The organism is Streptomyces sp. NBC_01497 (assembly GCF_036250695.1).
Classification (GTDB): domain Bacteria; phylum Actinomycetota; class Actinomycetes; order Streptomycetales; family Streptomycetaceae; genus Streptomyces.
In genome coordinates, this window is sequence record NZ_CP109427.1 from 5,985,779 (window position 1) to 6,042,916 (window position 57,138).

The 57,138-nt window shown below is 73.4% G+C and carries 48 protein-coding genes (2 of these 48 only partly in view); 27 read left to right on the top strand and 21 right to left on the bottom strand.

Annotation, left to right across the window (positions count from 1 at the left end):
• The 3 genes in view from OG310_RS25250 to OG310_RS25260 are tightly spaced (each overlapping or abutting the next) and all read left to right on the top strand, a layout consistent with a single transcriptional unit that may run on beyond the window.
• Positions 1-676 carry the 3' portion of an ABC transporter permease gene (locus tag OG310_RS25250; RefSeq protein WP_329458143.1) on the top strand. 242 nt of this gene lie to the left of the window's left edge, so only the last 676 of its 918 coding nucleotides appear in the window; its start codon lies beyond the left edge, outside the window; the stop codon is at positions 674-676.
• Positions 673-1,524: an ABC transporter ATP-binding protein gene (locus OG310_RS25255; protein WP_329458144.1), complete on the top strand. Its 852-nt coding sequence runs from the start codon at positions 673-675 to the stop codon at positions 1,522-1,524. Before OG310_RS25250 ends, OG310_RS25255 begins: the two co-directional genes overlap by 4 nt.
• Positions 1,521-2,378, top strand: a complete 858-nt coding sequence (locus OG310_RS25260) for an ATP-binding cassette domain-containing protein (protein ID WP_329458145.1) — start codon at positions 1,521-1,523, stop codon at positions 2,376-2,378. The genes OG310_RS25255 and OG310_RS25260 overlap by 4 nt, the downstream gene beginning before the upstream one ends.
• Before the next feature lie 256 nt (positions 2,379-2,634).
• Here the strand turns inward: OG310_RS25260 and OG310_RS25265 are convergent, their stop codons facing one another.
• The gene (locus OG310_RS25265) at positions 2,635-3,591 is read right to left on the bottom strand and encodes an ROK family protein (RefSeq protein WP_329458146.1); all 957 of its coding nucleotides are present in this window, start codon (positions 3,589-3,591) and stop codon (positions 2,635-2,637) included.
• Positions 3,592-3,633: 42 nt separating this feature from the next.
• Here OG310_RS25265 and OG310_RS25270 point away from each other — a divergent pair, with 42 nt between their 5' ends.
• The 4 genes from OG310_RS25270 to OG310_RS25285 all read left to right on the top strand — a co-directional run bounded on the left by OG310_RS25270 (position 3,634) and on the right by OG310_RS25285 (position 7,961).
• Positions 3,634-4,539 (top strand): creatininase family protein, encoded by a 906-nt coding sequence (locus tag OG310_RS25270; protein WP_329458147.1) that lies wholly within the window; start codon positions 3,634-3,636, stop codon positions 4,537-4,539.
• The gene (locus OG310_RS25275; protein ID WP_329458148.1) at positions 4,536-5,663 is read left to right on the top strand and encodes a mandelate racemase/muconate lactonizing enzyme family protein; all 1,128 of its coding nucleotides are present in this window, start codon (positions 4,536-4,538) and stop codon (positions 5,661-5,663) included. Before OG310_RS25270 ends, OG310_RS25275 begins: the two co-directional genes overlap by 4 nt.
• A 430-nt stretch (positions 5,664-6,093) precedes the next feature.
• Positions 6,094-6,729 (top strand): COG4315 family predicted lipoprotein, encoded by a 636-nt coding sequence (locus OG310_RS25280; protein ID WP_329458149.1) that lies wholly within the window; start codon positions 6,094-6,096, stop codon positions 6,727-6,729.
• Positions 6,726-7,961 carry a hypothetical protein gene (locus tag OG310_RS25285; RefSeq protein ID WP_329458150.1) on the top strand — a complete coding sequence of 412 codons (1,236 nt, stop codon included), beginning with the start codon at positions 6,726-6,728 and terminating at the stop codon, positions 7,959-7,961. The genes OG310_RS25280 and OG310_RS25285 overlap by 4 nt, the downstream gene beginning before the upstream one ends.
• Positions 7,962-8,150: 189 nt before the next feature.
• On the opposite strand, the gene OG310_RS25290 is transcribed toward OG310_RS25285, so the two are convergent.
• Positions 8,151-8,498, bottom strand: a complete 348-nt coding sequence (locus OG310_RS25290) for a MazG-like family protein (RefSeq protein WP_329458151.1) — start codon at positions 8,496-8,498, stop codon at positions 8,151-8,153.
• 69 nt (positions 8,499-8,567) lie between these two features.
• Here OG310_RS25290 and OG310_RS25295 point away from each other — a divergent pair, with 69 nt between their 5' ends.
• Positions 8,568-9,509, top strand: a complete 942-nt coding sequence (locus OG310_RS25295) for a D-2-hydroxyacid dehydrogenase family protein (RefSeq protein ID WP_329458152.1) — start codon at positions 8,568-8,570, stop codon at positions 9,507-9,509.
• Positions 9,510-9,616: 107 nt separating this feature from the next.
• Here OG310_RS25295 and OG310_RS25300 read toward each other — a convergent pair whose 3' ends face one another.
• Complete coding sequence (locus tag OG310_RS25300; RefSeq protein ID WP_329458153.1) at positions 9,617-10,399, bottom strand: SDR family oxidoreductase; 783 nt, start codon at positions 10,397-10,399, stop codon at positions 9,617-9,619.
• A 144-nt stretch (positions 10,400-10,543) separates the two neighbouring features.
• Positions 10,544-11,578 carry a Gfo/Idh/MocA family protein gene (locus tag OG310_RS25305; RefSeq protein WP_443078730.1) on the bottom strand — a complete coding sequence of 345 codons (1,035 nt, stop codon included), beginning with the start codon at positions 11,576-11,578 and terminating at the stop codon, positions 10,544-10,546.
• 30 nt (positions 11,579-11,608) lie between these two features.
• Here OG310_RS25305 and OG310_RS25310 point away from each other — a divergent pair, with 30 nt between their 5' ends.
• Together OG310_RS25310 and OG310_RS25315 are read left to right on the top strand one after the other, a co-directional pair.
• Positions 11,609-13,141: a multidrug effflux MFS transporter gene (locus OG310_RS25310; protein ID WP_329458155.1), complete on the top strand. Its 1,533-nt coding sequence runs from the start codon at positions 11,609-11,611 to the stop codon at positions 13,139-13,141.
• A gap of 82 nt (positions 13,142-13,223) precedes the next feature.
• Positions 13,224-14,039, top strand: coding sequence for a site-2 protease family protein (locus OG310_RS25315; protein ID WP_329458156.1), 816 nt, complete (start codon positions 13,224-13,226; stop codon positions 14,037-14,039).
• Positions 14,040-14,177: 138 nt separating this feature from the next.
• Here OG310_RS25315 and OG310_RS25320 read toward each other — a convergent pair whose 3' ends face one another.
• The 5 genes from OG310_RS25320 to npdG all read right to left on the bottom strand — a co-directional run bounded on the left by OG310_RS25320 (position 14,178) and on the right by npdG (position 18,767).
• A complete protein-coding gene (locus tag OG310_RS25320; RefSeq protein ID WP_329460374.1) occupies positions 14,178-15,923 on the bottom strand; it encodes a coagulation factor 5/8 type domain-containing protein in 1,746 nt (581 codons plus the stop codon).
• A 372-nt stretch (positions 15,924-16,295) separates the two neighbouring features.
• Positions 16,296-16,904, bottom strand: a complete 609-nt coding sequence (locus OG310_RS25325; protein WP_329458157.1) for a hypothetical protein — start codon at positions 16,902-16,904, stop codon at positions 16,296-16,298.
• 161 nt (positions 16,905-17,065) lie between these two features.
• Positions 17,066-17,659, bottom strand: coding sequence for a hypothetical protein (locus OG310_RS25330; RefSeq protein ID WP_329458158.1), 594 nt, complete (start codon positions 17,657-17,659; stop codon positions 17,066-17,068).
• A gap of 80 nt (positions 17,660-17,739) precedes the next feature.
• Positions 17,740-17,979: a hypothetical protein gene (locus OG310_RS25335; RefSeq protein WP_329458159.1), complete on the bottom strand. Its 240-nt coding sequence runs from the start codon at positions 17,977-17,979 to the stop codon at positions 17,740-17,742.
• Positions 17,980-18,020: 41 nt separating this feature from the next.
• Positions 18,021-18,767 carry an NADPH-dependent F420 reductase gene (gene npdG, locus OG310_RS25340; protein ID WP_329458160.1) on the bottom strand — a complete coding sequence of 249 codons (747 nt, stop codon included), beginning with the start codon at positions 18,765-18,767 and terminating at the stop codon, positions 18,021-18,023.
• 79 nt (positions 18,768-18,846) lie between these two features.
• Between npdG and OG310_RS25345 the strand changes: the two genes are divergently transcribed.
• From OG310_RS25345 to OG310_RS25355, 3 genes are all read left to right on the top strand, one after another.
• Positions 18,847-19,632, top strand: a complete 786-nt coding sequence (locus OG310_RS25345; protein WP_329458161.1) for a hypothetical protein — start codon at positions 18,847-18,849, stop codon at positions 19,630-19,632.
• Positions 19,633-19,726: 94 nt separating this feature from the next.
• The gene (locus OG310_RS25350) at positions 19,727-21,073 is read left to right on the top strand and encodes an MFS transporter (protein ID WP_329458162.1); all 1,347 of its coding nucleotides are present in this window, start codon (positions 19,727-19,729) and stop codon (positions 21,071-21,073) included.
• Between the two features lie 268 nt (positions 21,074-21,341).
• Positions 21,342-22,343: a bile acid:sodium symporter family protein gene (locus tag OG310_RS25355; protein WP_329460375.1), complete on the top strand. Its 1,002-nt coding sequence runs from the start codon at positions 21,342-21,344 to the stop codon at positions 22,341-22,343.
• A gap of 267 nt (positions 22,344-22,610) precedes the next feature.
• Here OG310_RS25355 and OG310_RS25360 read toward each other — a convergent pair whose 3' ends face one another.
• Positions 22,611-22,835, bottom strand: a complete 225-nt coding sequence (locus OG310_RS25360) for a hypothetical protein (protein ID WP_329458163.1) — start codon at positions 22,833-22,835, stop codon at positions 22,611-22,613.
• A 139-nt stretch (positions 22,836-22,974) separates the two neighbouring features.
• On the opposite strand from OG310_RS25360, the gene map reads away from it, so the two are divergent.
• Entirely contained in the window at positions 22,975-23,832 is an 858-nt protein-coding gene (gene map / locus OG310_RS25365; protein ID WP_329458164.1) for a type I methionyl aminopeptidase, read from the top strand.
• A gap of 170 nt (positions 23,833-24,002) precedes the next feature.
• Positions 24,003-24,662, top strand: coding sequence for a biliverdin-producing heme oxygenase (locus OG310_RS25370; protein ID WP_329458165.1), 660 nt, complete (start codon positions 24,003-24,005; stop codon positions 24,660-24,662).
• On the opposite strand, the gene OG310_RS25375 is transcribed toward OG310_RS25370, so the two are convergent.
• Entirely contained in the window at positions 24,650-25,765 is a 1,116-nt protein-coding gene (locus OG310_RS25375; protein ID WP_329460376.1) for an MFS transporter, read from the bottom strand. The two genes, OG310_RS25370 and OG310_RS25375, sit on opposite strands and share 13 nt — an antisense overlap.
• 303 nt (positions 25,766-26,068) lie before the next feature.
• Here OG310_RS25375 and OG310_RS25380 point away from each other — a divergent pair, with 303 nt between their 5' ends.
• Positions 26,069-27,109, top strand: a complete 1,041-nt coding sequence (locus tag OG310_RS25380; RefSeq protein WP_329458166.1) for an ArsR/SmtB family transcription factor — start codon at positions 26,069-26,071, stop codon at positions 27,107-27,109.
• A 235-nt stretch (positions 27,110-27,344) separates the two neighbouring features.
• Here OG310_RS25380 and OG310_RS25385 read toward each other — a convergent pair whose 3' ends face one another.
• Positions 27,345-28,022: a PhzF family phenazine biosynthesis protein gene (locus OG310_RS25385; RefSeq protein WP_329458167.1), complete on the bottom strand. Its 678-nt coding sequence runs from the start codon at positions 28,020-28,022 to the stop codon at positions 27,345-27,347.
• 455 nt (positions 28,023-28,477) lie between these two features.
• Between OG310_RS25385 and efeO the strand changes: the two genes are divergently transcribed.
• The 4 genes from efeO to OG310_RS25405 all read left to right on the top strand — a co-directional run bounded on the left by efeO (position 28,478) and on the right by OG310_RS25405 (position 32,870).
• Positions 28,478-29,632: an iron uptake system protein EfeO gene (efeO, locus tag OG310_RS25390; protein WP_329458168.1), complete on the top strand. Its 1,155-nt coding sequence runs from the start codon at positions 28,478-28,480 to the stop codon at positions 29,630-29,632.
• A 6-nt stretch (positions 29,633-29,638) separates the two neighbouring features.
• Entirely contained in the window at positions 29,639-30,937 is a 1,299-nt protein-coding gene (efeB, locus tag OG310_RS25395; protein WP_329458169.1) for an iron uptake transporter deferrochelatase/peroxidase subunit, read from the top strand.
• A gap of 105 nt (positions 30,938-31,042) precedes the next feature.
• A complete protein-coding gene (gene efeU, locus OG310_RS25400; RefSeq protein WP_329458170.1) occupies positions 31,043-32,014 on the top strand; it encodes an iron uptake transporter permease EfeU in 972 nt (323 codons plus the stop codon).
• A complete protein-coding gene (locus OG310_RS25405; RefSeq protein ID WP_329460377.1) occupies positions 31,923-32,870 on the top strand; it encodes a hypothetical protein in 948 nt (315 codons plus the stop codon). Before efeU ends, OG310_RS25405 begins: the two co-directional genes overlap by 92 nt.
• Before the next feature lie 404 nt (positions 32,871-33,274).
• Here the strand turns inward: OG310_RS25405 and OG310_RS25410 are convergent, their stop codons facing one another.
• A complete protein-coding gene (locus tag OG310_RS25410; RefSeq protein ID WP_329458171.1) occupies positions 33,275-34,066 on the bottom strand; it encodes a bifunctional DNA primase/polymerase in 792 nt (263 codons plus the stop codon).
• A gap of 221 nt (positions 34,067-34,287) precedes the next feature.
• Between OG310_RS25410 and ddaH the strand changes: the two genes are divergently transcribed.
• Positions 34,288-35,103, top strand: coding sequence for a dimethylargininase (gene ddaH / locus OG310_RS25415; protein WP_329458172.1), 816 nt, complete (start codon positions 34,288-34,290; stop codon positions 35,101-35,103).
• Here ddaH and OG310_RS25420 read toward each other — a convergent pair.
• Positions 35,092-36,183 carry a small ribosomal subunit Rsm22 family protein gene (locus tag OG310_RS25420; protein ID WP_329458173.1) on the bottom strand — a complete coding sequence of 364 codons (1,092 nt, stop codon included), beginning with the start codon at positions 36,181-36,183 and terminating at the stop codon, positions 35,092-35,094. The two genes, ddaH and OG310_RS25420, sit on opposite strands and share 12 nt — an antisense overlap.
• 79 nt (positions 36,184-36,262) lie before the next feature.
• Here OG310_RS25420 and OG310_RS25425 point away from each other — a divergent pair, with 79 nt between their 5' ends.
• Positions 36,263-37,657: an MFS transporter gene (locus OG310_RS25425; RefSeq protein WP_329458174.1), complete on the top strand. Its 1,395-nt coding sequence runs from the start codon at positions 36,263-36,265 to the stop codon at positions 37,655-37,657.
• 52 nt (positions 37,658-37,709) lie between these two features.
• Entirely contained in the window at positions 37,710-41,291 is a 3,582-nt protein-coding gene (locus OG310_RS25430) for an AfsR/SARP family transcriptional regulator (protein ID WP_329458175.1), read from the top strand.
• Positions 41,292-41,518: 227 nt separating this feature from the next.
• On the opposite strand, the gene OG310_RS25435 is transcribed toward OG310_RS25430, so the two are convergent.
• The 3 genes from OG310_RS25435 to panB form a co-directional block, all read right to left on the bottom strand.
• Complete coding sequence (locus OG310_RS25435) at positions 41,519-42,430, bottom strand: ABC transporter permease (RefSeq protein WP_329458176.1); 912 nt, start codon at positions 42,428-42,430, stop codon at positions 41,519-41,521.
• Entirely contained in the window at positions 42,427-43,482 is a 1,056-nt protein-coding gene (locus OG310_RS25440) for an ATP-binding cassette domain-containing protein (RefSeq protein ID WP_329458177.1), read from the bottom strand. Before OG310_RS25440 ends, OG310_RS25435 begins: the two co-directional genes overlap by 4 nt.
• 222 nt (positions 43,483-43,704) lie before the next feature.
• Positions 43,705-44,592: a 3-methyl-2-oxobutanoate hydroxymethyltransferase gene (panB, locus tag OG310_RS25445; protein ID WP_329458178.1), complete on the bottom strand. Its 888-nt coding sequence runs from the start codon at positions 44,590-44,592 to the stop codon at positions 43,705-43,707.
• A 401-nt stretch (positions 44,593-44,993) separates the two neighbouring features.
• Between panB and OG310_RS25450 the strand changes: the two genes are divergently transcribed.
• Positions 44,994-45,911, top strand: a complete 918-nt coding sequence (locus tag OG310_RS25450; protein WP_443078894.1) for an endonuclease/exonuclease/phosphatase family protein — start codon at positions 44,994-44,996, stop codon at positions 45,909-45,911.
• A 193-nt stretch (positions 45,912-46,104) separates the two neighbouring features.
• Here the strand turns inward: OG310_RS25450 and OG310_RS25455 are convergent, their stop codons facing one another.
• Both OG310_RS25455 and glnA read right to left on the bottom strand, forming a co-directional pair.
• A complete protein-coding gene (locus tag OG310_RS25455; RefSeq protein WP_329458180.1) occupies positions 46,105-47,079 on the bottom strand; it encodes an SDR family oxidoreductase in 975 nt (324 codons plus the stop codon).
• 10 nt (positions 47,080-47,089) lie between these two features.
• Positions 47,090-48,451, bottom strand: a complete 1,362-nt coding sequence (gene glnA, locus OG310_RS25460; protein ID WP_329458181.1) for a type I glutamate--ammonia ligase — start codon at positions 48,449-48,451, stop codon at positions 47,090-47,092.
• A 336-nt stretch (positions 48,452-48,787) separates the two neighbouring features.
• Between glnA and OG310_RS25465 the strand changes: the two genes are divergently transcribed.
• A complete protein-coding gene (locus OG310_RS25465) occupies positions 48,788-50,548 on the top strand; it encodes an NAD+ synthase (RefSeq protein ID WP_329458182.1) in 1,761 nt (586 codons plus the stop codon).
• 386 nt (positions 50,549-50,934) lie between these two features.
• Positions 50,935-53,946 carry a bifunctional [glutamine synthetase] adenylyltransferase/[glutamine synthetase]-adenylyl-L-tyrosine phosphorylase gene (locus tag OG310_RS25470; RefSeq protein WP_329458183.1) on the top strand — a complete coding sequence of 1,004 codons (3,012 nt, stop codon included), beginning with the start codon at positions 50,935-50,937 and terminating at the stop codon, positions 53,944-53,946.
• Positions 53,947-54,103: 157 nt separating this feature from the next.
• Here the strand turns inward: OG310_RS25470 and OG310_RS25475 are convergent, their stop codons facing one another.
• Positions 54,104-55,024: a phosphatase PAP2 family protein gene (locus OG310_RS25475; RefSeq protein ID WP_329458184.1), complete on the bottom strand. Its 921-nt coding sequence runs from the start codon at positions 55,022-55,024 to the stop codon at positions 54,104-54,106.
• 205 nt (positions 55,025-55,229) lie between these two features.
• On the bottom strand, positions 55,230-56,252 hold the full coding sequence (locus tag OG310_RS25480; protein WP_329458185.1) for a LacI family DNA-binding transcriptional regulator: 1,023 nt from the start codon (positions 56,250-56,252) through the stop codon (positions 55,230-55,232).
• Between the two features lie 184 nt (positions 56,253-56,436).
• On the opposite strand from OG310_RS25480, the gene OG310_RS25485 reads away from it, so the two are divergent.
• Positions 56,437-57,138 carry the beginning of a glycoside hydrolase family 13 protein gene (locus OG310_RS25485; protein WP_329458186.1) on the top strand. The gene runs 1,134 nt beyond the window's last position, so only the first 702 of its 1,836 coding nucleotides appear in the window; it begins with the start codon at positions 56,437-56,439; its stop codon lies off the right edge, out of view.

The window sequence follows — 57,138 nt, forward strand, 5'->3', positions numbered from 1 at the left end:
TGCCCACCTGCTGGGCACCGACCAGCTCGGCCGGGACATGCTCTCGCGTGTCATCTACGGCACCCGTGTGTCCCTCCTCGTCGGTGCGAGCGCCGCGCTCCTCGCCGGGGTGGTCGGCACCCTCGTCGGGCTCGCCTCCGGCTACCTGGGCGGCTGGCCCGACAAGGTGCTGATGCGGCTCGCCGACGTCCAACTCGCCTTCCCCGCCATCCTGCTGGCGCTCGCCATCGTCGGCTTCCTCGGCTCCGGGCTCTGGTACGTGATCCTCGTGCTCGGCTTCACCGGCTGGGTCTCCTACGCCCGGGTCGTACGTTCCGAGGTGCTGTCGCTGCGTTCGCGCGACTTCGTCACCGAGGCGCGGGCGATCGGCGCGAGCGATCCCGCGATCATGCGCCGCCATCTGCTGCCCAACGTGATGGCACCGCTCGCCACCATCGGCACCCTGCACATCGCGGCGGCCATCGTCGCCGAGGCGTCACTCAGCTACCTCGGCCTCGGCGTGCCGAAGGAGACCGTCACCTGGGGCTCCATGCTCGCCGACGGCCAGCTCTACCTCGGCACCTCGTGGTGGGTCGCCGTCTTCCCCGGCGTCGCGCTGATGCTCACCTCACTCGCCGTCAACATCACTGGAGACGCCCTGCGGGACGTCGCGGACCCGAAGGCGTACCGCCGATGACACCTCCACCCACCACACCGCCACCGCGGCAGGACCCGGCCGGCCTCCGGGAGCCCGTGCTGTCCGTCGAGGACCTCAGCGTCGACTTCCGGCTCGACTCCGGCGTCGTGCACGCCGTGCGCGGGGTCAGCTGGCAGGTCGCCGCCGGGGAGACGCTCGCCGTGGTGGGGGAGTCGGGCAGCGGCAAGACGGCGAGCGCGCTGTCCGTGCTGCGGCTGAACCCCGAACCGCCCTGCGTCTACGCGGGCGGCCGGATCCTCTTCGCCGGCGAGGACCTGCTGGCCTGCGGCGAGAAGCGCCTCGGCCGCATCAGGGGCGGCGCGATCTCCATGGTCTTCCAGGACCCGATGACCAGCCTCGACCCACTGCAACGCGTGGGCACGCAGGTCGCCGAGGTGCTGCGGCACCACCAGGGCGTCTCCCGGGCCGAGGCCCGCGACGCGGCGGTCGCCGCGCTCGACGAGGTCGGCATCCCCGACGCGGCACGCCGCTACCGCCAGTACCCGCACGAGCTGTCCGGCGGTCTGCGGCAGCGCGTGATGATCGCCGCCGCGCTGGTGGGCCGCCCGCAGGTGCTCATCGCGGACGAGCCGACGACGGCGCTCGACGTCACCGTGCAGCGCCAGATCCTCGACCTGATCGTCGAGTTGAGGGCACGGCACGGCATGGCGGTGGTGCTGATCACGCACGACCTCGGGGTGGTCGCCGAGACCGCGGACCGGGTCGTCGTCATGAACCGCGGGGAGGTCGTCGAGTCCGGCGACGTCCTCGGTGTCTTCGAACGTCCCGAGGACCCGTACACACGGGCGTTGCTCGCCGCGACGCCGCGATTGGAGCGGACGGCATGAGCAGTGTTCCCCTGCTGGAACTGTCCGGCCTGCGCAAGGAGTTCGGCGGGCGGCGCGGCCACCGGGTGGCCGCGGTCGACGGTGTGTCGCTCAGCGTGCACGAGGGCGAGACCCTGGCCCTCGTGGGGGAGTCCGGCTGCGGCAAGACCACCCTGACCCGGCTGCTGCTGCGGCTGACCGAACCCACCGCCGGCACGGTCTCCTTCGACGGGCGTGACCTCGCGGCCCTGTCGGCGGGCGAACTGCGGTCCGTGCGACGCGAGATGCAGGTCGTCCTGCAGGACCCCTACTCCAGCATGAACCCCCGGCTGCGGATCGCCGACATCGTCGCCGAGCCGCTCGTCACGCACGACCCCGCGATGCGCGGCCGGCGCGGCGGTGCCCGCACCCGCCTGCGCGAGCGGGTGGGCGAACTCCTGGAGTCCGTCGGCCTCGACGCCGGCATCCAGAACCGCTACCCGCACGAGTTCTCCGGCGGCCAGCGCCAGCGCATCTCCATCGCGCGGGCCCTCGCGCTCTCGCCCCGGCTGGTCGTCCTGGACGAGCCGACCAGCGCACTCGACGTGTCCGTGCAGGCCTCGGTCCTGGACCTGCTCGCCGCCCTCCAGCGCGAGCACGGACTCACCTATGTCTTCGTCTCGCACAACCTCGCCGTGGTCCGGCAGGTGGCCGACCGGGTGGCGGTGATGCGCGCGGGCCGGCTGGTCGAGGTGGGGGACGCGGCCTCGGTGTTCGCCTCGCCCCGCGACCCGTACACCCGCGAACTGCTCGACGCGGTGCCGGACCCGGACCCCCGCGCGGCCCGGCGCCGCCGTGCCGCCGCCGGACGCGGGAGCGAGGTGGTGACGGAGTGAGGGCCGCGGCCGCGCCGGGGGCCGGGCGCCGGGCCCCCGGCACGGCGGCGGGCACGGGCCCGACCCCCTCGGTCCCTGCGCGCGGGAGCGCGCACACGGGTCCGGCGGCGACGCGGTGTGCGCGTACGGAGCCGGGCGCGGGTTCGGTTCCCTGTACGGGGTCGGCCCCGGCTGCGCGTACGGGGTCGGGCTCCGGCGCGGCGGCGGGTACGGCCAGGGGTTCGGGCGTGCCCGGATCCGGGCCGTCGCACCCCGCCTACAGGTGGGACAGGACGAGCCCCGCCCCGCCCAGGAGCGCGATGTCGTCCACGTCCGCGCCCCCCACCACGACTCTCGGCTGCTCCGCGCCCGAGGCCGCCACGTTCCCGCGCAGCCGCGTCTCCAGGAGCGAGCGGAAGTGCTCGCCGCCCTCCCTGGCCTCCCCGTGCAGGACGAACAGGCCGGGCGCGAACAACTGCTGGATGTTCACCAGACCCAGCACCAGGTTGTCCGCGTACTCCGCCACCAGCGCCCGCGCGGCGGCGTCCTCGCGCGCCACCAGCGAGCGCAGCCCGGCGTCGGCGCCGAGGCCCAGCGCCGCCGCGCGGGCGACGAGCCAGCGGGTCGTCGCGACCGTCTTCCAGCAGCCGGTGTTCCCACAGGTGCAGCGCTCGTCACCGGCCGTCACCGTCATGTGCGCGCCGCTGCGCCCGCCCTGGGGAGCCAGCACCTCGCCCTCGTACAGGATGCCGACGCCCAGGACCTCACCCGTCGACACCGACGCGAACGTCCGCCTGCCCCGGCCCGGACCGAACCACCGGTCTCCCAGCACCTGGAGGCGGGCCCGGTGCTCCACCCGTACCGGCACGCCCGTCAGGGCGCCGAGGCGGTCCTTCACCGGGTACCCGTGCAGCGCCGGCACGTCGTTGACCTCGACGATCAGCCCGGCCGCCGGGTCCACGATGCCCGCTGCCGCCACACCGATGCCGGCCGGCGGGCGGGCGGCGAACACCCGTGCCGCCTCGGCCAGCGCCGCGTCGACCTCCCCACGCCCCCGCGCACCCGGGGCGTACGCCGCCTCGGAGCGTTCCAGCACGCGGCCGGACATGCTCAGCACCGCCGCGCGCACCCGGCCGGGCACCAGCTCCACGGCGCCCAGGGTCCGCACCGGCGCGGACGCCGGCGCCTCGACCCGGGGCTCGACCAACCGCAACCGCGTAGTTCTCTGCGCCATGCCGCGAACTCTGCCACGTCAGCGTTTCCTGGAGACAGCACTGTGAGTCAACGAAATATGTCCGAGCTGCCCTGGCGCGAAGCCCGTGCCGCGGGAGCGGAGGGCGTCACGCTCCTGCCCATCGGGTCGCAGGAGCAGCACGCGGCCCACCTGCCGCTCGCCACCGACACCCTGCTCGTCGAGGCCGTCGTGGACCGGGCACTGGAGATCCTCGCCGAGGAGGAGCAGGTCCCGGGCGCTCCTGGGACCGATGTGCTGCGACTGCCGGTCCTGCCCTACGGGCACAGTCCCCACCACCTCTTCGCCGCGGCCCTCTCCCTGTCCGCGCCGACCCTCTCCGCTGTGCTCGGCGATCTCCTCGGCTCGCTCGTCACCAGCGGCTGCCGCCGGATCATGATCGTCAACGGGCACGGCGGCAACGACGAGATCATGCGCCTCGCCGTCAAGCGCTTCGCGCTGCGGCCGGAGGCCGAGGGCGTCACGCTCGCCGCCTGCTCGTACTGGACCGTCACGGCGGACGGCGGCGAAGCGCCCGGTGGCGCGGGCGAGGCCGGTGCCCGCACGGCCGAGCGCCCCGAGGTGACCCCCGGTCACGCCGGCTGGTTCGAGACCTCGCTGATGCTGGCCGCCCATCCGGGGCTCGTCCAGACGCCCGTGGCGGCCCGCGAGCCCGTCGTACCGCCTCCGCTGTTCGACAACCCGCCCTATCCGGGGCTCACCACCGAACGCCACGGCGAGTGGGCCCGGGTCGGCGGTGCCACCGACGACGCGTCCGGCGCCGACCGGGACGCCGGACGCCGGCTCCTCGACGCCCGTGCCCTCGGACTCGCCCGCGCCGTGCGGGCCTTCGACGCCGCCACCCGCCCCGGGCTCCGGTCCGAGCCCGCACCCGAACCCGCGGGCGCTGCCGCACCCGCACCCGCGCCCGCCCACCAAGGAGAAGAATGAAGATCACGGACGTCGACGTGCAGGTGGTCAACCTCCCGTTGGTCAACCCGTTCACCAGCTCGTTCGAGACCAAGACCGGGGAGACCCGCACGGTCGTGCGCATCCGCACCGACGACGGCGTCGAGGGCTGGGGCGAGACCATGTGGGGCCGGCCGGTCGCCGCGATCGTGCGGTCGATCGCGAAGGACCTGATCGGGACCAGCCCGTTCGCCCTGGAGGCCTTCCACCGCAAGCAGCACATGGTGCCCTTCTTCTACGGCTACCTCGGCTACGCGGCCATCGCCGCCCTCGACGTGGCCTGCTGGGACGTCATGGGCAAGGCCACCGGCCAGTCCGTGACCGATCTGCTCGGCGGTCCGGTCCGCGACGAGGTGCCGATCACCGCGCTCATCACCCGCGCCGACGCGCCGGGCGCGAGCCGGGACGCGCTGCCCGGCGCCCTCGCCGACCACGCGGCCCGGGTCGTCGCAGAGGGCGGTTTCCGCGCCGTGAAGCTCAAGGGCACCACGGACGTGGACGGCGATGTGGCGATCCTGCGTGCCCTGCGCGCCGCGCTGCCCGCCGTCGACCTGCGGGTGGACCCCAACGCGGCCTGGTCCGTGCCTGATTCGGTACGGGCCGGGATCGCGCTTGAGGAGCTCGACCTGGAGTACCTGGAGGACCCGTGCAGCGGCATCGACGGCATGAGCCAGGTGCACGCCCGCGTCCGTATCCCGCTGTGCACCAACATGTGCGTCGTGCGGTTCGAGGACTTCGCGCCCGCGATGCGGCTGAACGCGGTCGACGTGATCCACGGTGACGTCTACAAGTGGGGCGGCATCGCGCCGACCAAGGCGCTCGCCGCCCACTGCGAGACGTTCGGACTCGGCATGAACCTGCACAGCGGCGGCGAGTTGGGCATCGCGACCGCCGCGCACCTCGCGGTCGTGGCCAGCACCCCGGTGCTCTCGCGCGCCATCGACTCCATGTACTACCTGCACTCCGACGACATCATCGAGCCGCTGGAACTCGCCGGCGGCAGGCTGCGGGTGCCGACCGGGCCCGGCCTCGGCGTACGGGTGGACGAGGACAAGCTGCGGCACTACGCGGCGGTCAACGAGCGGGAGGGTGACCTCACGGGCTGATGCCCCGGGGGCGTCAGGAGCGGCACGCGCTGGTTCCGCGCCCGGCCACGACCGGTGTGCCCGGCGCGCTCCGGGTGCCCGGCTGCTCGCGTGCCTCTCCGGCCGCCAAGCCCCTCTTACCCCTCAAGCCCCTCAAGCCCCTCATACCCCTCACACCCCGAGGTTCCGGGTGCCCCACGGGCCCGTCGCGAGCTGCGACGGGCCCGTGGGGCATGGCGCACCCCTACGCCGACTCCGTGATCTGTGGCCCACGTCACATCGCGCCCCTTGAGTGCTTGTCCCGGGCCGCCACGTAGTGAGGGACAAGACGCGCCACCCGGACCCCGGTTCCCGCCACGGGGCGCCGGCGGCGCACGAGAAGCCCGGCCAGCAGGGCCGCGTGGAGCTCTCGTACACGTCTCGTGAGGGGACAGCTTCGATGAACGGTTCGATGACAACGCGTGGGAACAGGAAGCGCCGGATCTCGTCCACCGCGGGCCTCGGCCTCTCGCTCGCGGCCGTGGCCGCGTTCGCGGCGGCCTGCGGTGGCAGCTCCGACTCCGCCTCGGGATCCGGAAGTTCGGCCCCCGGTGACACGCCGAGCAGCAGCGCGAGCGCGCCCGCCGCCGCTGGTTCGGGCTCCGGCTCGGGGGCGGCCACGGCGGTGTCGAGCATCGACACCAAGAGCGGCGACATGGGCACCTATCTGACCGACGGCTCCGGCAAGACGCTGTACCTGTTCGCCCAGGACACGCACGCCGCGTCCACCTGCGACGGCAGTTGCGCGAGCGGATGGCCCCCGGTGACGGCCAAGGCCGCCCCGAAGGCCGGATCCGGTGTGACCTCGGCCAAGCTGACCGTCGTCAAGCGTTCCGACGGCACGATGCAGGTGGCCTACGCGGGCCACCCGCTCTACTACTTCTCCGGCGACTCCGCCGCCGGGGACACCAAGGGCCAGGGCGTGGACGGCTTCGGCGCCAAGTGGTGGCTCGTGGGACCGGACGGCAAGCAGATCACCAAGACGGCGGCGCCGACCGCGAGTGACAGCGGCAGCAGCGGCTCCGACGCCGGTGGCGGCTGGTCGTGAGCTCCGCCGCGGCCGGGCCGGGGGACGGGGGCGGCCCGGCCGCGGCGCCCGGCGGTGTGGACCCGCACACCGGGCTGCGCCGCACGATCGGGCCCTGGGCCTTCCTCGGTGTCACGGTGGCCTCGCTCGGCGGCCCGCTCGCGCTCGCCGCGCTGTACGCGCCGTCGATCGTCGCCGACGCGGGCGGCTCCGCCGGGCTGTCCGTACTCGCCGCCGCGGTCGTGTTCGGCTTCCCGCTGGCGATCTGGCTGCGCTACTCGCGCGACATCGCGTCCGCGGGCGGGCAGTTCGCGTTCGTGGAGGCGGCGGCCGGCCGGCGCGTCGCGCAGGTGCAGGCGGCGATCTGGATCGTCAGCTATGTGCTCTACCTGCTCGACACCACGGGCTCCGTCGTCTACGACACCCTGCCCGCGGTGTGGCCCGGTATCCGGCCCTACCAGAGCGCGCTGGAGATCGCGATCCCGGTGTTCCTCGCGGCGGTGATGCTGGCGGGCCGCGCGGTCACACTGATCACGACCGGTGTGATCGCCGCGGGACAGCTGGTGCTGGTGGCGATCCTGGACGGGGTCGCCGTCCACCACGCCGCCCCCGCCGCGTCGTTCGGTACGGGCGCGCAGGCGGGGCCGCTCGCCACCTCCATCGGGCAGACGGCACTGCTGTACGTGTGCGGCAGCCTGCCGCTGTTCCTCGGCGGCGAGGTGGTGGCGCCGCGCACCCGCACGGTCCGGCGCGGCCTGGTGGCCGGTTACCTGCTGGTCGCGGCCGGTGTGATCGTCGCGGTGTTCCCGCTCGCCGCCGATCCCGCGTTCCTGCGCGCGCCCATCCCCGGCATGTCGGTCGTGCGGGTCTTCGTCGGAAACCCCCTGGCCGTCGCCGTCGGCGTGGGGGTCGCGGTCAGTGTGGTCGGTGTGATGCTGGTCGAATACCTCGCGCTCAGCCGGCTGCTGACCGTGGTGACCCGGCTCTCCCTGCGCCGGGGTACGGCGTGGCTCGGCGCGGCGCTGGTCGTCGCGGGACCGGTCAGCCTGATCGATCCCGACGCGTTCTACGACAGCCTGATCAAGCCGTCGCTGTTCGCCCTGTGGCTCAGCCAGTTGATGGTGTTCGCGGTGTATCCCCGGTACGCGGTGCGCAGGGGCTCGAACCCTCTCGTGTCGTACGGGCTGGGGGCCGTGGGGGTCGCTTTCGCGCTCTACGGCCTGTGGGCGGTGTGGCACCACGCGGTCAGCTGAGGCAAGGGCGGGGCCTTACGGGGCCCGGTCCGGGAGCCCGCCGCCCGCTGTTGCCGGCGGCCGGTTCGGGGCCCGCCGTCCGCATCCGGCTCCGGGGTCCCACCTCGCTGCGACGGGGGTCCCACCTCGCGGCACCGGGGCCCGGACCGGGTGCCGTTTCCCGCGCTCCGGGTCGGCCCCCGGGGCCGCTCAGGAGCGCGAGCGTTCGTCCACGCGCCGCAGGTGCCCCGCGAACACCCGGGCCGCGTCCGGGGTGAGCGTGCGCAGCGCCACCATTGCCGTCACGATCACGTCGCACAACTCGGCTTCCACATCCTGCCAGCTGTGGGTGAACCCCTTGCGCGGGTTCTGCCCGGTGGCGCCGATGACGGCGGCCGCGACCTCGCCGGTCTCCTCGGTGAGCTTGAGCAGCCGCAGCAGGCGCTCCTGTTCGGCGGGCAGCGTGCCGCGCGCGTCGAGCCACCCGTGCAGCCGCTCCACGGCTGCCCAGGGGTCGTCGCCGGACGGGACACGCCTCGCGGGTTCCTGCTGCTCCATCCCCGCAGTGTGACAGGACCGTCAGGGCCTCGCCGCTGCCCGTTCGCCCGTGGCGGGTAGTTTCGGCCCATGAGGATCGCAATTCTGGACGACTACCAGCACGTCGCACTCTCCTTCGCCGACTGGGGCTCCCTCGACGCGGAGGTCCGCGTCTTCCACGAGCCGTTCGCCGACGAGGACACGCTGGTGCGGGAACTGGCCGGGTTCGACGTGGCCGTGGCGATGCGGGAGCGCACGCCGTTCCCTGCCGAACTCCTGCGCCGGCTGACCGACCTGCGGCTGCTCGTCACCACCGGCAAGGGCAATCGCGCCATCGACGTGGCCGCCGCCGGCGAACTCGGCATCACCGTCTCCTGCACCGGCTACATCTCGGCGCCGACCGCCGAGCTGACCTGGGCGCTGATCCTGTCGGCCGTGCGCAACATCCCGGCGGAGAACCGTTCCGTACGCGAGGGGGGCTGGCAGACCGGCGTCGGCGGCGACCTGAACGGGCGGACACTCGGCCTGCTCGGCCTCGGCCGTCTCGGCGTGCGCGTCGCGGCGATCGGGCAGGCCTTCGGGATGGAGACCATCGCCTGGAGCCAGAACCTCACCGCCGAGCGGGCGGCGGAACACGGCGTCAGCGCGGTCACCAAGGAGGAACTGTTCGCGAGGGCCGACATCGTGTCGGTGCACCTCGTCCTCAGCGACCGCAGCAGGGGCCTGGTCGGGGCCGCCGAGTTCGCCGCGATGAAGCGGAAGGCGCTGCTGGTCAACACCTCGCGCGGACCGATCGTCGACGAGGACGCGCTGCTCGCGGCGCTGCGCGAGCGGCGGATCGGCGGCGCCGCGCTCGACGTCTTCGGCCAGGAGCCGCTGGCGGCGCGCCATCCGCTGCGGTTCCTGGACAACGCCCTCCTGACGCCGCACGTCGGGTACGTCACGCGGGACACGTACGAGGTGTTCTACCGCGACGCGGTCGAGGACATCGCGGCGTGGGCGGCGGGCTCGCCGGTCCGCGTACTGACCTGACCTGACCGGCGTGCGGGCCCGGCGGCGGGCGGCGGGGTGGGGCTCCGGGCCGGGGCCGCCGCCGGCCCGCCGGACCGGCCCGGGCCGTGAGGTGTTCTCGCCCGTGGTCAGCCGCGGCCGATGTAGGGCATCGCGGTCGCGAGGACCGTGGCGAACGGGATGTTGGCCTCCAGCGGCAGCTCCGCCATGTGCCGTACGGTCCTCGCGACATCGGCCACGTCCATCAGCGGCTCCGGCATCAGGCGCCCGTCCGCCTGGGGGACCCCGTGCGCCATCCGGTCCGTCATGTCGGTGGCGGCGTTGCCGATGTCGATCTGCCCGCAGGCGATCCGGTACGGCCTGCCGTCCAGGGACAGCGACTTGGTCAGGCCCGTCAGACCGTGCTTGGTCGCGGTGTACGGCGCGGAGCCGGGGCGCGGCGCGTGCGCGGAGACCGAACCGTTGTTGATGATCCGGCCGCCCTGCGGGTCCTGTGCCTTCATCCGGCGAAACGCGGCCTGCGCGCAGAGGAACGACCCGGTGAGATTGGTCGCGACGACCTTGTGCCAGGCGGACAGCGGGAGTTCCTCGAACGGGACACCACCGGGACCGAAGGTGCCCGCGTTGTTGAAGAGCAGGTCGAGGCGCGGGTCGAAGCCGGCGGCGGCGCCGAAGAGGCGCTCGACGTCGTCGGGATCCGAGACGTCCGCGGCGACGCAGAGGGCCCGGACACCGTCGATGCCGTCCCTGGTCCGCTCCAGGGTTTCCCGCCGCCGCCCGGCGAGCACCAGCGTCCAGCCGGCGGCGCCGAGCTCACGCGCGACGGCCTGCCCGACGCCGGAACCGGCTCCGGTGATGAGGGCCACGCGGGCGGACGGGGAGGGCGGCGGAGTACGGCGGGGCTCGGTCATGAGCCGAGGCTAGCGTCGTACCCCCGCCCGCGGCACGGGCCGGGATCCCGGGGGGGGACCGCCCCCGGCCGGCGCCCCGGTCCCGCCGGGCACGGACTCCTACCGAGGCCGCCCCCGGTCCCGGATGACCCCGCTGCCTGCCGGTCAGTGCCCGGCGTCCTGCGGGTAGTGGACGCCCAGCCGCTCCCGTACGGCGTCCAGGGTCCGCATCACCGCCAGCGTGCCCGCGAGCGGGACGAGGGACGACTCGGTGCGTCCTGCCGCCAGGCAGGCGCCCACCTCGGCCGCCTCGTGCTGCATGCCGTGCAGCGCCGACCGCGCGCGGACGACCTCCGCTTCCGCGCCCGCGCGGTGCAGGACGAACGAGTCCGGGTCGAAGAAACCCTCGGGCAGATCGATCCGGCCCCGGCTTCCGGTGACCGTCGCGCGGGTGCCGGAATGGCCGTCGAGGCCGCAGGTCAGGACGGCGACCGCGCCGCTGTCCCAGCCGAGGAGCATCCCCGTGTTCACGTCCACGCCCTCGGGCGAGAGCTGTGCGTCGGCCTGGATCCTGGACGGCTCACCGAGCAGCAGCTGCGCGAAGGACACCGGGTACACGCCCAGGTCGAGCAGCGCCCCGCCGCCCAGCTCGGGGTCGCGCATCCGGTGGTCGGGGGCGAAGGGACCAGTGACCCCGAAGTCGGCCTGGACCGAACGCACTTCGCCGATGGCCCCGTCCCGCACCAGCTCCACCAGCCGACGCACCACGGGATTGCAGTACGTCCACATCGCCTCCATCAGGAACAGGTCCCGCTCCCGCGCGAGCGTCACCAGCTCCTGCGCCTCGCGGGTGTTGAGCGTGAACGGCTTCTCGCACAGCACCGCCTTGCCCGCCTCCAGTGCCGCGCCCGCCGCGGCCCGGTGCGCGGAGTGCGGCGTCGCGACGTACACCGCGTCCACCTCCGGGTCGGCGAACAGGCCCGCCCAGTCCCCGTACGCCTGCGGGATGTCGAACCGGTCGGCGAACGTCTTCGCCGACGCCTCGTTCCGCGACGCGACGGCCACGACCCGCGCGTCGTCCAGCGCCTGTACGTCCTGGGTGAACCGCGCCGCTATACCGCCGGTCGCCACCACGCCCCATCGTGTCACGTTCTGCTCCCTTTTTCCCTGTCGTCCGAAGCCGTCGACAGCTGCGAGCATATGAAATGACTCGACGACCTAGGAGATGTCATGCCGGCCGGCGGCCCTTCCGTCAACGCAGAGCCCACGCCCCCCAGCCCCCGTCCCGTTCCCGGCACCACCCCCGGCGCCTCCCCCCTTCCCTCCTGTGGTGCGGGCCGCGTCCCTGACCCGGACACGACGACCGTCCCCGCCCCGCGCGACGGGGCCGCCTCCGGCCCAGGACCGGTGACCGCCCAGGACGAGGGCCCGGTGTCCGTACGCGGCCCGGGCGACGCCGCCGCGTCCGCCCGCCGTGCCGGACTGCTCCTCACCCTCGTGCTCGGCGGTCTCACCGCCCTCCCGCCGCTGTCCACCGACATGTACCTCCCGGCACTCCCCGCCGTGACCGACGCGCTGCACGCGCCGGCCGCCACCGTGCAGGTCACGCTCACCGCCTGCCTCATCGGCATGGCGCTCGGCCAGATCGTCATAGGCCCGATGAGCGACAAATGGGGCCGACGCCGTCCGCTGCTCGTCGGCATGAGCGTGTACGTGGTCGCGAGCATCGTCTGTGCCCTGGCCCCCAACGCCGAAGTGCTCATCGCCGTACGCCTGGTCCAGGGCCTCGCCGGGGCGGCCGGCGTCGTCATCTCCCGCGCCGTCGCCCGCGACCTGTTCGAGGGCGTCGCGATGGCCCGGTTCTTCTCCAGCCTCATGCTGGTCTCGGGCGTCGCCCCGATCGTCGCGCCCGTCTTCGGCGGCCAGATGCTCCGCTTCACCGACTGGCGGGGCATCTTCGTGGTGATCACCGTCGTGGGCGCGCTGCTCACCCTCGTCGCGGCGAAATGGCTGCACGAGACGCTGCCGCCCGAGCGCAGGCACGGCGGCGGCGTGGGCGCCGCACTGCGCACGATGCGGGGCCTCCTCGCGGACCGGGCGTTCAGCGGTTACCTGCTCACCGGCACGCTCTCGTTCACCGCGCTGTTCGCGTACGTGTCCGCCTCGCCGTTCGTCATGCAGGTCATCTACGGCGCGTCGCCGCAGACGTACAGCCTCCTGTTCGGCGTCAACGCGGTCGGCTCGGTCGGCGTCGGCCAGCTCAACGGGCGCGTGCTCGTGGGCCGGTTCAGCATGCACAAGATCATGGGCTGCGGGATCGTGCTGATCACGGCCGCCGCGAGCGCCCTGCTGCTCATGACCACGGGCGTCTTCGGCCGCGTCGGGATCCTCGCCGTCGAGGCCGGTCTGTTCGCGCTGATGACGGGCATGGGCCTGGTCAACGCCAACGCGAACACGCTGGGCCTCACCCGCGCCTCGCACGCGGCGGGCTCCGCCTCCGCCCTGCTCGGCACGTCGTCGTTCCTCCTCGGCTCGCTCGCCTCCCCGCTGGTGGGCGTCGCGGGCGAACACACGGCCGTCCCGATGGCCCTCGTCCAGCTGTTCTGCTCGGTGGGCGCGGCCGTGGCCTTCCTCACACTCGTACGCCCCTGGCGGCGCGAGGGGTCCGGTCCGGCCGAGGGGCCGCGGGGAGGCCGGATCGCCCGGCGGGGACGCCCGGCCGGGCGGCCCGCGGGCCCGGGGAGCCGGCAGCGCGCACGGTGACGGAACCGGGTACGGACGGCGCTGTCACCGGCACCCAGTACGGTTCTCCCCAGTACCACCCGTGCCGTCCGGGGGAGCCCCTATGAGCAGTGCCACCGCCACCAGTAAGAGCGAGAGGCGGATCAGTCCCGTGTTCCTGGGGATCGCCGCCGTCATGGCGGTCTCCGGCTGGGGCGTCTGGACGGGGTTCGCGGACAACGCGGGCTTCGCGGTCTTCCTCTTCGTCGTGTCCGCGTGGGTCGTCTCGCTGTGCCTGCACGAGTACGCGCACGCCCGCACCGCCCTGCACAGCGGGGACATCACGATCGGGGCCAAGGGCTACCTCACGCTCAACCCGCTCAAGTACACGCACGCCCTGCTGAGCATCGTGCTGCCGGTGATCTTCGTGATCATGGGAGGCATCGGCCTGCCCGGTGGCGCGGTCTACATCGAGCGGGACCGGGTGCGGGGTCGCTGGAAGCACAGTGCGATCTCGGCCGCGGGCCCGCTCACCAACGCGCTGTTCGCCGTCGTGTGCACGTCGCCGTTCTGGCTGGGCGGCCTGGACGGCATGCCGCTGCAGTTCCGGGAGGCGCTGGGATTCCTCGCGTTCCTGCAGGTGTCCGCGACGCTGCTGAACTTCGTCCCCGTACCGGGGCTGGACGGGTACGGCGTGATCGAGCCCTGGCTCTCGCAGAAGATCCGCCGGCAGATCGCGCCGTTCGCGCCGTTCGGCCTGATCGCGGTGTTCGTCGTCCTCTACCAGGGCACGGTCAACAACGCGTTCTTCGACCTGATCGACGGGATCCTGGGGCACCTCGGGGTGGACCAGAACTCCGTGTACTGCGGACAGAACCTCTTCCAGTTCTGGAAATCGCCGAACCCGATGTGCTCCGTCCCCGGCATCTTCGGGTCCTGAGGCACGGTGCCGCGCCGTCGCGGCGCGCGGGTGGCCCGGAGCGTTCGCCGCTCCGGGCCACCCGCCGTTCGCCGTCCGTCCTCGGGACCAGGGGTCGGCTGGTCAGGGGACCCGGGGGTCAGCGGCGGGGGAGCGGGCTCACGGGTAGCTCGTCACCTTCGCGAGTCCCACCTCGGCGTCCGAGGGCCCGCCCGTCGTGTTGATGACGTGCGCGATCGTGCCCTGCCCCCCGCCCAGCGAGAACGTGAGCATGCTGTGGAAGCGGACCCCGGAGCGCCGCGGCGCCGCGAAGGCCCGGTCGGCGACGATGGTCGGGTCGCTGGTGAGGTTGCAGTAGCTGCCGAGCCCCCACGCCTCGTGCTCGCGCACGCCGTCCGCCACCTCGTACGCCGGCCAGCCCCGGTGTGCGCCCTCGTTCCAGGCAGCCTGGTTGGGCGGGTCGTAGGGCATCTCGTTCTGGAAGAAGTACGTACGGCCCCGCTCGCCGGACCAGCTCACCTGGGCCTTTTGGTGGTGTTCGACGAACAGCCCGTACACCGTCACGTCGTCCCCGCTCACCAGCAGGCCCGTGTCGGAGGTGTTCTTCGTCCAGCCCACACCCGAGCCGTGGTCCGCGCGCCACAGCCAGGTGTTGTCGATGATGACGTCGTCGCTGTTGACGACGATCGAGTTCTTCGCCTTGCCCACGCCCGCGCCGCCGACACGGACGAACACGTCGTGCAGGGAGCTCGGGTTGTGCGTGTGGGAGTGGCGTGAACCGTCCGGTCCGACACGTACGAGCGCGTCGCTGCTCTGCGCCCCCGCGTCCACCAGCAGTCCCGCGATCTTCACCCCGTCCACGTCCGCGACGTCGAGTGCCGTGACACCGCCGTCGGGGATGAGCGTGGCGAGACCGAGACCGAGCACGACCGTGTCGGGTTCGGTGATCTTCAGCGGCTGCGCGAGGTGGTACACCCCGGGCGTGATCAGCAGGTGCTTGCCCTGGGCGAGGGCCGAGTTGAGCTCCGCCGCACTCGCGCCCGGCTGCGCTATGTGGAAGTCGCCGAGCGGTACGTCCGTACCGGCCGCGCGCTGCGCCTCCCAACTCGTGTTGTGGCTGTCGCGGCGCACGGCGGGGACGAACACCTGCCACGCGCCGGCCTTGTCCACGTGCAGGAACGGCTTCTCCCGTACGACCGGGGTGCGCGCCACGTTGGTGAACGGCGGCGAGGGGAAACTGGTCGCCGGCGCGTTGTCGGTGCCGACGAAGACGATGTTCCAGTTGAAGCCCAGCCAGCCGCCGACCACCGAGTTGCGGGTGATCCACTGCTGCTGGGTGCCCGAGGACACCTGGCCCGTGATCAGGCTGTCCGCGATGAAGCCGCCGCTGGAGTAACCGCCGTCGTCCAGCTGGAGGTTGCCGGTCAGGTAGATCCGCCGGTAGAAGGTGGCCTGCGAGACGGCCCAGCGGTCCGTGCCGCTGCGGGGCACCGGGTGGATGTTCTCCGCCCCGCGCCAGAAGTTCGTCAGTGTGCCCTTGCCGTGGGCGTCGCCGTCCACGTGCAGGGTATTGGAGATCGTCACGTCCGCCGGCTGCGCGCCGAGCCCCGCGACCTGGGTGTAGTAGCCGAGGTTGACGTCGACGTCGTAGCCGCCGGGCTTGAACAGCACCGCGTAGCGGCCGGTACCGAATTCGGCCTGCTTCTGCTGCGCGAAGATCGCGTCCAGCGTCGACTGGACGGTGTCCGTGTCCATGGAGGAGTCGAACACGTAGACGTTGGGCCCGAGATCGGGGTCACCCGCCGCGTGTTGTGCGGGCGGCGGCGGAGTGGCGGCCGCGGCCGTCGTGGCCGAGGCGGCCCGCTCCGCCGTCGTGGTGGACGCGGCCGCGGCCGGGGTCGTCATGGCCGCCGCGCCACCGGCGGCGAGTGCGCCCGACGCGAGCAGGAAGCCCCGTCTGCGCAGGTTCGACGATTCCGGGGCGGTGGGGCCGGCGGAGGCGTCATCGGTGGTGGGGTGCGCCGGGGGAGTGGGGAGTTCGGGGAAATCAAGGGGCACGAGATGGCCGTCCCTTCGACAACGACGGACGGCGCGCGCGAGCCCAGCCGAACGAACGGCCGTACGGGCACGTGACGTCCGAACTGCACGTGGACTGCGCCGGCCCGGTGGGTCGGCCCTTATTTCACGGCTTGATTGAACGCGTGTGAGAAGGGGGCGTCAAGGGTGCGGAGTTGAGGCCGGTGGGGCCGGTGCGGAACGGCGGCGGCCGTACGGGCGTCAGCAGCCGCCCGAGGCCGCGCGGGCGGAGATCCGGTACGTGTCGACCGAAGCGGAGCCGTATCCCGAACCGCTCGCGTCCGGAACGTCGAAGTCCATGTCGTCCCCGGCGCCGACCGTGACGGTCAGGCAGGCCGGGTTGCGGCCCTCGTCACTGATGAGGTAGCGCGTCGTGGAAGGGACGTCGTCGACGTCGTCCTCGTCCGCGGAGCCGTCGGGCGCGTCGAGCGGCTGGATCTTCAGGCTCCGGGCCGGACCGTCCCGCAGCGCCTCGGCGTCGGCGAGGGCGTCGGTCACCGAGCTCCGGTAGTCCGTCACGTCGCCGCCGCGGTTGAGGTCGAACGCCGCGTCATCGGCGATCCCCAGGATCTCGTCGTCCGACCAGGTGTCGTCGTCGTGCACGTGGAGCGAGGCGACGAGCCAGCCGATGGCGAACAGCGTGCAGAGCACGAGGATCGCCCGGCGGACCTGGAGGGTGCTCTGCGGGGTTCCCACACTCGACGCGACTGCGGGCTGCCACGACTGCGACCGCCACAGCAACTGCTGGGTCCGGATCGCCAGGCCGAGGACCAGGGCCAGGGCCAGGAGGGCGGCGACGATCGAGAACACGGAAGGACCCCCGGGCGGCGCTGACGTGGCATGGACGGGTCAATCGTAACGAGCGGTGGCCGCTTCCCGCCGGACGGGCCCACCCCTGCGTGCGACGGTGGTGACCCCGCGTGCGCGACGGCGCGGGTGCGGACGCGGTGTGCCCGGACCGCGTGCGTGCGTCAGCAGGCGCCGCGCGCCGCGGTGGCGGACAGGTCGTAGGTGTCGATGCGGGAGGCGCCCGCGTCGTCCGGGTCGGCGCCGCCCGGTACGGGGACGAGGATCGGGGCGCCCTCGGTGGACGTGACCGTCAGGCAGGCGGCATGCCGGCCGTGGTCGCTGATGACGTATCGGGTGCTGTCGGCGCCGTCGTCCGCGTCGTCCGGAACGGTGGGTGAGGTCTCGGTCGTCAGCAGTCCCGGACCATCCCCGTCGCGCATCGCGTCCTCGACGGCGGCGTTCACCGCGCTCTCGGGACTCGACACGGAGTCGGCGTCGCTGAGGCTGTCCGCCGCGTCCCGGGCGATCCCCAGGACCTCGCCGTCCGACCAGGTGTCCGCGTCATGAGCGTTGATCATGGCGATCAGGCCGCCGACGGCGATGAGCGAACAGACGAAGAAGACCGCGCGGCGCAGCACCAGAAGGGGCTCCGGGGCCCTGACGCTCGACGCGACGGCCGGCACCAGCGACCGGGCCCGTCCCAACTGTTTCTGCGTCAGGACGAAACAGCTGGGAAAGACGACGGTGAGCACCGCGAAGAAGATGACGTAGGGCATGGCGGCCCCTCCCCCGGTTCCGCAAGATTGTCGTGGCCGGGACAACGCTATCGGGGGGAGCCGGGCGTTCGTCGAGGAGGTCAGCCCCTCTGTGACGAAGCCGTTGCCGTCCGCGCACGCCGAAGGTAGTACCAGGCCATGTTGGACGACAGGCCCGCGAGGAGCACCCACACGATGCCGATCCAGTCGCCCTGGACGAAGGAGAGCACGGCCGCCGCGACGGCGAGCGCGCAGACGACGAGGGCGTAGACGGCGAGGCGGGGCATGAGGTGCTGCTCCTGTCGGACGGGGGAGACCGGGTCCCGCACAGTCTCCCCCATCCGCCCCGCCCGCTCCGCCGTCCCCGTCCGGCCCGCGGAGGTCAGATGTCCGTGAGGCGCACTCCCGCGTGCGCCTTGTAACGCCGGTTGACCGAGATCAGGTTCGCCACCAGCGACTCCACCTGGTGCGCGTTGCGCAGCCGCCCCGCGAAGACGCCCCGCATGCCGGTGATCCGGCCGGCGAGCGCCTGCACGATGTCCGTGTCCGCCCGGGACTCGCCGAGCACCATCACGTCCGTGTCGATCGACTCCACCTCGGCGTCCTGCAGGAGCACGGCCGAAAGGTGGTGGAAGGCAGCGGTCACGCGCGCCCCGGGCAGCAGCGCCGCGGCCTGTTCCGCGGCGCTGCCCTCCTCGGGCGTCAGCGCGTAGGCGCCCTTCTTGTCGAAGCCGAGGGGGTTGACGCAGTCCACGACCAGCTTGCCCGTCAGCTCCTCCGCCAGGGACTGCAGGGTCTTCGCGTGGCCGTCCCAGGGCACCGCGACGATGATCACATCGCTGCGGCTCGCGCACGTCGCGTTGTCCGCGCCCTCGACGCCGTGGCCGAGTTCGTCGGCGGCGGCCCGGGCGCGCTCCGCCGACCGGGATCCGATGATCACCTTCTGACCGGCGAGCGCCAGCCGGTAGGCGAGGCCGCGGCCCTGGTCCCCGGTGCCGCCGAGCACGCCGACGACGAGACCCGACACGTCGGGCAGCTCCCAGGGGTCCTTGGCGGGAGGCTTGGGAGCGGGGGAGCCGGCGGCCGAGCCGTTCGCGGAGGTGCCGGAATCGCTGGATGAGGAAGTCATGGCTCCTACCCTTCCCTTTCGGGTGAGGTCTTGGCCACTCCGGGATGCTGGGCGCCGGCCTCCGGCAGGATGCGGGGCCATGGATGCCGTACGCGTCGCCCTGTTGCGCGAGGTGCTCGCCGCCACCCGATGGCCTTCGGAGGCCAGGGGGTTCGCCGGTGCGCTGCGCTCGTGCGTCGTACCCCGGGGCGGGGGCCTGCTACTCGTGGGGACCAGGGGGTACGAGCCGTGGCACCTGGCCGCCCATCTCGTGGACGAGGCCGCCTGGTCGGGGCAGCCGGAGCTCGCGCCCACCCTCGTACGGCACGAGGTGCCGCCGGACGCGCCCGCGCACCTGATGGTCGGGCTCGGCCGCCTGGAGGGGGCGGGGCGCGGCGAGACGCTGCTGGTGGTGGCGCCGGGACCGGCGGACGCCGGGCTGCTGGAGCGGGTGCACGGGGCGCGGCGGGCCGGGGCGACGGTCTTCTCGCTGGACGGCGGGGACCCGCGGATGCACGCGCTGGCGCACGAGGCGCTGACCGTGGCGGGTGCCGCCGGCGCCGGGGGTGCCGGGCGCGGCGGGTGGGACGAGAGCGCAGGCGCCGCGCGCGCCGCCGGCCCGGCCGGTGGCGCCGGGCGCCTCGCCGCGGGCCTTCCCGGGGCGGACACCGGCGCGGACGTGGGCACGGGCGTCCTGCCGGCCGGGCTCGCCGGGATCCCTGGTCGGCGCCCGGAGGCCGGTGTGGACTTCGACACAGTGCAGCATCTGGTGAGCGCTGCGGTCGGGGAGTCCGCACGGCCCGCCGCGCGCGGCAGGCGCCGGTTCAGGGACCGGCTCTCCCTGCTCGCGGACCGGCTCACGGCACCGCCGCCCGCCCGCTGGTGACGCCCGCTCGCGCCGCCGCGTGACTCCCGTACCCCTGACCGTCTCCCCGATTTCGCTTGCACGGTGCACGTAAGAGAACGGAACATGGCACCTCGTGCCACATTTCTTCCGCCGTGCCCTGGCGATCCTGCCCGACCTGACCCCGCTGCGCGCGCTGCCCGACTTCCGGCTGCTCTGGTTCCAGGGGCTCGTGACGTCCTTCGGCAGCTCCATGACGATGGTGGCCCTGCCGCTGCAGATCAAGGAGCTGACGGACTCGCCGCTCGCGGTCGGCGCGATGGGCGGGGTCGAACTCGTGCCGCTGATCGCCTTCGGCCTCTACGGGGGCGCGCTCGCCGACGCCGTCGACCGCCGCAAGGTCATCCTCCTCTCGGAGGCGGGTCTCGGCGTGCTGGCCCTGGTCCTGCTGGCCAACTCGCTGCTGCCGCACCCCGCGCTGTGGCCGCTGTACGTGGTCGCGGCGGCCGTCTCCGCGCTGTCCGGGCTCCAGCAGCCCGCGCTCGGCTCGCTGATCGCGCGGATCGTCCCGCACGACCAGCTCACGGCCGCGTCCGCGCTCAACTTCATGCGCGGTCAGCTCGCCGCCGTGGTGGGCCCGTCGCTCGCGGGCGTGGTCGTCGCGTACGTGGGGCTGCCGGTGGCGTACACGGTGACGGTGATCGGCTTCCTGCTGACCGTGCCGATGTGCCTGCGGCTCGCGCCCGCCCCGCCGTCGGGCGTGACCTCGCGGCCGTCGCTGCGCAGCGTGGTGGAGGGCGCGCGCTACGCGTGGAGCAAACCGGTACTGCTCGGTACCTACGCGATGGACGTCGCGGCGATGTTCTTCGCGTACCCGGTGACGCTGTTCCCCTTCCTCGCGGACGAGCTGGACGCCAAGTGGGCGCTGGGGCTGATGTACAGCGCCATACCCTTCGGCTCGATGCTCGTGACCTCGACGAGCGGCTGGGCGTCCAGGACGCGCCGCCACGGCCGGATGGTCGCGCTCGGCGCGGGCAGTTGGGGCCTCGCGATGGCGGCGGCCGGTCTGATGTCGCACATCTGGCTCATCCTGCTGTGCCTGGCGGTCGCGGGGGCCGGGGACATGCTCAGCGGACTGGCCCGGCACACCATCTGGGACCAGACGATCCCCGACGAGCTGCGCGGACGGCTCGCGGGCATCGAGGTCCTCTCGTACAGCTGCGGGCCGCAGCTCGGGCAGGTACGGGCGGGCACCACGGCGGGGCTGACGGGCACGCGCCCCGCGATCTGGGGCGGTGGCTTCGCCTGCGTGGCGGCGGTGGGGCTGCTGGCGGTGGCGCTGCCGAAACTGCTGAGCTACAACGCGGACACCGATCCGGACGCCCTGCGCAGGCGCGCCCAGAAGGAGAAGGAGGCGGCGGCGCGGGTGGCGGCGGAGACCGTCGCGGGCCCTTCCGGCACGCCGGAGGTCGCGGGGGCGTAGCGCGGGTGCGTGATCGTCCACGATCCGGAACGCCCCGACTGCATGTACGTGCCATCTTTACGATGCCCCGGTGTCACCCGAAGAGCAGAACCAGACCAGCGACGGGACCGCGCGACGGTCCCCGTCCCCCGCCGGCTCCGCCCGGCCCGCCACGGCCCCCGGTGCGGCCGGGGCCGCAGGGCCCTGCGCCTCGCCCCCCGCGGCCGCGTCCCGCCGGCCCCTCGCGGCCCCGGAGCACCCGGAGCCCGCGAAACCCGCACAGCACCCGGTGCCGGGAGACTCCGGGGCGTCCCCGTCGCCCGGCGCGTCCGCGGGACGCGGGACGGCGTCCGGGACCGACAAGGCCGCCCACCGGGCGGTCACGGTCTTCCCGCTGCTCATCCTCGCGGCGGGCGCCCTCGGCATGATCCGGCCCTCGGCCTTCACCGGCTGGGGTACGGCGACCCCGTGGATGCTCGGCACCGTCATGTTCTGCATGGGACTCACGCTGACCCTGCCCGACTTCAAAGCGGTCGCCAAGCGGCCTTGGGCGGTGGGACTCGGCCTGGTCGCGCACTACGTGATCATGCCGGGGCTCGGCTGGGTGATCGCCACCCTGCTCGGCCTGCCGCCGCAGCTCGCCGCCGGCGTCATCCTGGTGGGCTGCGCGCCCAGCGGTACGGCCTCGAACGTCGTGGCGTACCTGGCGCGCGGCGACGTCGCCCTTTCGGTGTCGGTCGCGACGGTGTCCACCGTGCTCGCGCCGCTGCTCACACCGCCGCTGACCCTGCTGCTCGCCGGCCAGTTCCTGGACGTGGACGCGGGCTCGATGGTCACGGACATCCTCAAGCAGGTGCTGCTGCCGGTCGTCGCGGGTGTGCTCGTACGCCTGCTCGCGGGGCGCTGGGTGAACCGGGTCCTCGGGGTGCTGCCGTGGATCTCCGCGCTGGTCGTGGCGCTCATCGTGGTGACGGTGGTGGCGGGCAGCGCGGAGCTGATCAAGAACGCGGCGGCGCTGGTCCTGCTGGCCGTGGTCCTGCACAACGGGCTGGGGCTCGCCCTCGGTTACGGGGCGGGCGCGCTGTCCCGGCTGGGCAAGCCGGCCAGCCGCGCGATGGCGTTCGAGGTCGGAATGCAGAACTCGGGGCTGGCCGCGTCGCTGGCGACCGCGCACTTCAGCGCGGAGGCGGCGCTCCCGGCGGCCATCTTCTCCGTCTGGCACAACGTCTCGGGGGCCGTGGTGGCGGCGTGGATGGCGCGCCGCGACCGGCGGACGGTGGCGGCGGACTGACGGGGAGGGCCGGGAGCGTGGTCCGGGGATCGCGGTCCCGGGACCGGTCCCCCGGAGCCGGCCCCGGGGGACCGTACCCGTCGGGGGCGCTCTCCGCTCTCCGCTCCCCGCACCGCGGACCCCCGCAGGGCTGCTCCGCGCGGGCTCCGGCCCCCCGCGCGGGCCACGGACCCTCTGCGGGCCCCGGCCCCGCGACGGTCCCGGGGCCCGCGGTCCCGGGGCCCTGCGGGCGGCGGGCGCGGGGGCGCCGCTCCGGGGGCGGTCCGCTCAGGTGCCCGGCGTGTTGCCGCCGTCGGGGCGCTGCGGGTCGGCGTCCCACTCCTCGTTGCGCTCCTTGACCTTCTCCATCGCGTGTTCCGCCTCCGTGCGGGACGCGTAGGGGCCGAAGCGGTTCTTGGCGGGGCACTGGAGCCCCTCCTCCACCGTCTTGTGCTGGAGGCAGTAGTACCACTCGCCCGCCTTGGGCTCCGTGCGCTTCTTGAACAGGGCCATCGTCCGTCCCTTCCCCTCTGAGTCCGTGCTGTGGGTGCTGACCGTAGCGTCCCCTGCCGTCCTACCCCGTGCCGTGCCGTGCGCCTCATCCGTCATGCTGCCCCGCCGGTGCGGGCGGGACGCTGGTTAGACTCGCCGCATGTCTGGCCAGCAGCTTCTCGTCCCCGGAAAAATCTCTCCCGCGCGCTCCGTCCCCGCGGCCATTCCCCGGCCGCCGTACGTCGGAAAGCCCCTGCCCGACCCGTACGACGGACCGGACGTGCAGAGCGCGGAGACCGTCGAACTCATGCGGATCGCGGGCCGTATCGCCGCCGACGCCCGTGAGGAGGCCGCGAAGCACATCGCGCCCGGCGTGACCACCGACGAGCTCGACCGCGTCGCGCACACCTACCTGTGCGACCACGGCGCCTATCCCTCGACGCTCGGCTACCGGGGCTTCCCCAAGTCGCTGTGCACCTCCGTCAACGAGGTCATCTGTCACGGGATCCCGGACTCCACGGTGCTGCGGGACGGGGACATCGTCAATCTGGACGTCACGGCCTACATCAACGGCGTGCACGGCGACACCAACGCCACCTATCCGTGCGGGGATGTGGACGAGGAGTCGAGGCTGCTGGTCGAGCGGACCAAGGAGTCGCTGAGCCGGGCCATCAAGGCCGTACGGCCCGGCCGGCAGATCAACATCATCGGGCGCGTGATCGAGTCGTACGCGAAGCGGTTCGGCTACGGCGTCGTGCGGGACTTCACCGGGCACGGCATCAACACGGCCTTCCACTCCGGGCTGGTCGTCCCGCACTACGACAGCCCGCACGCGACCACCGTCATCCGTGAGGGCATGACCTTCACCATCGAGCCGATGCTGACACTCGGCTCGTACGAGCACGACATGTGGGACGACGGCTGGACGGTCGTCACGAAGGACCGCGGGCGCACCGCGCAGTTCGAACATACGCTGGTCGTGACGGCGACCGGGGCGGAGATCCTCACCCTGCCGTGAGTCCTCTTGCCGTGGTTCCTCCCCGGGGTACGGTTTTACCGACAGGGCGTCGGGAAGTGGCACAAGAGGAGCGAGGCTGGTCGGTTAGGTAAGGCTAAGCTAAGCTCGCTGTGCTGTCCTGCCTTGTCCCGTCCCGTCCGGTCGTCCCCCTTGTTCCGGAGGTTCCGCCCGTGTCGACAGCCACCGTCCCCTTCTCCACTCGCATCCGCGAGGCCTCGGCCGTGCAGCACCAGGCCGCGGGCACCTCCGCGTTCATGAGCGGCCTCCTCGGCGGCAGGCTCGGGCTCGACGCCTTCACCCGGTACACCGAGCAGCTGTGGTTCGTCTACGCGGCCCTCGAAGGCGGTGCGACCGGGGACGGCCTCGCGTCCGACCCCGTCGCCGGTCCCTTCGTGCGGCCGGAACTCTCCCGTACGCCGGAGCTGGCCCGCGACCTGGCGTACCTGCGCGGCCCCGACTGGCGTCGCGACCTGGCGCCCCTGCCCGCGACGGCCGCCTACGCGGCCCGGATCGAGGACTGCGCGGCGGCCTGGCACGGCGGCTACGTGGCCCACCACTACACGCGCTACCTCGGCGACCTGTCCGGCGGGCAGGTGGTCGGGGACCGTGCGGCCAAGCAGTGGGGCTTCGCGCACCGGGGCGACGGCGTACGTTTCTACGCGTTCGACGGCATCGACAACCCCGCCGCGTTCAAGCGCGCGTACCGGGCGAGCCTCGACGCGCTGCCGGTGGACGGACCGGAGAAACTGCGGATCGTGGAGGAGTGCCGCACCGCCTTCGAGTTCAACCGCGCGGTCCTGCGCGAACTGGGCGAGCTCTACCCGGGCTGAGCGCGGTGCCGCACCCGCGGCGCCTGGAGCGCCAGCGCCACCGCGCTCCAGAGCGCCCCGATCAGGAACGTGCCGCGCACCGTGACCAGCGGCAGGACCAGACCGCCCGTCAGCGCGCCGAGGGCCACGCCCGCGTTGAACGCCGCCGAGTTGGCCGCCACGGCCGTCTCGGTGCGGCCGGGCGCCACCCGCAGCACCAGCGCCTGGGACGCCATCACGACCGGCGCGAGTGCCACCCCCAGCAGCGCCAGCGCCGCCGTCGCCGCCCACCGGGTGCCGCCCGCCGCCCACAGGGCGGTCATCGCGACGCTCTGGAGCGCCACGGGCACCGCCAGCATCGCCCAGGGCAGTCGGTCGAGCAGCGGGCCCGCCCCCACGATGCCCGCGAGCGCCGCGACCCCGAACACCAGCAGCAGCGGACCGACCGCCGAGCCGGGGAAGCCGCTCACCTCCGTCAGGAACTTCTCGATGTAGGTGAACCCGGTGTACGCGCCCGCGCCCGAGAGGGCGGTCGTCGCCAGCACCACACCGAACGCCCGCCGGTCGGGCGCAGGACCGAACGCGGCGTGGCCGGTGCCGGGCCGCGTCGTCGGCAGGCAGGCCGCGACGAGTACGAGCGCCACCGCCCCGAGGCAGGCCAGCACCGCGAACGGCGCGTGCCAGCCGCCGTGCCGGCCGAGCCAGGTGCCCGCGGGCACCCCGAGCGCCGTCGCCAGCGACCCGCCGACCGACAGCACCCCGATGACCCGGCCCCTGCGCTCCGGGGCGAACAGGCCCACCGCGGCCGGACCCATGACCGCCCAGAACAACGCCTGCGCGAGCGCCGTCGCGACCCGCGCGCCGAGCAGCACCCCGTACGAACCGGCCACCGCGGACAGCCGGCTCGCGACCACCAGGACGGCGAGGACGGCGGCCAGTACGTAGCGGTGCGGCACCGCGCGCATGGCGCGCGCCAGCGGGAGGGAGAACACGGCCACGGTGACGCCGTATCCCGTGACCAGAGCGCCCACGGCCGCGAGCGGCACGCGCAGATCGTGCGCGACGTCGCCGAGCAGGCCGACCGGGAGGTTCTCCGTGGTGTTGAAGGTGAACGCGGCGAGCATCAGGCCCGCCACGGCGAGCGCCCCGCGCACGGCGCCGGGGCCGGTATCGGTGAGGCGGGCATCGGCGGGGCGCCGGGCGGGCAGGGGATCGGCACTCAAGGGTCCTCCTGGAACGCGCAGGGGGGAGCGGGACGGGAGCGGAGCACGAGCAGGACGCGGGCGGGGCGCCGGCGGGACGCGAGCGCGCCGGGTGGCCGGGGTGGCCGGGCCGGTCCGTCCGAAAGGAGCGTCGCCGCCCCGGTGTCGCCCGCTCTACTCTTTCGGCCTGAGCCGAATCACCGCCGCCGGGAGACGACCCCCGCCATGCCGCTCCACCTGCACCTGCGCACCGAGGACCTGGCCCGCTGCCGTTTCGCGGTGTCGCCGCTGTGCCAGACCCATGAGGCCCTGCGGCTGCTGCGCCGCACCGGGCGGCACCGCTACCACCGCGCGTGGCTCGCCCGGGTACGGGCGGTGGCGGACGGACTCGACCTGTCCGACCTGTGGCTGTTCATGCCCCGGGGCCGTGGGTACACGCCCGATTTCCTCGGGCCGCCGCCCGTCGGCCCCGCCGGAGTGTTCGAGGACGAGATCGCACGGATGCGGGCCACCGACCCGGCCATGGCCCGGGTGGAGATGGCGCGTTCGCTCCAGTGCACGCCCGGGGCGCTCGAATCGCCGCGCGGACAGCGGCTGCTGGCGGATCCGGCCGCCGCCGTGGGCCTGCTCGCCGATGTCACCGAGCGCGCCTGGCGGGCTCTGCTCGCGCCCGACTGGCCCCGGTTGCGGGGCCTGTTGGAGGCCGACATCGGCTACCGGTCCCGGCGGCTCGCAGCCGGGGGACTCGAAGCGCTCTTCGCCGACCTCGACACACGGGTGGTGTGGTCGGCGGACAGTGGGACTTTGCGGGTGGGAGACGTGTTTCCCGGTTTCCCCGTGACACAGCGGCTGGACGGGCGAGGTGTGCTGCTGATGCCCAGTGTGTTCGTGTGGCCGGACGTCGTCAGTGGTTTCGCGCCGCCGTGGCAGCCGACGATCCTGTATCCGGCGCGGGGCATCGGACAGCTGTGGGGCCGGGGCGAGTGGTCCGGCGCCGCGGGGACGGCCGCGGGGGAGAGGGCCGCCGAGGCCGTCCGGGCCCTCGGGCGGCTCCTGGGCGCGAACAGGGCCCGGCTGCTGGCCGGTCTCGACGCGCCCGCGTCCACCACGGAACTGGCGCACCGGCACGGCCTCGCGGCCTCGTCCGTGTCGGAGCACCTGGCGGTGCTGCGCGGCGCGGGGCTGCTCACGTCACGGCGCCACGGCCATCAGGTGCTCTACGAACGGACGGACCTCGGGCGCCGACTGGCCCGCCCCGCCGGGTGACCGGCACACACGGACGGCTCCCGGCACACACGTGCCCCGCCCGGCGCTCGCGGACGGCTCCCGGCACACACGTGCCCCTCCCGGCACACACGTGCCCCTCCCGGCACACACGTGCCCCGCCCGGCGCGCCCGGACGGCTCCCGGCGCGGAGCCGGGGGCCGGCTCACTGTCAGGGCCGTGGGGGCGATCCCGCGCAGGCGGCCGCCACCCGGTGCGACTCCGGTATCCGCCCGTCTCACGCGGCGAACCGCACCCGGCCGCCCAGCTCGATCTCGCCGTTCGGCGCGGGCGCCGTCAGCAGCTGGGAGCCCCTGCCCTGGGTGATGTTGAGCGCCCGGCCGAGGTGCGCCGTCAGCAGGAGGGCCGCCGCGCCGGTGGCCTCGTCCTCGACGATCACCTCGTCGCGGCGCGGGAACGCGCGCGCCCTGACGCGGCCCGCCGCCTCGTCCTCCCATGCCCACGCGTACAGCCAGCCCTCGCCGGGCGGCGGCGCGGGCAGCGCGTCGACCTCGGCGGGCGAGTCGAACCGCCGCAGCGTGCGCGGCGGTACCCACTCGGGACGCGCCGTGATCCAGGTGAACTCGCCGTCCTGGCGTACCCACACCTCGCCCGCCTCGACGTGCACCGACTCCACGTCGAGCAGCCAGGCCGCGCCGACGAGGGGGTGTCCGGCGAACGGGAGCCGCAGGCCCGGCGCGTAGATGTCGACCACACCGCGCTCCGGGTCGTCCACGAAGACCGTCTCGCTGTACCCCAGCCGGTCCGCGAGGGCTTGCCGTGCCGGCCGCTCGCGGTACGCCCTGCCGTCCCTGACGACCCCCAGGGTGTTGCCGTGCCGCCCGTCGGCGGCGCAGAAGACCCGCAGGACGTCGAGGTCCTTCACGGGCTCTGCCCGCTGCCGTTGGTCTGTCACGCGGGAATTCAAGCATCCCCGCGCGGCCCGACTCTCCTTGGGGATCGCTTGACCAAATTTTGACCTGTGCTAATGGATCACGTGGCCGTTCGGTGACCGCGATGCGCCGGTACGTGAGAAATGAGATCCGGATCACTGGACGTGCGGCTTTGGGTCAGGTAAGCCTTCGTTAAGTTAGGCATGCCTCGCTTCGGCGGGTGTACCGGGCCGACCGGTCCGCCCCCGTTGCGACACCTCGTACCGCGTTGCCGTACCGAACGCGGAGAACCGCAGCACCGAACACCGCAGTACCGAACCGCAGCACCGAACACCGCAGTACAAGGGCCGCCGCCACGGACCAACGCCCCACCGTCGTCAAGAACACGAGAAGTACAGGCGTCAAGAACCGCCGCCGTACCGCACCACGCCCGCCGTCCCGAACCGTCGTCGCACCGACCCCATCCGTGGAGCCCCGCATGCGCCCTGTCCGTCTCTCCGTCGTCACCGCCGCCGCGGCGGTGGCCGCCCTGACCGCCGTCACGGGATGCGCCGACAAAACCGACGCCGCCTCCGGCGGTGCGAAGGGCGGGGACGGCGCCGTTCACGTGACCGCCAAGGACGACTCCTGCACGGTCTCGAAGACGACCTTCCCGGCCGGCCACCTCCAGCTCGCCGTCGAGAACCAGGGCTCACGGGTCACGGAGGTCGAACTCCTCTACCCCGACGGCCGGATCGCCACCGAGCGGGAGAACCTCGGCCCGAGCACCCGCGCCACCGTCACCGCCGAGGTGAAGGCGGGCACCTACAACATCGCCTGCATCCCCGGCATGAAGGGCGAGGGCATACGCAAGAAGGTCACGGTCACCGGCGGGACGGCCGCCAAGCGGAACCCCGCGATGGACGCCGCGGTCAACGCGTACCGCGTGTACGCGCAGGCACAGGCGGACGACACGCTGCCCAAGGTGAAGGTGTTCACGGACGCCGTGCGCGCGGGTGACATCACCGCCGCCCAGAAGGCGTTCGCGCCGTCCCGCGTCGGCTGGGAGCGCACCGAGCCGGTCGCCGAGTCCTTCGGTGACATCGACCCGAAGACCGACACCCGCGCCGACGGCCTGGAGCCCGGCCAGAAGTGGACCGGCTGGCACGCGCTGGAGAAGCAGCTCTGGCAGGACAAGAAGCTCTCCCCGAACGCGAAGGCGCTCGCCGACCAGCTGGACGCGGACCTCGCGAACTGGCAGCAGCGTGTGGGCAAGGCCGTGATCACCCCCACCTCCATGGCCAACGGCGCCAAGGAACTGCTGGACGAGGTCGCCACCAGCAAGATCACCGGTGAGGAGGACCGCTACAGCCACACCGACCTGTCCGACTTCCAGGCCAACGTCGACGGCGCGCAGAAGGCGTACGAACTGCTCAAGCCGATCGCGCAGAAGAACGACCCCGCCCTCGTCACCGAACTCGACAAGCAGTTCACCGCGATCGACCAGCTCCTCGCCAAGTACCACGACACGAACAGCTCCGACGGGTTCCTGGCCTATACGAAGGTCACCGCGCCCCAGCGCAAGGGACTGTCCGACGGTGTCAACGCGCTGGCGGAACCGCTGTCGAAGCTCGCCGCAGCGGTTGTGAAGTAAGCCGCTGTGAACGAGACCTCCCCTCAGACGCCGGACCCCGACGACGGCCGGGACCAGCAGCGCCCCGCGCCGTCGCGGCGTGCACTGCTCGGCTGGGGCGGTGCCGGGCTCGCGCTCGGCGCCGCCGCGGCGGGTGGCGGTGTGGCGGCCGCGATGAGCGGCTCCTCCGACGCCCCCGCGCCCACGTCGGCCGCCGACACCGGCGCGGCGGTCGCCTTCCACGGCGCCCACCAGGCCGGCATCGCGACCCCCGTCCAGGACCGCCTGCACTTCGCGGCGTTCGACGTGACCACCAAGGACCGCGCGGAACTCGTCCAGTTGCTCAAGGACTGGACGCGGGCCGCCGAGCGGATGACGGCCGGGCGCGAGATCGGCGGCGGCGCGGTACCGGCCGTCGCGGAGGCACCGCCGGACGACACGGGGGAGGCCGCCGGACTCAAACCGTCGCGGCTCACCCTCACCGTCGGCTTCGGCCCGTCCCTCTTCGCGGACGGCCGCTTCGGGCTGGACGGCCGGCGGCCGGACGCGCTCGTCGACCTGCCGAAGTTCCCCGGCGACAACCTCGAAGCGGCCCGCAGCGGCGGCGACCTGTGCGTGCAGGCGTGCGCGGACGATCCGCAGGTCGCGGTGCACGCCATCCGCAACCTCGCGCGGATCGGGTTCGGCACGGTCGCCATCCGCTGGTCGCAACTCGGGTTCGGCAAGACGTCGTCCACCACCCCCGGCGCCCAGACCCCACGCAACCTCTTCGGGTTCAAGGACGGCACCGACAACATCGCGAGCACCGACACCGCGCTCCTCGGCCACGACGTGTGGGTCGGCGCGGACGAAGGACCGGGATGGATGACCGGCGGCTCCTACCTGGTGGCCCGCCGGATCTCGATGCACATCGAGGTGTGGGACAGGGCCGCCCTGAAGGACCAGCAGGACGTGTTCGGCAGGACCAAGGGCGAGGGCGCGCCGTACGGGGGCACCCACGAGCGCGACAAGCCCGACCTCGCGAAACTGCCGCCCGCCTCCCATGTGCGGCTCGCCCACCCGGAGTCCAACGGCGGTGCGCGGCTGCTGCGCCGGGGCTACTCCTACACCGACGGGACCGACGGCCTCGGCCGGCTGGACGCCGGGCTGTTCTTCCTCGCCTACCAGCGCGACGTACGGCACGCGTTCATCCCGGTGCAGCAGCGCCTCGCGCGCGCCGACGCGCTCAACGAGTACATCCAACACGTTGGTTCCGCCGTCTTCGCGATCCCGCCGGGCGTCCGTGACAAGGACGACTGGTGGGGCAGGGAGCTGATGACGGCATGACGGCCGCATGAACGACGACACGAGCAGCACGCACGACGGCACGAAGGCCCTCGTGCGGCACGGAACGCACAGCACGGTGCGTCCCATTCGCGGAAGGAGCCCGATGTGTTCGCCAACTACCTGATCGGCCTGCGCGAGGGGCTTGAGGCCAGCCTGGTCGTCTGCATCCTCATCGCGTACCTGGTGAAGACGGGCAGGCGCGACGCGCTGCGCCCGATCTGGTTCGGCATCGGGGCGGCCGTCGTGCTGGCCCTGGCCTTCGGCTGCGCCCTCGAATTCGGCTCGCAGGAAATGACGTTCGAGGCGCAGGAGGGCCTCGGCGGCTCCCTGTCGATCGTCGCGGTCGGCCTGGTGACCTGGATGGTCTTCTGGATGCGCCGCACGGCCCGCCACCTCAGGGCCGAACTGCACGGCAAGCTCGACTCGGCGCTCCAGATGGGCACCGGGGCGCTGGTCGCCACCGCGTTCCTCGCGGTGGGCCGCGAGGGGCTGGAGACCGCGCTGTTCGTGTGGGCCTCCGTCCGCGCGTCGTCCGACGGCACCCCCGCACCGCTGATCGGGGTGGTACTGGGACTGCTGACGGCGGTGCTGCTCGGCTGGCTGTTCTACCGGGGCGCCATCCGCATCAATCTCGCCAAGTTCTTCACCTGGACCGGCGGGATGCTGGTGATCGTGGCGGCCGGGGTCGTCGGGTACGGCTTCCACGACCTCCAGGAGGCCAACATCCTGCCCGGCCTCACCCACCTGGCGTTCGATATCAGCAACACGATTCCGCCCGACAGCTGGTACGGCACCCTGCTCAAGGGCGTGTTCAACTTCCAGCCGGACCCGACCCTGCTCCAGGCCGTGGTGTGGCTCGTCTATCTGGTACCGACCCTCGCGCTGTTCCTCCTCCCGGTAGGGTTCTTCGGACGGGTTGGGTCCACGAGGTCCGGGAAGCAGAAGACGACCGATGAGAAGGCCGATTCGAACGGCGTGGCTCGCGATGGCGGCCACGACGGTGCTGTCACTGGCGGCGAGCGGATGCGTGACGGTGCACGGGGAACTGGCGGTCGTCCCGTCGGTGAAGCGGAGTGAGGCCGAGAAGGCCCTGACCGCCTTCGTCGCCGCGTACAACGCCGCGGACAAGAATTACGACCCGGCCCTGGACAAGGGCCGGGTCACGGGCGCGCTGGGCGCGATCAACCAGGCGGGGCTGCGCTCCCACGCGATCACGAGCCCGGACGGGAACAAGCAGCACCGCGATCTGGTGCTGGGCGACGCCAAGTTCACGATCCCGAAGAAGGCGGGCTGGCCCCGCTGGTTCGTGGCCGACACGGCCCCCGCGGGACAGCAGCGGACCGGCGCCGACGAGGTGCGCTGGCTCGTGGCCTTCGTCCGGGAGGGCCCCGACACCGGCTGGAAGGCCGCCTACCTCACGAGCCTGGCGGCCGGAGCGATACCCCGGTTCGCCACCGACGCCGACGGTTACGCGGTGCCCGCCGCCGGCAAGGCCGGCGCCCTCGCGGTGCGGCCGGCCGAACTGAGCGCCGACTACGCCTCGTACCTGCAGACGGGCCGGCCCGACGACTTCGCGCCCGGCCCGCACACCGACCAGTGGCGCGCCGCGCGCGCGAAGACGGCGAAGCAGACGGCCAGCACCATGCAGTACGTCGACCAGCCCCTGAACGACGGTGACTTCACGCCGCTGGGACTGGCCACGAAGGACGGCGGCGCGTTCGTGTTCTTCGCGACGCGCTACTACCAGCGCCAGACCACGGCTTCCGGCTACCGCCCCCAGGTGCCCGCCGACGTGGTGCCGCTCCTGCACGGCACGGCACGCACGAAGCTCACCAAGGAGTGGATGTCGAGCCAGGCCGCGGAGGTGCCCAAGACGGGCCGGGTCACGATCGTCAGCCGGCTGGAGGGCGTGACCGGCGCGACGGGTTCCTGAGCGGAGACGACGCCCGAGGCCACACGCCGAGGCCGAGGCCCGGCCCTACGACGACGCCTGGCGCGTTGTCGGCACTCGGCCCGATCCGCCGCCCGACGTCCCGCCGCAAGCCTCCTGGCGCGTTGGCGGCACTCGGCCCGGGGCCGACGCCCGGCCCTACGACGACGCCTGGCGCGTTGGTGGCACTCGGCCCGGGGCCGAGGCCCGGCCCGATGCCGCCGCCCGACGTCCCGCCGCAAGCCGACGCCTGGCGCGTTGGCGGCACTCGGCCCGGGGCCCGGTTTGGCGCAGCGGCTTCGTGAAGTCGCTGGGCGCGCACCCGCTGGGCACGGGCCCGGCGCGATCGCGCCCCGCCACGGTGCCGGCGCACAGCCGGGACCCTCGGCGCCGCGCCGCGCCCCGCTTCAGCGGCGGGCCCCCGCCCGCCTGCCGCTGCCCGCCTCCTCGGCCGCCTCCTCCGCCGCGGCCCGGTCCGCCTCCCGCGCCGCGTACCACGCGCACGCGTCGGTCAGCGCGCCCAGCAGGGTCAGCGGGTCCGGACGCGGGTGCCCGGGGCCGCGCAGCCACGCCACACCCCCTTCCCCCGGCAGCCGGGAGGGCGGCAGCAGGACGTAGCTGCCCCGGCAGTGCCAGCGCAGCCCCGGATGCTCCGCCATCGTCTCCGGATGGCAGTCCAGCGCGCACGGCCACCACTCGTCCTCGTCCTGCGGCCTCCCGCGCGTCTGCGTGAAGAACAGCATCCGGTCCCCGCCCGCGGCCGCGACCGGGCCCACCTCGACGCCCCGCGCCACCAGCCGCTCCAGCGCCCGCGCTCCGGCCTCGGCCGGCACGTCGAGCACGTCGTGCGTCCGGCCCGTGGCCGTGACGAAGTTCGCGGCCGGAAACGCCCGCGCCCAGCGCTCGACCTGTGCGGGCTCCGTCGTCGACTGGCTCCCCCAGGCCGACGACACCGGGTGCGCGGCCGGTGCGGGGCACCCGACCCGGTCGCACGAGCAGCGGTGGCCCAGCGGGTGCGCGGCCGGGGCGAGCGGCAGCCCCGCCGCGGCGGCGGCCAGCAGTAGTTCCTCCCGCGCCGCGGCCCCGCCCGCCGCAACCTCCCCGTCCCGCCCGCCTGCCCGCCCGCCCGGCAGCGCGCGCCGCAGCCGCCGCGTCCAGTGCTCCCCCGACCACCGGGAAGTCCCCCTACCGCCGTCCATGGGTCCCCTCACCACTCGCCGCCTGTGATGCCCGGCATCGTCGCACCCTCCGGCCCCGGCCCAGCCGCCCTCCCGGCGCCGCCGGGGGGCCGACCAGCCCGCCCGTCCCGGCCCCGTGCCCCGGAACCACCCGAACGGATGGCAGCGCGGGGCGGGGTGCGCGGCGGACCATGGCGGTGACGCACAACGACGTGCGCCACCACTGTCCGTGAGGAGACCCCGTGTCCCGTGACGCCTCGCCACGCCGCTATCTGATGTGTCCGCCCACCCACTTCAGGGTCAGTTACTCCATCAATCCCTGGATGGACCCGGCCAAGCCGGTGGACGTGTCGCTCGCCGTCGCGCAGTGGGAGGACCTGCGCGACCGGTACACCGCCCTCGGGCACACCGTCTCGCTCCTGGACCCGCACCCGGACCTGCCGGACATGGTGTTCGCGGCGAACGGCGCCACCGTCGTCGACGGCCGGGTCCTCGGCGCGCGCTTCGCCCACCAGGAACGTACGGCGGAGGCGCAGGCGCACCTCGCCTGGTTCCGGGCCCGGGACTACGCCGACATCCACGAACCCGCCCATGTCAACGAGGGCGAGGGCGACTTCGCGGTGACCGCGTCGTTCATCCTCGCCGGGCGCGGCTTCCGCTGCTCGCCGCTCGCGCACGACGAGGCGCAGGAGTTCTTCGGCAGGCCCGTCATCGGCCTGGACCTGGTCGACCCGCGCTACTACCACCTCGACACGGCGCTGTGCGTGCTCGACGACGCGGCCGACGAGATCATGTACTACCCGGAGGCGTTCTCGCCCGGCAGCCGGTCCGTCCTCGCCCGCCTCTACCCCGACGCGCTGGTCGTGGACGGCGACGATGCCGCCGTCCTCGGCCTCAACGCCGTCAGCGACGGCCTGCACGTCCTGCTGCCGACCGCCGCGACCGGGCTCCTGCGGCCCCTGCGTGAGCGGGGGTTCGAGCCGATCGGCCTCGACCTGTCGGAGCTGCTGAAGGGCGGCGGCAGCGTGAAGTGCTGCACGCAGGAGCTACGCATCTGAGTCGCCCGCGGACCCCGGCTCCCCGGGGGTGTGACGGGGCGGCGGCCACGCGTCGCCCCAGTCCGTGTCCCGCGCCGCCCGGTACAGCGCGCCGTGGCGCTTCGTCACCGTCTCGCGGCGCAGTCCGTCCTCCACCGTGCACAGGTCCAGCAGCACCTGCCCCTTCCTGAGCTGTGGCCTGCGCACGACCCGGGCCGGCGCCGGCGCGGGGGAGAGCCCACCGGCGGCGGCATCCGCGTGCCCGCCGTCCGTCCCGCCCTCGTCGTCGCCGCCCGCGCGCACCGCCGCCACGTAGCTGAACTTCTCGTCCTCGTACGGCAGTGAGCCGCCCTTGACCTGCCGGTGCAGCGAGGACCTGCCGACCCGTGCCGCGAAGTGGCACCAGTCGGCGCCGCGCTCGATCGGGCAGGCGCCGTCGTGCGGGCACGGCGCCGCGACGGTGAAGCCCGCCGCGATCAGCAGGTCGCGTGCCGCCATGATCCGCTCGTACCCGTCCGGGGTGCCCGGCTCCACGATCACCACCGCCCGCGCGGCCCGTGCCGCGCCCGCCACCAGCGCCTCGCGGTCGGGCGGCGCCAGCTCCTTGAGTACGTAGCCGACGGTGAGCAGGTCGCTCGGCGGCAGCTCCCCGCCCTGCGCACCGATCCGGGCCCGCCGCCACGCGGTACCCACGAGCGCGGGCACGCCCGCCGCCAGGTCCCTGCCCACCGCGAGCGCGGGCTCCGCCCAGTCGAGGACCGTCGTCGGCCGCCCGCCGGGCCAGATCGCGCCCGCCGCCCAGACGGCGGCGCCGGTACCGCCGCCGACGTCCAGGTGGCTGCGCGGGGCCCAGCCGGGTGCCGCGTCGGCGAGGGCGCCGAGGGCCGCCCGTACGGCCTCGAAGGTGGCCGGCATCCGGTACGCGGCGTACGCGGCGGCGTCGGACGCGTCGCGCAGCACGGGCGTGTGGGTGGGGGTGGTGCCCCGGTACGTGGCGATCAGCCGGTCGACTGCCGCCGCCGCCCGCGCAGGCGGCAGTCCGTCCAGCAGGCCGGCGAGTGCGCCGCGCAGGGTTCCTGAGGTGGGGAGGATCGCGTTCACCGCGGAATTCTAGACTCGTGGCGTACGGCGCGGGCACGACGAGTACCGCGACGGGGACACGGCACGGAGAGGGCGGCGGGTGGCGGTGGCAGGTGGGGACCGTGCGGGAACGGGCGACGGCGGCACGGACGGGGGCGCGCCGGCGGCGGGCCGCCCGGTGACGGCGGGCGGCGGGAACGGCCGCCCGGCGCACGGGGCGGACGGGGGCGGGGCGCCGCACCCGGCGGGCGCCACCGGCTCCCTCGACGTCACCGCCCGGCTGCGCCCGCCGGGCGGCCCGGGGACACCCCCCGCGCCGGGCCGCTCGCTCATGACGCGCCCGCTGCTGGTGCTGTTCGCGATCGCCGCGGGCGCGGCGGTCGGCAGCCTCTACTACGCACAGCCGCTGCTCGGCGTCATCGGCGGCGACCTCGGTGTGGGAGACGGCACGGTCGGCCTGCTGGTGACGGCGACACAGGTCGGTTACGCGCTCGGCATCCTGTTCATCGTGCCGCTCGGCGACCTGCGCCAGCGGCGCCTCCTGATCCCCGTGATGATGGTCCTTTCGGCGCTCGCGCTGGGCGCCTGCGCCGTGGCGCCCGGCATCGGGACGCTGGCGGGCGCCCTGATCGCCGTCGGGGTCACGACCGTCGCCGGGCAGATACTCACGCCGCTCGCCGGTGATCTCGCGGACGACGCGTCGCGCGGCAAGGTCGTCGGGATCGTCGTCAGCGGCATCCTCACCGGCATCCTGATCGCGCGGATCTTCGCGGGGCTCGTCGCCTCCGCGTTCAGCTGGCGCGTGGTGTTCCTGGTGGCGGCGGCCGTCGCGCTCGTGCTGGCCGGGCTGCTGTACCGGTTCATCCCGAAGCTGCCGCCCCGCTCCACCACCCTGTCCTACCGCGCGCTGCTGAAGTCGGTGTTCTCGCTGATCGCGCACGAACCGAAGCTGCGCATCAGCATGGTCTTCGGGATCTTCGGCTTCGCGGTGTTCACGATGCTGTGGACGTCGCTGACCTTCCTGCTGTCGGGACCGCCCTACAACTACCCGACCGCCGCCATCGGCTTCTTCGGTGTGGCCGGGCTCATCGGCGCGCTCGCCGCGCAGGGGGCGGGGCGGCTGCACGACCGGGGCAGGTCCGTGGTGGGCGTCGGCCTCGCCTGGGTGCTGATCCTGGTGTCGTGGGTGGTCATCGGGTTCGGCGGGCACGTCCTGGTGGTGCTGGTGGTCGGCATCATCGTGCTGGACATCGGCATCCAGGGGCAGAACATCCTGGCGCAGTCCCGCGTCTTCCAGATCTCCGCCGAGGCGCGCAGCCGCCTGAACACCGCCTACATCGCGGGCAACTTCGCCGGCGGCGCGATCGGCTCCGTCGTCGCGACGATGACCTGGGACGCGGGCGGCTGGACCGCCGTGAGCGTCACCGGCGGCGCGCTGTCACTGGCGGCGCTGCTCGTCTGGGCGCTCACCCGGCGGGGCGCGCTGCGGCCGTGAACCGGGGCGCAGCGGCGTCCGTCCCCCGGGACGGCTGGGGGACAATGACGCCATGCGCTACCGAGTCCTCGGCACAACCCACGCATTCCGCGACGACGGCGCGCCCGTCGCCGTCGGAGGCGCGCGCCTGCGTGCCCTGCTCGCGGCGCTCGCGGTGCGTCCCGGCCGTACGGTCCCGGTCCACGCCCTCGTCGCACAGGTCTGGGACGGCGACCCGCCCGCCGACGGCGTCGCCGCGCTCCAGGCCCTGATCGGCCGGCTGCGCAGGGCCCTCGGCCACACGGCGGTGGAGTCCGGCGAGGGCGGCTACCGGCTGTGCGCCGCCGAGGACGACGTCGACGCGTACCGGTTCACCCGTCTCGCCGCCGAGGGCACGCGAGCCCTGGAGGCGGGCGACCCGGTGAAGGCGAGCACGCTCCTCTCGGACGCCCTCGCGCTGTGGCAGGGCCCCGCCCTCGCCGACCTGCCGGATGGTACGAGCGAGGCCACCCGCTGGGAGACCCGCCGCAAGGAGGCGCACCGCACCCACCTGGCCGCATCGCTCGCCCTCGGCAGGGCCGACGAGGTGCTGCCCGAACTGACCGCGCTGTGCGACGAGTTCCCGCTCGACGAACGTGTCCAGGCGCTGCGGATCAGAGCCCTGCGCGACGCCGGCAGACCGGCCGAGGCGCTGGCGGCGTACGAGGGGATGCGCCAGGGGCTCGCGAGCCGGCTGGGCGCGGACCCCGGCCCGGAACTGCGCGCGCTCCACGGTGAGCTGCTCACTCTTGCCCCCGCCTCCCCGCCGCGAACGCCCCGGGTCCCGTCGGGCGGCGGCGGGACGGGCGGTCCCGGCGGGCGGACGGCTTCCGGCTCGTCCACCGCCGGCGCCGCCGGTTCGGCCACCGCCGGCGCGGAAGGCGTCCGCACCCCCGAAGCGGGGCCCCCGCATGTCCCGGGGAACCTGCGGGCCCGGCTCACCTCGTTCGTCGGGCGTGAGGCGGACATCGCGGCCCTGCACGAGGATCTGGCGCGGGCCCGCCTGGTCACGCTGCTCGGCCCGGGCGGCGCCGGGAAGACCCGGCTCTCGCAGGAGGCGGCCGAGGCCGCGGGCAGCCCCGCCTACCCGGACGGGGTGTGGCTGGCGGAACTGGCCCCCGTCGAGGACCCCGCCACCGTCCCCGAGGCCGTTCTCACCGCGCTCAGGGCCCGCGAGACCGTACTGCGCGGCGCGGGCGCCGAGGGGCTGCGCGCCGCCGACCCGCACGCGGGCGAGCCGCTCGCCCTCCTCGCGGAGCATCTGGGCCGTCGTCGGATGCTGTTGATCCTGGACAACTGCGAGCATGTGGTGGGTGCGGCGGCGGAGGTGGCGGAGGCGCTGTTGACCCGGTGCCCCGGATTGACGGTGTTGGCGACGAGTCGTGAGCCGCTGGGGGTGCCGGGTGAAGTGGTGCGTCCGGTGGGGGCGTTGGGCGTGGATGCGGCGTTCCGGTTGTTCGCGGAGCGAGGGCGTGCGGTGCGGCCCGGGTTCGTGGCGGGGGAGGACCGGGCGGCGGTGGGGGAGATCTGCCGTCGGCTGGACGGGTTGCCGCTGGCCATCGAGTTGGCGGCGGCGCGGTTGCGGGTGCTCTCGCCGCGGCAGATCGCGGACCGGTTGGACGACCGTTTCCGGTTGCTGAGCCGGGGGAGCCGTACGGTGCTGCCGCGCCAGCAGACGCTGCGTGCCGTGGTGGACTGGTCGTGGGATCTGCTGGACGCAAGCGAGCGGGCGGTCCTGCGGCGGTTGTCGGTCTTCGCGGGCGGGTGCGATCTCGCCGCGGCCGAGGCCGTCTGCACGGACACCCCAGATTATGCGGACACCCCGGATCATGCGGATACCTCGGAGTATGCGGGGACCCCGGACCGTGCGGGCACCCCAGAGGCCCCGGGCAGCCGTCCCCGCGCGCACGACGACGACATCGCCACCGTCCTCGGGTCCCTCGTCGACAAGTCCCTGGTCGTCGCCGTGCCCGCGGCCCGGCCCGACACGGGGATGCGCTACCGCCTGCTGGAGACCGTCGCCGAGTACGCAGCCGAGCGGCTGGACGAGGCCGGCGACCGGGCCGCCACCGAGCGCGGGCACCTGGTGCACTACCGGGAACTGGCCCGTACGACCGACCCGTTGCTGCGCGGCGCCGGTCAGCGCGCCGCGCTCGACCTGCTCACGCGGGAGTACGAGAACCTGAGGACGGCCCTGCGCAGGGCGCAGGCGTCCCGCGACGAACACGAGGTGCTGTGCCTCGTGCTCTCCCTCAGCTGGTACTGGCAGATGCTCGACCAGCGCTCGGAGGCGCGGCACTGGGCCGCGGGCGCGTGTGAGCTGGGCCCCGACCCGTTCGCGGAACCCGCGCGCCCCGCTCCGCCGATCCACCAGCGGTGCATCGACGCGCCACCGCCGATGTCGGACGAGCTGCTGGAGGAGGCGCGGCGGGAGGTGCGGCTGTTCGAGATGCTCAACGCCGACCTGTCCGGCGGCGTCTGGCTGGCCGGGCACGAGGAGTGGCTGCACACGGTCGCCCGGGTCTACCGGGCCGGGCTGCCGCAGACCTGCCGCCCTCCCGGCATGTTCTGGCTCCTGGCGCTCCTGTTCACCGGCGACGAGGACGGTGTGACCGCCGCGATGGACGAAACGGCGCGGGCGTGCGAGGAGTTCGGCCTCGAATGGGACCTCGCGAGCATCCTGCAGATGCGGGCGAACTTCCGCGCCAACCGGGGCGCCTTCGCCGAGTCGGCGGCCCGGGACGCGGAGCGGGCCCTCGCCATCTTCGAACGGCTCGGCGACGCCTGGGGCACGGCCGAGTCGCTGTCCGCGCGGGGCGAGGCGTACGAGAAGCTCGGCCGCCACGCGGACGCCGCGGCGGACTACGTGGCGGCGGTCCGCTACGCCGAGGGTCTCGGCGCGCTCCACCATGTGGAACTGCTGCGGGTGCGGCTCGCGCAGAACCTGGTCGAGCTGGGCCGGGGCGCGGAGGCCGAGGCCATGCTGCACGAGGTGCTGGACGCGCACGGCGCCGAGGACAGCGGCACCTCGAACCACGACGTGGTGCCGATCACCCGGGTCTTCCTCGCGACCTGGCTCGGCCGGTCGGGGCGCAGGCAGGAAGCCCGCGAACAGCTCTTCGCGGCCCAGCAGTCGTTCGGCAGCGGGCCCCTGCTGGTCTTTCAGGGGCTGGTCAGGTCGGCACTGTCCTGGCTGGACGTGGAGGACGGCGCGTTCGGCCAGGCCCTGGAGCGCATCCGCGCGTCGCTGGAGGAGCCCGTCCCGCGCCTCGCGCGGTTGATGGCCCCGGAGATGGGCGCGGTGCAGGTGCTGATCGCGGCGCGGGCCCTCGCTGGTGTCGCGCTCACGCGTGCGGCCGGACCCCGGCCCGGAGCCGGAGCAGAGACCGGCGCGGAGGCCGGGACGGGCAGGACGGCCCGTGACGCGGCACGCCTGCTGGGTGCCTACGAGGCACTGCTCCCGGTGGGACACGTGCGGAGCCCCTTCGAGGCGGAGGTGTTCCAGGCCGCGGAGAAGGAGACGCTGACCGCTCTGTCGGGTGACGCGGCGGCCCACGCCGAGGCCCGCGCGGCGGGCGCCGTCCTCTCCCTGGAAGAGGCGACGGCACTGGTCTGACCGGGTGGCCCGGACCACGCCGCCGCCTCCCGGGGGCCGCCCCCGCGCGGCCGGCCCCCGCCGGTCCGCCGTACGTCCCCCTGTGACGTACGGCGGGATGCGCCCTGTCGCACGGCCGACGGCCCGCCGCGCGCCGCGCTCCCGCGCGGCCCAGGGCGGGCATCCGGCCGTTTCCCCCGGCCGTCCGGCGGGCGCCGTCAGAGGCGCCCGCCGGACGGCCCGGCGACTCAGGTCTTGTTGCGGAACTTGCGGACCGCCAGCGGGGCCATCACCAGCGTGATCCCCGCGGCCCAGCCGAGCGTCATCAGCGCGGAGTGCGCCACCGGTCCGCCGTCGATCAGGCCACGGGCCGCGTCCGCGAGGTTGGAGAGCGGGTTGTAGTCCGTGAAGCCCTGCAGCCAGCCCGGCATCGTCTTGGTCGGGGCGAAGATCGAAGAGCCGAACTGCAACGGCATCAGCACGAGCATCGCCACGCCCTGCACCGCCTGCGACGTCTTCATGGTCAGGCCGAGCAGCATGAAGATCCACATAAGCGCCGCGCCGAAGGCCAGGGAGAGTCCCACAGCGGCCAGCAGGCCCAGCACCGACGTCTGCACGGTCATGCCGAGCGCGAACCCCATGCCCAGCAGGATCGCCGTGGCGACCAGCATGCGGCCTATCTCCACCACGATCTTCGCGATCAGCACCGACGAGCGGGCGATCGGCATCGTGCGGAAGCGGTCCATGACCCCCTTGCGGAAGTCGTCGTTGACACCGCTGCCGACGGCCATGGCGATGTTCATGCCCATCATGGCCATCAGTCCCGGCACGACGTAGTTCAGGTAGTCGTGCCGGTCACCGCCGAGGCTCGCGCCGACGGAGCCGCCGAACACGTACACGAACAGCACCGTGAAGATGATCGGCATCAGCAGGACGTCGAACATCGACTCCGGGTCCTGGCGGATCTGCAGGACGTTGCGCCGCACCAGGGCGCCGATGTGCCGCAGGTTCGCCCGCAGGCCGATCCTGCCGTCGTCCGCTGCCTGGGCCGAGGCGAGCCGCGGCGCGGAGGCCGGGGCGGGTGAGGGCGAACCGGGGCCGTGCGAGGGGCCGTGGCCCGTCGCCGGCTGCGTCTGCGCGCTCGTAGACGTCGTACTCATACGGCGACCCCCTCAGTCTCGGTCTCGGCGGTCCACGTGGTCTGCGCGCCGCCCGTCGTCTTCTCGCCCGTGATCGCCAGGAACACCTCGTCCAGGCTCGGCAGGTGCGTGCCGATGTGCGCGATCGAGAAGCCCCGTCCGCCGAGCACACCGATCACCGCCGTCAGTTGTTCGTCGCTGAGGATCGGCACGTACAGCACGCCCTCGTCGGGCACCGCCGTGGCGCCCGCGACCCCGTCGAGGCCCGTCTCGGCGAGTGCCTGCGCCATCTGCGGCAGTTCCCCGGGATCGGTCGGGGTGATCTTCAGCGTGCGGCCGCCGACCCGCGCCTTCAGGTCGTCCACCCGGCCGCCGGCGATGACCCGCCCCCGGTCGAAGACCGTCAGCTCGTCCGCGAGCTGCTCGGCCTCCTCCATGTACTGCGTGGTCAGCAGCACGGTCGCCCCCTCGCCGACCAGCCGCTGCACCTCGTCCCACACCTCGTTGCGCGTGCGCGGGTCGAGGCCGGTGGTCGGTTCGTCCAGGTACAGGACGGACGGCCGGCCGATCATGGAGGCCGCCAGGTCGAGCCGGCGCCGCATGCCACCCGAGTACTGCATGGCCGGCTTCTTGGCCGCCTCGGTCAGGGAGAAGCGCTCCAGGAGCTCGTCGGAGCGGAGTCGGGCCTCGCGCCGGGGCAGGTCGAGCAGGCGCCCGATCATGTAGAGGTTCTCCCAGCCGGAGAGCTTCTCGTCGACCGAGGCGTACTGGCCGGTCAGGCCGATGGTGCGGCGCAGCTGCCGGGGCTGGCGCAGGACGTCGTACCCGGCGACCCTCGCGGAGCCCGCGTCCGGCTGCAGGAGGGTGGACAGGATGCGTACGAGCGTGGTCTTGCCCGCGCCGTTGGGTCCGAGTACGCCGAGGACGGTGCCCTCGCGCACGTCGAGGTCGACCCCGTCGAGAGCCTTCGTGCCCTGGGGGCCGCCGAACTGCTTGACGAGCCCCCGCACCTCGACGGCGATGCCCCTGCGGCTGGCGCTCGGGTTCTTGTCGATTCGCGTCATGTCCACCATGGGACCAGCCGCCACCGACAGCGCACCGACATGCCACCGACACCCCGGGCCGGACGGGCGGTCTCACCGACATATCGCCGACAGCTCGCCGACATATGTCCGAGTATCGGCGGCAGGCCGTGCGCCGCGGTCGGCCCGGGGCCGGAATCCGACCGGGTGCGGGTATGCGGCGGCCCGCCGACGGGGGACGTTCGGCGGGCCGCCGGTGGTGCGGGCAGTGGCTCAGTGGAAGGTGTGCTCCTCCTGCGGGAACGTTCCTCCGACGACCTCGTCCGCGAACGCGCGCGCCGCGTCGCCCAACGTCTCGCGCAGGTTCGCGTACTGCTTGGTGAAGCGCGGCACACGGCCCGGCGTCAGCCCGGCCATGTCCGTGTAGACGAGCACCTGCGCGTCGGTCAGGGCGCCCGCCCCGATCCCGACGGTCGGGATGTGCAGGCCGCGCGTGACCTCGGCCGCCAGCTCGCCCGGGACCAGCTCCAGCACCACCGCGAAGGCGCCGGCGTCCTGGACCGCCTTGGCGTCCCGCAGCAGCTGCTGGGCCGCCTCCTCGCCCCGGCCCTGCACCCGGTAGCCCATCGCGTTGACCGACTGCGGGGTCAGGCCGATATGCCCCATCACCGGGATCCCGGACGCCACGAGCAGCGAGATCTGCTCGTGCGAACGCTCGCCGCCCTCCAGCTTCACGGCGCCCACGCCCGCGTCCTTCACCAGGCGCGTGGCGCTGCGCAGGGCCTGCACCGGTCCCTCCTGGTACGAACCGAAGGGCAGGTCGGCCACGATCAGCGCGCGCTTCGTGCCGCGTACGACGGCGGCCGACAGCATCGCCATCTCGTCGAGCGTGACGGGCACGGTCGTCTCGTACCCGAGGTGGCAGTTGCCCATGGAGTCGCCCACGAGCATCACCGGGATCCCGGCCTCGTCGAAGACGGACGCCGTCATCGCGTCGTACGCGGTGAGCATGGGCCACTTCTCACCGCGCTCCTTGGCGGCGGTGATGTCGTGCACGGTGATCCTGCGGGAACTCTTGCCGCCGTACAGTGCCTTGCCGCTGCTGTCGGCAGGTGTCGGAGCCTGTTCGTTCCGCGCGGACTCGGCGGGGGGAAAAGTCATGGCCGAAGGCCCTTTCGTCATCTCAAGGCGCCCTGACGGCGTCCCTGGACCACTTCCATGGTGGCACCTGCGGGCGGGCGCGGGAAGTGCTGGGTTCCCGCGCACCCCTGTGATCCGGGCCCCATCGCGTGCCGGGAACCTCCGGGCCCCGCGCTCACGTCATGGTCTCGGTAGGCACTGTCGTGAGGCGGCGGCGAAAGCAGGGTCACATCACCTAGGGTCGGACAGATCCGGGGCGGGTGCGCGGGCGGGATCCGGCCCGGCCACAGGACGTACGGGCGAAGTCAGCGAGGGTATTCATGACGCAGGAGCACACGGCGGAGACGGTGACGATCCCCACGGACGGGCGGAACACCGGAATCCGACGCGGCTCTGCCTACTGGCGGGGGTGGCGGCCCGGCATGTGGCGCAGGGGCTTCGTGCTCGCCCTGGTCGCCGTCCTGGCCGCTCTGGTGATGGCCCTGCACTCGCACATCCCCAACACGATCGGCAACTTGGGCAGTCTCGCCGAGACCTTCCTGCCGTGGTTCGGCATCGTCATCCCCGTGGTCCTGGTGCTCGCGCTGGTCCGCAGGTCGGCGACGGCGCTGGTGGCGCTGGTGCTGCCCGTCGCGCTCTGGCTCAACCTCTTCGGGGGACTGGTCGTCAGCAAGGAGGCCACGGGCGGCGACTTCACCGTCGCCACGCACAACGTCGACGCGGACAACCCCGATCCGGCGGGGACGGCGAAGGACCTGGCGCACTCGGGCGCCGACGTCGTCGCACTGGAGGAACTGACACCCGCCGCGCTGCCCACGTACGCGAAGGGCCTCGCCGGCGCGTACAGGTACCACGCCGTGGAGGGCACGGTCGCGCTGTGGAGCAAGTACCCGATGAGCGGTACCCACGCCGTCGACATCCGCATCGGGTGGAAGCGCGCGATGCGCTCGGTGATCTCCACCCCGCACGGCGAGGTGGCCGTGTACGTGGCACATCTGCCCTCGGTACGGGTCAAGGTGCACGCGGGCTTCACCGCCAACCAGCGCGACAGCAGCGCGAACGCCCTCGGTGAGGCGATCTCCGCCGAGCCGCAGCACCGGGTCGTGCTGCTCGGCGACCTGAACGGCACGATGAACGACCGCTCCCTGGACGCCGTCACGGCCCAGATGCGCAGCACGCAGGGCGCGGCGGGCGACGGGTACGGCTTCAGCTGGCCCGCGGCGTTCCCGATGGCGCGCATCGACCAGATCATGGTGCGGGGCGTGGACCCGAAGTCGTCCTGGACACTGCCCGGCACGGGCAGCGACCACCTGCCGATCGCGGCGCGCGTCGAGCTGTGACGCGCGCCTGTGCGCCCCGGGCCCGCCTGACGGGCAGCCAAGCGCCGCCAGGCGGAGCCCTTCAAACGGGGATCGGGCCTCCGTCCGGTGACGGCCCGGGAACTCGCCGTCGAACCCCCCGCCGCCTCGCGCGGGCCTTCCCGCGCCCCGGACGGGCCCCGGACCGGGACCCGCTGCGGCCCCGGCGCGTCGTTCAGCGACCGCCCGCCGCGCGCAGGACCGTACCCGAGACGTAACTCGCCTCGGGCGACAGCAGCCAGGCCACCGCCGCCGCGATCTCCGAAGGCGCGGCCGCCCGGCGCAGCGGGATGCCCGGCGCCATCCGGGCCGGACGGTCGGGGTCGCCCATCGTCGCGTGCATGTCCGTGTCGGTCAGGCCGGGCGCCACCGAGTTGACCCGGATGCCGTCCGGGCCCAGTTCCTTCGACAGGCCGAGCGTCAGGGCGTCCACGGCCGCCTTCGTGGCGGCGTAGTGCACGTACTCGCCCGGGCTGCCCAGCGTCGCCGCCGCGGACGAGACGTTCACGATCACACCCCGCGACGACCCGTGGCCGCCGCCCGACGCGCCCTCGCGGTCCGTGCCCGCCGCCGTCATCTCCCGTACGGCCCGCCGGCAACACAGCAGCGTCCCCATCAGGTTCACGTCGACCACGCGCCGCAGCACGTCCGTCGAGGCGTCGGCGAGCCGCCCGAGCGGGCCCGTGACCGCCGCGTTGTTCACCAGGCCGGTGACCGGGCCGAGCGCGGCGACCGCCGTGTCGAACAGCAGGTCCACGTCGCCCTCACGCGAGACGTCGACCCGGACGGTGACGCACCGCGCCCCCGCGTCCTCAACGGCCTTCGCGGTGCGCGCCGCGGCGTCCGCGTCGTTCACGTACGCCAGGGCGATGTCGTGCCCGTCCGCCGCGAGACGCTCGCAGATCGCCGCGCCGATGCCCCGGACGCCGCCCGTGACGACGGTGACGGGACGCCCGGCGGGCCGTGCGGGTGCGGCGGGGGCGGGCGCCGGGCCGGTCACCGTCCCGTTGCCGGCCCCCGGGTCCGCCTCGGCGACGGCCCGCTCGATCTCGCCGGCTTCCGGGACGCCCGGTGCGCCCGTCGCCTCGGCCCGGTCCGGCTCCGGTCGCGCGCCCGGCGCGTCCGGAGCCGCCTCGTTGTTCTCAGTCATGATCGTGTGTTTACAGGACCGGAAGGTTCTTCCGCAGCTCGAATGCGGTCACCTCGGAGCGGTACTCCTCCCACTCCGCTTTTTTGTTGCGCAGGAAGAACTCGAAGACGTGCTCGCCGAGTGTCTCCGCGACCAGCTCGCTCCGCTCCATCAGCGCGATCGCCTCGCCGAGGTTCTGCGGCAGCGGCTCGATGCCCATCGCGCGCCGCTCGGCATCCGACAGCGCCCACACGTCGTCGTCCGCGCCCGCCGGCAGCTCGTAGCCCTCCTCGATGCCCTTGAGGCCCGCGGCCAGCAGCACCGCGTACGTCAGGTACGGGTTCGCGCCCGAGTCGATCGAGCGCACCTCGACCCGCGCGGAGCCCGTCTTGCCCGGCTTGTACATCGGCACGCGGATCAGCGCGGAGCGGTTGTTGTGGCCCCAGCAGATGTACGAGGGGGCCTCGCCGCCCGCGCCCGCGCTGCGGCTCGAACCGCCCCAGATGCGCTTGTAGGAGTTGACCCACTGGTTGGTGACCGCGGAGATCTCCGCCGCGTGGTTCAGCAGGCCCGCGATGAACGACCGGCCCACCTTCGAGAGCTGGTACTCCGAGCCCGACTCGTAGAACGCGTTGCGGTCGCCCTCGAACAGCGACAGGTGCGTGTGCATGCCGGAACCGGGGTGCTCGGAGAACGGCTTCGGCATGAACGTCGCGTGCACGCCCTGCTCCAGCGCCACCTGCTTCATCACCAGACGGAACGTCATGACGTTGTCCGCCGTCGACAGTGCGTCGGCGTACCGCAGGTCGATCTCCTGCTGGCCCGGGGCGCCCTCGTGGTGGCTGAACTCCACCGAGATGCCCATCGACTCCAGCATCGTGATCGCCGTACGGCGGAAGTCCATGCCCACGGCCTGCGGGGTGTGGTCGAAGTAGCCCGAGTTGTCGGCCGGGGTGGGCCGCGTGCCGTCGAGCGGCTTGTCCTTGAGCAGGAAGAACTCGATCTCGGGGTGCGTGTAGAAGGTGAACCCCTGATCGGACGCCTTCGCCAGCATCCGCTTCAGCACGAAGCGCGGATCGGCGAAGGACGGCGATCCGTCCGGCATGAGGATGTCGCAGAACATCCGCGCCGTGCCGGGGGCCTCCGCGCGCCACGGCAGGATCTGGAACGTGGCCGGATCCGGCTTCGCGATCATGTCGGACTCGTAGACGCGGGCGAAGCCCTCGATCGCCGAACCGTCGAAGCCCATGCCCTCGTCGAAGGCCTGCTCCAGTTCCGCCGGAGCGACCGCCACCGACTTCAGGAAGCCGAGCACGTCGGTGAACCACAGGCGCACGAAGCGGATGTCGCGCTCTTCGAGCGTGCGGAGCACGAATTCCTGCTGCTTATCCATCTCGATCCCACTCATCCTTGCTGGTCAGGCTGGTTGCTCCGGTGCCGTTCCGTGCCCCCGGCGGTCTGTACGGACAGGTGGCGGAACCGAGCATGCCATTGCAGGGTTTCCGGTAGGTTGCGCCCCCCGGCAATCCCTTGGCGCGCCTACGCTGCCCATACTGCCGCCCCGCGGGGCCCGCGGATACCGGAGCGTGTCCGCCGGCCCGGCCGGACGGCCCGCCCGCCCGCTCGCCGACCGGCGTAAAACGCGCCGGTAGCAGGGGGCAGACGCGCCGCGCGGGCGGGGCCGCCGGGTATCGCGTCAGAAAGACGATTAGAGGAATAGACTGGCCGGGTGCCTCAACTACGTCTCGCCCTGAATCAGATCGACTCCACCGTCGGCGACCTCGCGGGCAACGCCGAGGCGGTCGTCCACTGGACCCGGCATGCCGCCGAGCAGGGGGCGCACCTTGCCGCGTTCCCCGAGATGGTGCTGACCGGCTACCCCGTCGAGGACCTGGCGCTGCGGTCGTCGTTCGTCGAGGCGTCCCGCGCGGCGCTGGTCTCGCTGGCCGCCCGCCTCGCGGACGAGGGCTTCGGCGACCTGCCGGTGATCGTCGGCTACCTGGACCGCTCGGAGACGGCACAGCCCAGGTACGGACAGCCCGCCGGGGCCCCGCTGGACGCGGCGGCCGTCCTGCACGGCGGACGGGTCGTCCTGCGGTACGCGAAGCACCACCTGCCGAACTACGGCGTCTTCGACGAGTTCCGGTACTTCGTGCCCGGCGACACGCTCCCCGTCGTCCGCGTGCACGGCGTCGACGTCGCCCTCGCGATCTGCGAGGACCTGTGGCAGGACGGCGGACGGGTGCCCGCCACCAGGACGGCCGGCGCAGGGCTCCTCGTGTCCATCAACGCCTCGCCGTACGAGAGGCTCAAGGACGACACCCGCCTCGAACTGGTCCGCAAGCGGGCCCAGGAGGCCGGCTGCACGACCGCGTACCTGGCGATGATCGGCGGCCAGGACGAACTGGTCTACGACGGCGACTCGATCGTCGTCGACCGGTACGGCGAGACCATCGCCCGCGCCCCGCAGTTCGCCGAGGGCAGTGTGATCCTCGACCTCGACCTGCCGGCCGCCGCGCAGGAGCCGCCGTCCGGGACCGTGGACGACGGGCTGCGCGTCGAGCACGTGACGCTGTCGGCCGAGCCGCTGCCGCCGTACGAGCCGGAACTCACCGGCGGGTACGCGGACCGCCTCGACGACGACGAGGAGGTCTACTCGGCGCTCGTCGTCGGCCTGCGCGCCTACGTGGCGAAGAACGGCTTCTCCAGTGTCCTCATCGGGCTCTCCGGCGGGATCGACTCGGCGCTGGTCGCCGCGATCGCCTGCGACGCGCTCGGCGCGCACCACGTGTACGGCGTCTCCATGCCGTCGAAGTACTCCTCGGACCACTCCAGGGACGACGCCGCCGAGCTGGCCCGGCGCACCGGCCTCACGTTCAGGACCGTCGCGATCGAGCCGATGTTCGACGCCTACATGGCCTCCCTCAAACTCACCGGCCTCGCCGAGGAGAACCTCCAGTCACGGCTGCGCGGCACGATGCTGATGGCGCTGTCCAACCAGGAGGGCCACATCGTCCTCGCGCCCGGCAACAAATCCGAACTGGCGGTCGGCTACTCGACCCTCTACGGCGACTCCGTCGGCGCGTACGGGCCGATCAAGGACGTCTACAAGACGGACGTCTTCCGGCTGGCCCGCTGGCGCAACCGGGCCGCGGCGGACCGGGGACAGACGCCCCCGATCCCCGAGAACTCGATCAGCAAGCCGCCGAGCGCCGAGCTGCGGCCCGGCCAGGTCGACACGGACTCGCTGCCCGACTACGACGTGCTGGACCGCCTCCTGGAGCTGTACGTCGACCGCGACCAGGGCAAGGACGCCATCGTGGCGCTGGGCTTCGACGAGGAGGTCGTCGCGAGGACGCTGCGCATGGTGGACGTGGCGGAGTACAAGCGCCGCCAGTACCCGCCGGGCACGAAGATCTCGGCGAAGGGTTTCGGCAAGGACCGCCGCCTGCCCATCACGAACAAGTGGCGGGAGCGGACCGCGAACTGACGCCCCGTCCGCCGGCCCCGGGCCTCCCTGGACGGGCGGGCAGAGCGCCCCGGCCTCCGGTGGACGGTCGGGCAGAGCGCCCCGGCCTCCGGTGGACGATCGGGCAGAGCCCCCCGGCCTCCGGTCCGGGCCTCCCTGGACGGGCGGGCCCGTCAGGGGCATCGCCGCCTCCCGCCCACCCGGGCGCCGGCGTCGTTCCCGCGTCGCCGCCCGGCGCCGGGCGCGTCCTGTCAGGGCCGGCTCGCGGCGCGGCCGGTGGCCACCGGCTCCCGTGCGGTGCCCGTCGGGACTAGTCTCGATCCCAGCCCCCAAACACACCCGTCTTGCATCGCGGACACCGTCGGCATACGGACCAAGGGCAGGGCGACCGGACAAGGAGAGACCCGATGACGACGGCGCCGGGCCGCCGCAGCAGCACGTTCACGCGCCTGCTGCGGCACGGGTTCACCGATCCTTCCGCCGCCGAGCGTTTCCTCGACGCGCCGGCCATCGCCGCCATACGGGCCGACCCCCTCCTCCTCGACGCGCTCGGCGCGACGGCCGACCCGGATCTCGCGCTGCGCGGGCTCGTCCGGCTCGCCGAGGCGCACGAGGACAGCACCGAGCGACAGGTGCTCCTCGACACGCTGGTGACGGCCAAGCCGCTGCGCGACCGGCTGCTCGGGGTGATGGGGGCGTCCGAGGCACTCGGCGACCACCTGGCACGGCACCCGGCGGACTGGCGGGTCCTCGCCACCTACGAGTCCGCCGATCTGCACCCCGGCGTCACCGAGTTCGAGCAGGGCCTCGCCGAGGCCGCCGACCCGGTCGAGCTGCGCGTCGCCTACCGGCGCTGCCTGCTCGCCATGGCGGCCAGGGACGTGTGCGGCACGACGGACGTCGCCCAGACGGCGGCCGAACTCGCCGACCTCGCCACCGCGACCCTGCGCGCCGCGCTCGCCATCGCCTGCGCCGCCGCGCCCGAGGACGCCGCCGCGTGCCGGCTGGCCGTGATCGCGATGGGCAAGTGCGGCGGGCACGAGCTGAACTACGTCTCCGACGTCGATGTGATCTTCGTCGGGGATGTGCCCGACAACAGTGCGGAGGCCGACGAGAACGCCGCCGTGCGTGCCGCCACCCGCCTCGCCTCCCACCTCATGCGGATCTGCTCGGAGACCACCGTCGAGGGCGCCATCTGGCCCGTCGACGCCAACCTGCGTCCCGAGGGCCGCAACGGCCCGCTCGTGCGCACCCTCAGCAGCCACCTCGCCTACTACGAGCGGTGGGCGAAGACCTGGGAGTTCCAGGCGCTGCTCAAGGCCCGCCCGGTGGCGGGGGACGCCGCGCTCGGCGCCGCCTACCAGGAGGCCGTCACGCCGCTGGTGTGGCAGGCCTCGGAGCGCGAGCACTTCGTCCCCCACGTACAGGAGATGCGCCGCCGCGTCGTGCAGAACATCCCCGCCGGGCAGGCCGAACGGGAGATCAAGCTCGGTCCCGGCGGCCTGCGCGACGTCGAGTTCGCCGTCCAGCTGCTGCAGTTGGTGCACGGTCGCAGCGATGCGTCGCTGCGCAGCCCCAACACCCTCGAAGCCCTCAAGGCCCTCGCGGCCGGCGGGTACGTCGGCCGCATCGACGCCGCGCAGCTCGACGAGGCGTACCGCTTCCTGCGGACCGTCGAGCACCGCATCCAGCTCTACCGGCTGCGCCGCACCCACCTGATGCCGGAGGACGACGCCGATCTGCGCCGCATCGGCCGCTCCCTCGGCCTGCGCACCGATCCGGTCGCCGATCTCGTCAAGGAGTGGAGGCGGCACACGACCGTCGTACGGCGGCTGCACGAGAAGCTGTTCTACCGGCCGCTCCTGGACGCCGTCGCGCAGCTCCAGCCCGGCGAGACGCGCCTGAGCGCCAAGGCCGCGGGCCAGCGCCTCGAAGCGCTCGGCTACGCGGATCCGGTGGCCGCCCTGCGCCACCTGGAGGCCCTGTCGTCCGGCGTCTCGCGCAAGGCGGCGATCCAGCGGACGCTGCTGCCGGTGCTGCTGGGCTGGTTCGCGGACTCCGCCGATCCCGACGCGGGCCTCCTCGGCTTCCGCAAGGTCTCCGACGCGCTCGGCAAGACCCCCTGGTACCTGCGGCTGCTGCGCGACGAGGGCGCCGCCGCGGAAAACCTGGCCCGGGTGCTGTCCGCCGGCCGCCTCGCCCCCGACCTGCTGCTGCGCGCGCCCGAGGCCGTCGCGCTGCTCGGCGACCCGGAGGGGCTGATCCCGCGCGGCCGGGAGGGCCTGGAACAGGAGATCGTCGCGGCGGTGGGCCGCGCCGACACCGCTGAGGGAGGCGTCACGGCGGCGCGCGGGGTGCGCCGCAGGGAGCTGTTCCGCACGGCGGCGGCCGACATCGTCGGCTCGTACGGTACGGAGGAGAGCCCGGCGGAGGGCGATCACGGGGCGCTCGTCGACCGGGTCGGCCGTGCCCTGACCGACCTCAACGCGGCCACCTTCGCGGGCGCCCTGCGGGCCGCCGTGCGCGAGCGCTGGGGCGACACGCTGCCCACCCGCTTCGCCGTCATCGGCATGGGCCGCTTCGGCGGCCACGAGCTGGCGTACGGGTCCGACGCGGACGTCCTGTTCGTGCACGAACCGTGGGACGGCGTGGACGAGCACGAGGCCGCCGTCGCCGCGTCCACCGTCGTCACCGAGATGCGCAGGCTCCTGCAGGTGCCGACCGCGGACCCGCCGCTGCTGATCGACGCGGACCTGCGGCCCGAGGGCAAGAGCGGGCCGATAGTGCGCACCCTCGCCTCGTACGCGGCCTATTACCGGCGCTGGTCGCTGGTGTGGGAGAGCCAGGCGCTGCTGCGGGCCGACCCGATGGCGGGCGACCCGGACCTCGGGGCCCGGTTCGTCCAGCTGATCGACCCGCTGCGCTACCCGGAGCGCGGTCTGTCCGAGGACGACGTACGCGAGATCCGCCGCCTCAAGGCGCGCATGGAGTCGGAGCGGCTGCCCCGCGGCACCGACCCCAACCTCCATACGAAGCTCGGCAGGGGCGGCCTCACGGACGTCGAGTGGACGGTCCAGCTGCTGCAGATGAAGCACGCCCACGAACTGCCGGCGCTGCGCACCACACGGACCAGGACGGCGCTGATGGCCGCGCGGGACGCCGGACTGATCGACCCGGAGTCCGCGGCCACACTGGACGAGGCGTGGGTGCTCGCGACGCGCGTACGCAACGGCGCGATGCTGGTGCGCGGTCGGCCGAGCGACACGTTCCCGTCGGAGAGCAGGGAACTCGCCGCGGTGGGCCGCTACCTGGGCTACGGACCCGGCCGGGTCGGCGAGATGCTGGACGACTACCGGCGTGCCACGCGCCGGGCGCGCACCGTGATGGAAGAGCTCTTCTACGGCTACGACACCCCCTGACCGTCCGCGGGCCGGCCGGAGCCCCATGAGGGCACCGGCCCGGCCCGGGGCGGACCGCGCCAGGGCGGTCCCGCTCACGTGAGGCCGCGTCGTCCGCGGTCGGGGGACGGCCGTGGAGCCCGCGGCCTTCGCGCCACGCGGTGGCGTCCGCCGCAGGTCAGGCCCGCACCGGGTGCGCCGACCGCCTCCGGGGTTCCGTCGCCAGCCGGGGCAGCCGGTAGGGCATGGTGCCGTACCAGGCGTACGAGACCGCGTAACCGAACGCCAGGCAGAGCATCCCGCCGAGCGCGTCCAGCCAGAAGTGGTTGGCCGTCGAGACGATCACCAGCAGGGTGAACACGGGGTAGCACATGCCGAGGATCCGGGCCCAGGGCGCCTTCGCCAGGGCGAAGATCGTCAGCCCGCACCAGAGCGACCAGCCGATGTGCATCGACGGCATCGCCGCGTACTGGTTCGACACCGACTTCAGATCGCCCGAGGACACCGAGCCCCAGGTGTGGTGGACCGCCACCGTGTCGATGAAGCGGCGGCTCAACAGGCGGGGCGGCGCGAGGGGGTAGAGGTAGTAGCCGAGGAGGGCGACGACCGTCGTGGCCCCGAGGACCGTCCGGGCCGCCGCGTACCGCCCGGGGTGTGCCACGAACAGCCACACGAGCACGCCGATCGTGATGATGAAGTGCAGCGTGGCGTAGTAGTAGTTCATGGGGACGATCACCCATGTCACCGAGTTGACGGCGTGGTTGACCGACTGCTCGACGGCGATCCCGAGGTGGTGCTCGGCGCTCCACACCCAGCGCGCGTTGCGCAGCGCCTGGGTGCGCTGTTCGGGCACGGCGTTGCGGATCCTGGAGTAGATCCAGTAACCGGCCGCGATCAGCAGGATCTCGAACCAGATGCGCGGCTTGCGCGGCAGCCTGCGGCGATGCAGCCAGCCACGCGCACTCGACGCGGCAGCGCCGGTTCGCACGGCCGACGCTCCCGTGGTCGGCGGCGAGTCGGCCACCTTCGCCTCCTCGGCAACGGCGGGTGACGGCGCGGCCGTGAGACGCGTCGGCCTGTTCACGGTCGGTTCACCCATGACAACAGAGTTTGCCAGACCGCTTCCACCGAACCGCTCACCCCTCGGTCGCGTTCACCGCGCGTTTGCCACACCTTGGGCGTGAGATGACCAATCGGGGGGCGAGTCCGCGCGACATCGTGGTGAACGGGCGTCCCTGCTTCGCCGTCCGCCGGGGCGGCGCGGGCGGACCCCCGGGAGAAGCCGGAGAGAGCGTGCAGGTTCCTCACGCGTCGCGGGGGCCCGACGCCGTCGAACCCCGCACCACCAGTTCCGGCAGGAACATGAACTCGCTGTGCGGGGCCGGTGTACCGGCGATCTCCTCCAGCAGGCTGCGCACCGCCGCCTCCCCCATCGCGGGCACCGGCTTGCGGATCGTCGTCAGCGGCGGATCGGTGAAGGCCATCAGCGGCGAGTCGTCGTACCCCACGACCGACACGTCGCGCGGCACGTCGAGGCCCCGCTGCCGGACGGCCCTGATCGCGCCGAGCGCCATCATGTCGCTCGCGCACACGAGCGCCGTGCACCCTGCGTCCAGCAGCGCCGACGCGGCGGCCTGACCACCCTCCAGAGTGAACAGCGAATGCCCGATGAGCTTTTCGGCCTCATTTTTCGGCTGCCCCAGCAACGCGCCTGCCGCGTCGAGGAAGGCCTCGGTCTTGCGGATCACGGGCACGAACCGCGTCGGACCGACCGCGAGACCGACGCGCCGGTGCCCGAGCGCGACGAGATGGGTCATGGCGAGCCGCACCGCCGCGCGGTCGTCGGGGGAGATGAAGGGCGCCCGCACCTCCGGCGAGAAGCCGTCCACCAGGACGAACGGCACGCCCTGCGCCCGCAGTCGCTCGTAGCGGCCCATGTCGGCGGTGGTGTCGGCGTGCTGGCCGGACACGACGATGACCCCGCGGACGCCCCGTTCGACGAGCATCGCGGTCAGTTCGTCCTCGGCGGAACCTTCCTGCGCCTGCGTGGCGAGGACCGGCGTGCAGCCCTGCCGCGTCAGTGCCGTGCCGATCGCCTGGGCCAGGGCGGGGAAGACCGGGTTGTCCAGCTCGGGCATCACCAGACCGATCAGGGCCCCGCCCCGCCCGCGTTCGCGCACCGGATGCGCGTAACCGAGCGCGTCGAGCGCCGCCAGGACTGTCGTACGCGTGCCCGGGGCCACCCCCGGCCGGCCATTCAGCACCCGGCTGACGGTCGCCTCGCTCACCCCCGCGTGCGCTGCGATCCCGGCCAGTCGTGCGGTCATGGAAGGGGACTGTACGGGACCGGCATGCGGCGGGCGGGACACGGTGAGTGGCTGAAACTTTGCTGAAAGATTGCGCAATCCCTTTCAGGCTTGTGTCCACACTGTTACGGTCTCGTCACGGAGGGCAACGGCCTCCCGCGCGTGAAGATCGCCCGAAGAACGCCCGCAGAAAGACAGGGACGACATGACCCAACAGCCCGCCGCCTCTGCCGCCGACGCCGCTCTCCTCGCCTCCTCCGACGCCCCCGCCCGTACCCCGGGGCCCGCCGTGGCCCGACCGGCCGCGCGCACACCCGCCGAGGCGCCCGCGCAGCGCACCACCCCCGACGTCGGGACCGGCACCGCCCCCGCCGCGCTGCCCGGCGCCTCGGCGGCGGACCCGGCCCCCGACTGGTGGCGCGGCGCGGTGATCTACCAGGTGTATCCGCGCAGCTTCGCCGACGGTAACGGCGACGGCATGGGCGACCTGCCGGGCGCCCGCGCCCGGCTGCCCTACCTCCGGGACCTCGGCGTGGACGCCGTCTGGTTCAGCCCGTTCTACGCGTCGCCGCAAGCGGACGCCGGATACGACGTCGCCGACTACCGCGCCGTCGACCCCGTCTTCGGCACGCTGCACGACGCCGACGCGCTCATCCGCGAGGCGCACGCGCTCGGCCTGCGCGTCATCGTGGACCTCGTACCCAACCACTCCTCGGTGCGGCACGAGTGGTTCCGGCAGGCCCTCGCCGAGGGGCCGGGGTCCGCGCCGCGCGCCCGGTACCACTTCCGGCCAGGCAAGGGCCCGAACGGCGACCTGCCGCCCAACGACTGGGAGTCCGTCTTCGGCGGGCCCGCCTGGACCCGCACGCTCGACCCCGACGGCACGCCGGGCGAGTGGTACCTGCAC

What these genes read in the sequence shown, in the direction of transcription:
- OG310_RS25255 (WP_329458144.1), top strand. Translation starts at nt 673, where the DNA reads ATGACACCTCCACCCACCACACCGCCACCGCGGCAGGACCCGGCCGGC.
- OG310_RS25260 (WP_329458145.1), top strand. Translation starts at nt 1,521, where the DNA reads ATGAGCAGTGTTCCCCTGCTGGAACTGTCCGGCCTGCGCAAGGAGTTC.
- OG310_RS25265 (WP_329458146.1), bottom strand. Translation starts at nt 3,591, where the DNA reads ATGGCGCAGAGAACTACGCGGTTGCGGTTGGTCGAGCCCCGGGTCGAG.
- OG310_RS25275 (WP_329458148.1), top strand. Translation starts at nt 4,536, where the DNA reads ATGAAGATCACGGACGTCGACGTGCAGGTGGTCAACCTCCCGTTGGTC.
- OG310_RS25280 (WP_329458149.1), top strand. Translation starts at nt 6,094, where the DNA reads ATGACAACGCGTGGGAACAGGAAGCGCCGGATCTCGTCCACCGCGGGC.
- OG310_RS25290 (WP_329458151.1), bottom strand. Translation starts at nt 8,498, where the DNA reads ATGGAGCAGCAGGAACCCGCGAGGCGTGTCCCGTCCGGCGACGACCCC.
- OG310_RS25295 (WP_329458152.1), top strand. Translation starts at nt 8,568, where the DNA reads ATGAGGATCGCAATTCTGGACGACTACCAGCACGTCGCACTCTCCTTC.
- OG310_RS25300 (WP_329458153.1), bottom strand. Translation starts at nt 10,399, where the DNA reads ATGACCGAGCCCCGCCGTACTCCGCCGCCCTCCCCGTCCGCCCGCGTG.
- OG310_RS25305 (WP_443078730.1), bottom strand. Translation starts at nt 11,578, where the DNA reads ATGCTCGCAGCTGTCGACGGCTTCGGACGACAGGGAAAAAGGGAGCAG.
- OG310_RS25310 (WP_329458155.1), top strand. Translation starts at nt 11,609, where the DNA reads ATGCCGGCCGGCGGCCCTTCCGTCAACGCAGAGCCCACGCCCCCCAGC.
- OG310_RS25315 (WP_329458156.1), top strand. Translation starts at nt 13,224, where the DNA reads ATGAGCAGTGCCACCGCCACCAGTAAGAGCGAGAGGCGGATCAGTCCC.
- OG310_RS25320 (WP_329460374.1), bottom strand. Translation starts at nt 15,923, where the DNA reads ATGACGACCCCGGCCGCGGCCGCGTCCACCACGACGGCGGAGCGGGCC.
- OG310_RS25330 (WP_329458158.1), bottom strand. Translation starts at nt 17,659, where the DNA reads ATGCCCTACGTCATCTTCTTCGCGGTGCTCACCGTCGTCTTTCCCAGC.
- OG310_RS25335 (WP_329458159.1), bottom strand. Translation starts at nt 17,979, where the DNA reads ATGGGGGAGACTGTGCGGGACCCGGTCTCCCCCGTCCGACAGGAGCAG.
- npdG (WP_329458160.1), bottom strand. Translation starts at nt 18,767, where the DNA reads ATGACTTCCTCATCCAGCGATTCCGGCACCTCCGCGAACGGCTCGGCC.
- OG310_RS25345 (WP_329458161.1), top strand. Translation starts at nt 18,847, where the DNA reads ATGGATGCCGTACGCGTCGCCCTGTTGCGCGAGGTGCTCGCCGCCACC.
- OG310_RS25360 (WP_329458163.1), bottom strand. Translation starts at nt 22,835, where the DNA reads ATGGCCCTGTTCAAGAAGCGCACGGAGCCCAAGGCGGGCGAGTGGTAC.
- map (WP_329458164.1), top strand. Translation starts at nt 22,975, where the DNA reads ATGTCTGGCCAGCAGCTTCTCGTCCCCGGAAAAATCTCTCCCGCGCGC.
- OG310_RS25375 (WP_329460376.1), bottom strand. Translation starts at nt 25,765, where the DNA reads ATGCTCGCCGCGTTCACCTTCAACACCACGGAGAACCTCCCGGTCGGC.
- OG310_RS25380 (WP_329458166.1), top strand. Translation starts at nt 26,069, where the DNA reads ATGCCGCTCCACCTGCACCTGCGCACCGAGGACCTGGCCCGCTGCCGT.
- efeO (WP_329458168.1), top strand. Translation starts at nt 28,478, where the DNA reads ATGCGCCCTGTCCGTCTCTCCGTCGTCACCGCCGCCGCGGCGGTGGCC.
- OG310_RS25405 (WP_329460377.1), top strand. Translation starts at nt 31,923, where the DNA reads ATGGCGGCCACGACGGTGCTGTCACTGGCGGCGAGCGGATGCGTGACG.
- OG310_RS25410 (WP_329458171.1), bottom strand. Translation starts at nt 34,066, where the DNA reads ATGGACGGCGGTAGGGGGACTTCCCGGTGGTCGGGGGAGCACTGGACG.
- OG310_RS25430 (WP_329458175.1), top strand. Translation starts at nt 37,710, where the DNA reads ATGCGCTACCGAGTCCTCGGCACAACCCACGCATTCCGCGACGACGGC.
- OG310_RS25435 (WP_329458176.1), bottom strand. Translation starts at nt 42,430, where the DNA reads ATGAGTACGACGTCTACGAGCGCGCAGACGCAGCCGGCGACGGGCCAC.
- OG310_RS25440 (WP_329458177.1), bottom strand. Translation starts at nt 43,482, where the DNA reads ATGGTGGACATGACGCGAATCGACAAGAACCCGAGCGCCAGCCGCAGG.
- panB (WP_329458178.1), bottom strand. Translation starts at nt 44,592, where the DNA reads ATGACTTTTCCCCCCGCCGAGTCCGCGCGGAACGAACAGGCTCCGACA.
- OG310_RS25450 (WP_443078894.1), top strand. Translation starts at nt 44,994, where the DNA reads ATGTGGCGCAGGGGCTTCGTGCTCGCCCTGGTCGCCGTCCTGGCCGCT.
- OG310_RS25455 (WP_329458180.1), bottom strand. Translation starts at nt 47,079, where the DNA reads ATGACTGAGAACAACGAGGCGGCTCCGGACGCGCCGGGCGCGCGACCG.
- glnA (WP_329458181.1), bottom strand. Translation starts at nt 48,451, where the DNA reads ATGGATAAGCAGCAGGAATTCGTGCTCCGCACGCTCGAAGAGCGCGAC.
- OG310_RS25470 (WP_329458183.1), top strand. Translation starts at nt 50,935, where the DNA reads ATGACGACGGCGCCGGGCCGCCGCAGCAGCACGTTCACGCGCCTGCTG.
- OG310_RS25475 (WP_329458184.1), bottom strand. Translation starts at nt 55,024, where the DNA reads ATGGGTGAACCGACCGTGAACAGGCCGACGCGTCTCACGGCCGCGCCG.
- OG310_RS25480 (WP_329458185.1), bottom strand. Translation starts at nt 56,252, where the DNA reads ATGACCGCACGACTGGCCGGGATCGCAGCGCACGCGGGGGTGAGCGAG.